Here is a 57,671-nt window from a genome sequence, read left to right as displayed (position 1 = left end):
TCGCCAAGTGCAGCAGCTGGCTCACGACACCGGTCCAGCAGCGTCGTTGGGCGACAAGGAAATACGCGTAGGATGCGAAGCTGACGGCGAAGAGCGCCGTCACCAACCATCGCACGGTGTTATCCACCAACCCGCCTTTCGCCGCTGGGGCCGGACGGCGTCTGCTTCCGACCCGGAATCGCGGTTTCGATCTCGGCCATGACACGACAGTACCCCCGCAGGGTATCTATGCCGCGGCGCCACCCCGACGATCGGCCGATCGCCATCCGAAAGCGGCTGCACCGCCGCGGCTTTGGGTCTGCCGTTCAGGCGAGCCAGGCCGCGGCGTCCGGCGGGAGTTCGCCGTCGACCAGCGGGGCGCTGGCCACGATGAGGTCTCCCGGCGGCAGCGGGATCGGTCGGCGGCCCGCGTTCACCGCGCACACCGCCCCGCCGCCGCGGCGCCGGAAGATCAGCGCATCGCGCGGAGCGTCCAACCAATCGATCTCGTCACCCTCGAATTCGGTGCGCTCCTTACGCAATTTGATGACGCGCTGGAAGAACGAAAAGGTCGATTCCGGGTCGGCGATCTGCCGCTCGACGGTCAACGCCGCCCAATCCTGCGGCATCGGTAACCAGGTGTCGGGCGAGCTGGAAAACCCGAACGGGGGAGCGTCGCCCGACCACGGGATCGGGACCCGGCACTTGTCGCGGCCGCGCTCGGTGTGCCCGGAGCGTTCCCACGTCGGGTCCTGCAGCGCCTCGTCGGGCAGCTCGACGTCCGGCAACCCCAGCTCCTCGCCGTTGTAGATGAACACCGCGCCCGGCAGGGCGAGCATCACCATCGCCATGGCCTTCGCCCGGCGCAGCCCGATCTCGCCGCCCCCATAACGGGTGACCTCGCGGCCCACGTCGTGGTTGGACAGCGTCCAGGTCGGGATGGCGTTCTCGATCGCGATGGCCTCCATCGAATTCTGGATCGCGTGGTGGATCTCGCTCGCGTCGAAGTGGATCTTGGTCAGCCGGAAGTTGAAGCCGAGGTGCAGTTCGTCGGGCCGCAGGTACTCGGCCCACAAAAGGTTGTCCAGCACCCACACCTCGCCGATGGTCACCGCGTCGGGATAGTCGTCGACGATCTTGCGGATCCCGCGGTGGATCTCGTGGACGCTCGGGTGGTTGAAGCGCGGGTCGTCGTCGCTGTGACTCAACACCTTGACGTCGTCCTTCGCGTCGGGCAGGTCGGACGGCTTCGCCATCCCGTGCGCCACGTCGATGCGGAAGCCGTCCACGCCGCGCTCGAGCCAGAACCGCAGGGTCTTCTCGAAATCGTCGAAGACGTCCGGGTGCTCCCAGTTCAGGTCCGGCTGCTCGGCGTCGAAAAGGTGCAGGTAGTACTGGCCCGGATTGCCGTCCGGCTCCACCACCCGTGTCCACGCGGACCCCCCGAACACCGACGTCCAGTTGTTCGGGGGCAGCTCCCCGGCGGGACCCCGGCCGTCGCGAAAGTAGTAGCGGTCCCGCGCCTCGGTGCCCGGCCCGGCGGCCAGCGCGGCCTGGAACCATGGGTGCGCCGAGCTGGTGTGGTTGGGCACCACGTCCATGGTGATCTTGATGCCCCGCTCGTGCGCCGCCGGGATCAGCCGCTCAATGGCCGCCATCCCACCGAACAGCGGGTCGATGTCGCGCGGGTCGGCGACGTCGTAGCCGTGGTCGACCATCGGCGAGACGGTCACGGGGTTGAGCCAGATCGCGTCCACCCCGAGCCGTTCGAGGTGATCCAGGTGGGCCAGTAACCCATCGATGTCGCCAACCCCGTCGCTGTCGCTGTCGGCGAACGACCGGGGATAGACCTGATAGAAGACCGCGTTCGACCACCATGTTCCGGGGCTCATCCTGCTCCGTTCGGTTGGGTATCAGAAGGGCGAGTTGACAAGTGAGTGGGCGGCCATCTCAAGGTAATCGAGCAGCTGGCGTCGGTGCTCGTCGTCGAGGGTCTCCGAGTCGATCGAGGCGACGGCGGTGTGCATGCAGCGCAGCCAGGCGTCGCGCTCGATCGGAGTGATCCGGAACGGGACGTGCCGCATCCGCAACCGGGGGTGACCTCGGCGGTCGGAGTAGGTGCGCGGGCCGCCCCAGTATTGCTCGAGGAACATGCGCAACCGTTCCTCGGCGCCCGCCAGGTCGTCCTCGGGGTACAGCCGGCGCAGGATCTCGTCCTCGGCGACCTCGGCATAGAAGCGAGACACAATCGCGTGGAAGGTTTCGGCGCCGCCGACGGCGTCATAGAAGGACTGGGGCTCGGAATCCATCGCCTCCATTGTGGTCCATCGCGACGGCGTCGGGCCGAGCCGGGCCGCCCGCCGTCCCGCTGTTCACCCGGACGACATGCCGTTCACCTGCAATAGGGGTGCGATTGGCGACGAATCGTGGTGGACTATCGGCGGAGGATCTATGGCGCAGGGCAAGAGACGCCGCAGCCACCGCAGTTCCGGTGCCGCGGCAGGGTTAACCGGGCCCCCAACCGCGTCATGCCTGCATAGCGTCGATACCCATCCCCCCAACCGCCAAGACAGCGCATCGCTGTGGAGCCGCCGGCGGGTGCTGCTGCTGAACTCCACCTACGAGCCGCTGACCGCGCTGCCGATGCGGCGGGCCATCGTGATGGTGATCTGCGGCAAGGCCGACGTGGTCCACCACGACCCGGCCGGGCCGGTCATCCACTCGGCCACCAGCTCGATCGTCGTGCCCTCGGTGATCCAGCTGCGGACCTATGTCCGGGTTCCCTACCGGGCCCGCGTGCCGATGACCCGGGCCGCGCTGATGCACCGCGACCGGTTCTCCTGCGCCTACTGCGGGGCGAAGGCCGACACCGTCGATCACGTGGTGCCCCGCAGCCGCGGGGGCGACCATTCCTGGGAGAACTGCGTCGCCTGCTGCTCGACGTGTAACCACCGCAAGGGCGACAAGCTGCTCACCGAGCTGGGCTGGGTGCTGCGCCGGACACCCGTGCCACCGACGGGACAGCACTGGCGCCTGCTGTCGACCGTCAAGGAGCTCGACCCGGCGTGGGCGCGCTACCTCGGTGAAGGCGCGGCGTAGCGTCTCGATCGCTCGACATCTCGTGTCCGAGTGTGCCGATGGACCGGCGCGTGGGATACGGTTTCCGTCGTGAGCCTTATGCAGATTCACCTGTACTTCATCGGGATACCGTTGCTGCTGGTGGCGGTGCTGGCGGTGCTGATCTGGTCCCACAAGGGACCGCACCCGGCGACCTACAAGTTGGGCGAGAAGTGGACACACCCTCCGGTCCTGTGGGCGGCCACGGACGAAGACGTCGGTCACGCGCACGGCGGGCACGACACACCGGAGTTCTCAGTTGGAGGTGGCGCCAGTGGTACGTGGTGATGTGGCGACGATCGAGCCCGCCGAGCTGCCCAACGGGTGGGTGATCACCACCAGCGGACGGATCTCCGGCGTCACCGAGCCCGGTGAGCTGTCGGTTCATTACCCGTTCCCGACCAAGGACCTCGTCGCCATCGACGACGCGCTGAAGTTCGGCTCGCGGTCATCGAAGGCACGGTTCGCCGTCTACCTCGGCGACCTGGGCAACGACACCGCCGCCCGGGCCCGGGAGATCCTGGCCAAGGTGCCGACTCCGGACAATGCCGTGTTGCTGGCCGTCTCACCCGACCAAAAGGTCATCGAGGTGGTGTACGGCTCCCAGGTCCGCGGCCGCGGCGCCGAGTCGTCCGCGCCGCTGGGGGTCGCCGCCGCGTCGTCGGCGTTCCAGCGGGGCGACCTGGTCGACGGACTGGTCAGCGCGATCCGGGTATTGAGCGCGGGGATCGCCCCGGCCTAATCGGCCGCGTCGAACGTGCGGGCCCGCAGGGACCGCTTCACGCCGGCCTGGCCCTCCAGCACCAACCGCCGCAGGGCCGGCGGCACGTCCGGGTCGGAGAGAAACTTGTCGGCGGCCGCGATACCGGCCTCGCTGATGTCCCAGTGCGGGTAGAGGCCGATCACCACCGTTTGCGCGACCTCGCTGGACCGCCGCGCCCACACGCCCGCGATCGCCTCGAAATAGCGGTCGGTGAACGGTTTGAGCAGGTCATGCTGCCCGGCCGGGGCGAAGCCGGCGATGATGGAGCGGGCCGTGATGTTGGCCAGGGTGTCGTCCTCGATCACCCTGGCCCAGGCCTCCTCCTTGACCTTCGGTTGCGGCCGTGCCGTTGCCGCTTGGGCGCCGTGTCGCTTGCCGGCGGCCGTCGGGTCGCGCTCGACCTCCGCGTCGATGAAGGGCGTCGCGGGCCCGTCGGCGTCGACCTCGCCGGCGGCGGCGAGGGCGGTCACGATCCGCCACCGCAGGTCGGTGTCGATCTCGAGACCGGCCAGTCCCAAGTCGGCGGGGTCGTGGTCGAGCAGGTCCGCCAGCGTCACGACGTGGCGGGTCGACAGCACCGACGAACACAGCGTGTTGACGAACGCGAGCTGGTGATCCGAGCCGGGCTCCGCGGCGCGCGCCAGCTCCACCATCCGGTCGGCGAACTGCGGCCACCCATGCTCGTGGGCCCACCTGGGGTCGGCGTAGGAGCCGAGCGCCGTCTGCGCCTGCAGCAGCAGCCGCTGCGCCACCCCGACCTCGGTTTCGGCGTGCACCCCGTCGGAAACCAGGGCCACGAAATCGCGGGCCCGCAGCTCGGCCTCCCGCGTCATCTCCCACGCCGCAGACCACACCAGCGAGCGCGGCAGCGGCTCGGCGATGTCGGCGATCCGCCGCAGCGCGGTCTGCAGCGACTCGCCGTCCAGCCGCAGAGCGCAATATGTCAGGTCGTCATCGTTGACCAGAACCAGCTGACCGCGCGGAACACCAACCAGCGCAGGGACTTCCGTGACGGGACCCTCGACGTCGAGTTCTTCCCGCCGCACCCGCACCAGCTTGCCCGCCCCGTCGTCGTCGTAGATCCCGATCGCCAGCCGGTGCACCCGGGTTTCGCCGGCCCCCGGGGCGGCGCCGCTCTGCTGCACCACGAACCGGCTGAACCGGTCATCGGCGTCGACGTCGAAATCCGCTCGCAGCGTGTTCAGTCCGGTGGTCTTCAGCCACTGCTGGCCCCAGTCGGACAGGTCGCGGCCCGAGGCCTTCTCCAGCGCGGCCACCAGGTCACCGAAGGTGGCGTTGCCGAACGCGTGGCTGCGGAAGTAGTCGCGCAGCCCGGCCAGGAACTGCTCCAACCCGACGTAGGCGACGAGCTGCTTGAGGACGGAGGCGCCCTTAGCGTAGGTGATGCCGTCGAAGTTGACCTCGACCGCGGCCAGGTCGGGGATATCCGCGGCGATGGGGTGCGTCGACGGCAGTTGGTCCTGGCGGTACGCCCACGACTTCTCGACCGTGGCGAAGGTCGTCCATGCCTCGGTGAATTCGGTGGACTCCGCCTGGCACAGCACCGAGGCGAACGTGGCGAACGACTCGTTGAGCCACAGGTCGTCCCACCAGGTCATGGTGACCAGGTCCCCGAACCACATGTGCGCCATCTCGTGCAGCACGGTCTCGGCGCGCCGCTCGTAGGAGGCCCGGGTGACCTTGCTGCGAAAGACGTAGTCCTCCAAGAAGGTCACCGCGCCCGCGTTTTCCATTGCGCCGGCGTTGAATTCGGGGACGAACAGCTGGTCGTACTTGCCGAACGCGTAGGGCAGCCCGAAGTTCTTGTGGTAGAAGCCGAATCCCTGCTTGGTCTGGGTGAACAGCCGCTCGGCGTCCATGTGGCGCGCCAACGACTCCCGGCAGAAGATGCCCAGCGGGATCTCCCCGTGTTCGTCGGTGTAGGTGTCGTTCCACTCGGCGTACGGGCCGGCGATCAGCGCCACCAGATAGGTGCTCATCCGGGGGGTGGTGGCAAAGGTGTGCACTCTGTGGGTGTCCGAGTCCCCCGTGGACGCGGGTGCGCCGTTGGAGATCACCTTCCAGTGCTTGGGTGCCGTCACCCGCAGGTCGAACGTCGCCTTGAGGTCGGGTTGGTCGAAGCAGGCGAACATGCGCTTGGCGTCGGCGGTTTCGAATTGCGAGTACAGGTAGGTCTCGTTGTCGACGGGGTCGACGAAGCGGTGCAGTCCCTCGCCCGTGTTGGAGTAGCGGCAGTCCGCGTCCACGACGACGACGTTGTGTTGCTGCAGACCGCGCAACGGGATGCCCGTCGATTCGTCGTACCCGGACACATCGATGTCGTGGCCGTTGAGGCTGGCGGCGCGCACCGTCTCGGCGGCGAGGTCGATGTAGGTGTCGGCGCCGGGCAGCGCATCGAACACCACCGTGGTCGTGGACCGGAACGTGCGTTCGCCGGCGTTTCCGTTGCCATCGGTGACATCGAGTTGGATCTGGTAGCTGTCGACGGTGATCAGGGCGGCGCGTTCGACGGCCTGATCCCGGGTGAGATTAGGAAGGGCCACGCGTCCAACTTACGTGCCCGCATCGCGTCCGCGGCACTGCGGGAACAGGAGCGCGGCGCCTACGGTTGTGCAAAAAGGTGTGTTGACCGACGAGAGGACTGCGCTATGCCTGACAAGGCTGCCGGGAAAGACCAAGCCGACTTCTGGTTCGATCCGCTGTGCCCGTGGTGTTGGATCACGTCGCGCTGGATCCTCGAGGTGGAGAAGGTCCGCGACATCGAGGTGCACTTCCACGTCATGAGCCTCGCGATCCTCAACGAGAACCGTGAAGGCCTGCCCGACAAGTATCGCGAGATGATGAAGCACGCGTGGGGACCGGTGCGGGTGGCGATCGCCGCCGAGCAGGCCCACGGGGCCGCGGTCCTCGACCCGCTCTACACCGCGATGGGCACCCGGATTCACAACGAGGACAACAAGAACCTCGAAGAGGTCATCAAGTTGTCGCTGGCCGACGCCGGCCTCCCGGCCGAGCTCGCCGAGGCCGCGACCAGCGAGGCCTACGACGACGCCCTGCGCAAGAGCCATCACGCCGGGATGGACGCCGTCGGCGACGACGTCGGCACGCCGACCATCCACGTCAACGGTGTGGCGTTCTTCGGGCCGGTGATCTCCAAGATCCCGCGGGGCGAGGAGGCCGGCAAGCTCTGGGACGCCTCGGTGACCTTTGCGTCTTACCCGCACTTCTTCGAACTCAAGCGGACCCGCACCGAGCCGCCACAGTTCGACTAGACCGGTCGGGCGGCGGCGCGCCTCTGTGTAAGGATGACGGGCATGCGCGTCTACCTCGGCTCTGACCACGCCGGATTCGAGCTCAAGCAGCAGATCATGGAGCACCTCAAAGCATCCGGGCACGAGCCGATCGATTGCGGTGCTTACACGTACGACGCCGAGGATGACTACCCGGCCTTCTGCATCGCCGCCGCCACTCGCACGGTGGGCGACCCCGACAGCCTCGGCATCGTGCTGGGAGGGTCGGGCAACGGCGAGCAGATCGCGGCCAACAAGGTGCCTGGAGCCCGGTGCGCGCTGGCGTGGAGCGTGGAGACGGCGACGCTGGCCCGCGAACACAACAACGCCCAGTTGATCGGGATCGGCGGTCGCATGCACACCGTCGCGGAGGCGCTGGCCATCGTGGACGCGTTCCTGACCGCGCAGTGGTCGAAAGCCGAACGCCACCAACGGCGTATCGACATCCTCGCCGAGTACGAACGCACCCACCAGGCGCCGCCGGTACCCGGCGCACAGGGCTGAGGCCTCAATGCCCGAAGGGCATACCCTGCACCGGCTGGCCCGGCTGCACCAGCGCCGGTTCGGTGGTGCGCCCGTGGCGGTGTCGAGCCCGCAGGGCCGCTTCGCCGATGCGGCGCTGGTGGACGGCCGGGTGTTGCGCCGTACCAGCGTCTGGGGCAAGCACCTGTTCCACCACTACGAGCCCTCGCGAGGCGGCCCGATCGTGCACGTGCACCTGGGTCTCTACGGTGCCTTCACCGAATGGCCACGCGAGGGCACCGTTCTGCCCGAGCCGGTCGGGCAGGTGCGGATGCGCATGGTCGGCACCGACTACGGCACCGACTTACGCGGGCCGACGGTGTGCGAGGTCATCGACGAGGCCCAGGTGTCCGACGTACTGGCCAAGCTCGGCCCCGACCCATTGCGCAACGACGCCGATCCGTCCTGGGCGTGGAATCGAATCAGCAAGTCCCGCAGGCCAATCGGTGCACTGTTGATGGATCAGACCGTCGTCGCCGGCGTCGGCAACGTCTATCGCAACGAGCTGCTGTACCGCCACAGCATCGACCCGTTCCGTCCCGGCCGCGACGTCGGCCAGTCGGAGTTCGACGCGGCGTGGGTCGACCTGGTGGCGCTGATGAAGGTCGGCTTGCGCCGCGGCAACATCATCGTGGTGCGGCCCGAGCACGACCACGGCCCGCCGTCGTACCGGGCCGGGCGGCCGCGGACGTACGTGTACCGGCGCGCCGGCGAGGCCTGCCGGGTCTGCGGAGACTCCATCCGCACGACTGTGCTGGAGGGGCGAAACGTGTTCTGGTGTCCCACCTGCCAGAAATGACGGCCCGCCTTTTCAACGGAACCTAGATGACGCCGAGCGCCGCATAGACCTCGTTGCTGAGGGCGAGGCTGCGCGGGTCCGCGTTGGCCTTCGTGGCGTCGAACCGGTTCGCCACGTACGCGTAGCCGATCCGGTGTTCGAGATCGACGAACCCGAAGGAGCCGCCCAGGCCGCCGTGGCCGAAGATCCGCGGGTTCGGCCCGTTGACGCACCGCTGGTTGAGCATGTAGCCCAAACCCCAGCCGTGGTCGGCGACCCGTGGTCCCAGTACCAAGTCCGTCTCCAACCCGCCCTGGCACTCCCGCACCAGGTCCATGTGCTCGCGGCTGAGCACTTTCTCCTGGGCTAGCGCGTTGTAGAAGGTCGCCAACCCCAGGGCCGACACCTGTCCGTTGGTGCCGGGGAATTCGAGTTCGCGCCACAGCGCCAGGTCGTGCGAGCCCAGTTCGTCGTCGGGGGCGAAACCCATCGAGATCGACAGCCCCGCCTTGGGATGCTCGGCCAGGCTCGCCGGATCGGCGGGGGCTTGCGCGTCGGCCAGCAGGTCGCGGGCGTGCGGCTTGTTCACCCGGTCGGCACAGCGGCGTTGTTCGGCCAGGGCCAGCCCGATGTGGACGTCGGCGCCGAGCGGTTCGGCGATCTCGGTGCGCAGGTATTGGCCGATCGTCCGGCCCGTGACGCGGCGGAAGACCTCGCCGACGATGAAGCCGAAGGTGGTCATGTGGTAGCCCTGGGCGGTGCCCGGCTCCCAATAGGGTTCGGCGGCGGCCAGCTGTTCGCAGACGAAGTCCCAGTCGGCGACGTCCTCCCAGCGCAACCGGGTGCGGGGGCCGATCACGCCGGACCGGTGGCTCATCACCATCGCCAGCGTGATGTCCCGTTTGCCGGCCTGCCCGAACTCGGGCCAGTAACGGGCCACCGGGGCCTGCAGGTCCAGCTCGCCGCGGTCGGCCAGCTGGTGGACACAGGTGGCCGACAGGCCCTTGGTTCCGGACAACACCGTGGTCAGGGTGTCCTGCTGCCAGGCCCGGGTGCGGGCGGCGTCGGCCCAACCACCCCAGAGGTTGACGACCAGGGTCCCGTCCACCCACACCGCCACGGCCGCGCCGACTTCATCGCCGCGCGTAAAGTTGCGCTCAAACGCGTCGCGCACCGCGGCGAAGTCCGGCGCGCACGAGCCATGGATCGGCGCATCCGTTTCTAGGTCGCTCATGGCGCCTCTCTGTGGAGCAGATCCTCACCCGAGCGGGCGACGGGAATCGAACCCGCGTAGCTAGTTTGGAAGACTAGGGCTCTACCATTGAGCTACGCCCGCATGTTCTGGTCGAGCGTGACTGTAGCTGTCGACCAAGATCAAATCTAATCGACGCGGTCTTGTGATCGCTCCGTGAGGGTTGGCGAGGTTGCCGCGAAGCCTGTGGCCGACCCGGACTCGAGGGGCCTTAGGATCATCGAGGTCAGCGCGGGGTGTAGCGCAGCTTGGTAGCGCATCCGCTTTGGGAGCGGAAGGCCGCAGGTTCAAATCCTGTCACCCCGACCAGCACCACCCCGTGCCGCATGCGCGCGGCCCACCGAACGCCAGGAACGACACCGAGGAGCACCCCCCGTGAAGAGCACTGTCGAGCAGTTGAGCCCCACCCGGGTCCGCATCAACGTGGAGGTGCCGTTCTCCGAACTCGAGCCCGATTTCCAGCGGGCCTATCGGGAGCTGGCCAAGCAGGTGCGGCTCCCCGGTTTCCGGCCCGGCAAGGCGCCGGCGAAGTTGCTGGAGGCCCGGTTCGGCCGGGAGGCGCTGCTCGACCAGGTCGTCAACGAGGCACTGCCCGCGCGGTACGGGCAGGCGGTCGTCGAATCCGAAGTCCAGCCGCTCGGTCAGCCCGAAATCGAGGTCACCAAGAAGGAGTACGGCCAGGAGCTGGCGTTCACCGCCGAGGTCGACGTCCGGCCCAAGATCGAGCTTCCCGACCTGGCCGCGCTGAAGGTCACGGTGGAGCCCGTCGAGGTCAGCGACGAAGACGTCGAGGCCGAACTGCAGTCCTTACGCGCCCGGTTCGGCACCCTGACCGGGGTCGACCGGCCCGTGGCCACCGGCGACTTCGTGTCGATCGACCTGTCGGCCACCATCGACGGCGAAGAGGTGCCGGGGGCGGCCGCGCAGGGGTTGTCCCACGAGGTCGGCTCGGGCCGTCTGATCGCGGGCCTCGACGACGCCCTGGTCGGTTTGTCCGTCGACGAGTCCCGCGAGTTCACCGCGCAGCTGGCCGCGGGCGACCATGCCGGTCAGGACGCGCAGGTGACGGTCACCGTCAAGTCGATCAAGCAACGCGAGCTCCCCGAGCCCGACGACGAGTTTGCCCAGCTGGCGAGCGAGTTCGACACCATCGACGAGTTGCGGTCCAACCTGCGGGACCAGGTGGGGCAGGTCAAGCGCGCTCAGCAGGCCGACCAGATACGTAACGCCGCGCTGGACGCCCTCCTCGAACAGGTCGACGTGCCCCTGCCGGAGGCGATCGTCAAGGCCCAGGTCGACAGCACCCTGCACAACGCGCTGCACAGCCTCGACCACGACGAAGCCAAGCTCGAATCGGCGCTCGCCGGGCAGGGCAAGACGCGCGAAGAGTTCGAGACCGAGACGCGCACCGCCGCCGAGACGGACGTCAAGAGGCAGCTGCTGCTGGACGCACTGGCCGACGAGCTGGAGGTCCAGGTCGGCCAGGACGACCTGACCGAGCGGCTGGTTGCGACGTCGCGCCAATACGGCATCGAGCCGCAGCAGCTGCTCGGCTACCTGCAGGAGAACAACCAGCTGCCGGCGATGTTCGCCGACGTGCGGCGCGGGCTGGCCATCGCCGAGGTGGTGCGGGCGGCCACGGTGACCGACAGCGCCGGGAACGCGATCGACACCAGTGAGTTCTTCGGCAAGCGTTCCGGCGTCGACGAGACCGCGGAGTCCGAAGACGCCGACGAGACGGCGGAAGCCGAAGGCTCCGACGACGAAGCGGAGTGACCGGTCGTGACGCTGTGAGCGAAAGCGCCCAATTGAGGGGGAGCGTGGCCGCGAAACAGCGGGCTCGGTTGGTTAGTGTCGGTGCATAGAAGAACTCGAGAAAGCAGGTAACCCAGTCGTGTCTGATATGCGTTCGCCCTCGCAGGGGCTCAACCTCACGGACTCGGTCTATGAGCGCTTGCTCTCCGAGCGCATCATCTTCCTGGGTTCGGAGGTGAACGACGAGGTCGCCAACCGGCTGTGCGCGCAGATCCTGCTGCTCGCCGCCGAGGACACCGAGAAGGACATCTCGCTCTACATCAACTCCCCGGGCGGATCGATCAGCGCCGGCATGGCGATCTACGACACCATGGTGCTGGCGCCCTGCGACATCGCCACCTACGCGATGGGCATGGCCGCCTCCATGGGTGAGTTCCTGCTCGCGGCGGGCACCAAGGGCAAGCGCTACGCGTTGCCGCACGCGCGCATCCTGATGCATCAACCGCTGGGCGGGGTGACGGGCAGCGCGGCCGACATCGCCATCCAGGCCGAGCAGTTCCACGTCATCAAGAAGGAGATGTTCCGGCTCAACGCCGAGTTCACCGGGCAGTCGATCGAACGCATCGAGGCCGACTCCGACCGCGACCGCTGGTTCACCGCCCAGGAGGCCCTGGAATACGGCTTCGTCGACCACATCATCACCCGCGCCGCCCACATCACCAACGGAGAAGCCCAGTGAACCCTGAAACCCAGCCCCAGGCGCGCTACATTTTGCCGTCGTTCATCGAGCACTCCAGCTTCGGTGTCAAGGAGTCCAATCCGTACAACAAGCTGTTCGAGGAACGCATCATCTTCCTCGGCGTCCAGGTCGACGACGCTTCGGCGAACGACATCATGGCGCAGCTGTTGGTGCTCGAGTCGCTGGACCCCGACCGCGACATCACCATGTACATCAACTCGCCGGGCGGCGGATTCACCTCGCTGATGGCGATTTACGACACCATGCAGTACGTGCGCGCCGACATCCAGACGGTGTGCCTGGGCCAGGCCGCCTCGGCCGCGGCGGTCTTGCTGGCCGCCGGAACTCCCGGCAAGCGGATGGCGCTGCCCAACGCCCGGGTGCTGATCCACCAGCCGTCGCTTCAGGGCGTGATCCAGGGCCAGTTCTCCGACCTGGAAATCCAGGCCGCCGAGATCGAGCGGATGCGCACGCTGATGGAGACGACCCTGGCCCGCCACACCGGCAAGGACGCCGCGACGATCCGCAAGGACACCGACCGGGACAAGATCCTGACCGCGGAAGAGGCCAAGGACTACGGGATCATCGACACCGTCCTGGAGTACCGGAAGCTCTCCGCGCAGACCGCCTGACGTCCGCAGTTTCGCGCCGAATGTGCGCTCACGGCGAAGCCCCGCCTGATTTTTCGCGCCCAGTGCACGCTCGCCGAACGTCGGCGATATCGGCCGGGCCCACCCGGCAGCAGCCACCGACGATGCGCGCCCCGGCGGCCACCCATTGCGTGGCGAGGCGCGCGGAAAACGTGCGCGGCCCCGCCCAGCCCCGGCCGTCCCAACGCTCGCCGCTGTTCGGGTAGACGATCACCGGCTTGCCCGTGGCCGAGGCGATCTCGATCGCGGGCAGCACGTCCTCGGGCGCACAGCAATTGACGCCGATCGCGACGATCTCGCGCACCCCGGCCGCGACGGCGAACGCCTCGGCCAGCGGTTGCCCGGCCCGGGTCCCGGCACCGTCGATGGTGTAGCTGAGCCAGGCCGGCACGCCGACCGCACCAACCAGATCGACCAGCGCCTCGGCCTCGTCGACATCGGGCACGGTCTCGCACGCGAGCACGTCGGCGCCGGCTTCGGCCAGGATCTCCAGCCGGGGTCGGTGCCATCGCCGCAGGGCCGCCACGGAAAGGCCGTAACGCCCGCGGTATTCGGATCCGTCGGCCAGGGCCGCGCCGTACGGGCCGACCGAGGCGGCGACGAGCCCACCGGTGCCCACGTGTTCACGCGCGGTCTTCGCGAGTTCGACGCTGCGCCGCAGCAACGCGGCGGCTTCGTCTCGGCCTATCCCGCGGGCGGCGAAGCCGTCGAACGATGCCTGGTAACTCGCCGTCGTCGCGATGGCGGCACCGGCGCGGAAGTAGGCGGCGTGCACGGCGACGATCTCGTGCGGGTCGTCCGTCAGCAGCCGCGCCGACCACAACGGGTCGGAGAGGTCGTGACCGCGGGCTTGCAGCTCGGTGGCCAGACCGCCGTCGCTGATCAGGACCGACTCGCTGATCAGAGCCAATTCCACCCGGCCACTGTAGGGTGATTTCGTGGGGATCCGCCCATGGTTCGTCGGGGTCGGTATTGCCAGCGAAAGTGGGGATCGGTCGGCGCACCAGCCTCGGTTGGGTCACGACCGCGACACGCCAAAGACACGCAAAGCGCGCCTTTCGCGAGTGAGGGGCGCCGTCTGGCTATATGTTTCATCAAGACGAACATGCATGAATACCACCGACGCGATTCGGCCCTAATGGTCGCGTCGGGCCCGATCTAGCGGGTAGCGTCGGGGGATACATGCGGCACAGCTAGACGAACGGCGAAAAGGAAGTAGGCCCTCAGCAACATGGCGCGCATCGGAGACGGCGGTGACCTGCTGAAGTGCTCGTTCTGCGGGAAGAGCCAAAAGCAGGTCAAGAAGCTCATTGCTGGTCCCGGTGTGTACATCTGCGATGAATGCATCGATCTCTGCAACGAGATCATCGAAGAGGAGCTCGCCGACGCCGACGACGTCAAACTCGACGAGCTGCCCAAGCCGGTTGAGATCCGGGAGTTCTTGGAGGGCTACGTCATTGGCCAGGACACCGCGAAGCGGACGCTGGCCGTCGCGGTCTACAACCACTACAAGCGAATTCAGGCGGGGGAGAAGGGCCGTGACTCCCGGCACGAGCCCGTCGAGCTGACCAAGTCCAACATCCTGATGCTCGGGCCCACCGGCTGTGGCAAGACCTACCTGGCCCAGACGCTCGCCAAGATGCTCAACGTGCCGTTCGCCATCGCCGACGCCACCGCGCTGACCGAAGCCGGGTACGTCGGTGAGGACGTCGAGAACATTCTGCTCAAGCTGATCCAGGCCGCCGACTACGACGTCAAGCGCGCCGAAACCGGCATCATCTACATCGACGAGGTCGACAAGATCGCCCGCAAGAGCGAGAACCCCTCGATCACCCGCGACGTCTCCGGCGAGGGCGTTCAGCAGGCCCTGCTGAAAATACTCGAGGGCACCCAGGCGTCGGTGCCCCCGCAGGGCGGCCGCAAGCACCCGCACCAGGAGTTCATCCAGATCGACACCACCAACGTGCTGTTCATCGTCGCGGGGGCGTTCGCCGGCCTGGAGAAGATCATCTACGAGCGCGTCGGCAAGCGGGGCCTGGGCTTCGGCGCCGAGGTGCGCTCCAAGGCCGAGATCGACACCACCGACCACTTCGCCGAGGTCATGCCCGAGGACCTGATCAAGTTCGGCCTGATTCCCGAGTTCATCGGGCGATTGCCGGTGATCGCCTCGGTGACGAACCTGGACCGGGAGTCGTTGGTCAAGATCCTGTCGGAGCCCAAGAACGCGTTGGTCAAGCAGTACACCCGGCTGTTCGAGATGGACGGCGTCGAGCTGGAGTTCAGTGACGACGCGCTGGAGGCGATCGCCGATCAGGCCATCCACCGCGGCACGGGTGCCCGCGGTCTGCGCGCCATCATGGAAGAGGTCCTGCTGCCGGTGATGTATGACATCCCGAGCCGCGACGACGTCGCCAAGGTCGTGGTGACCAAGGAGACCGTGCAGGACAACGTGCTGCCGACGATCGTGCCGCGCAAGCCGTCCCGCACCGAGCGCCGCGACAAGAGCGCCTAACCCCGGTCGAGCGGCCGCGCATTTGGGTACTAGATGCCCATGTCGGCCGCCGCCGAGCTCCCCAGCCCCATCCCGCGCCGGCTGACGCGCGCGCTGGATCTGCTGAACTTTCTGCTGGCCGACGTCCGCGACGGGCTGGGCCCCTACCTGTCGATCTACCTGTTATTGGCCCACCACTGGGATCAGGCGTCGATTGGGTTCGTCATGGCGGTCGGGGGGATTGGGGCGATCGTCGCGCAGGCACCGGCCGGCGCGCTGGTGGACCGAAGCACGGCCAAACGGGCGTTGATCATCGGCGGCGCGTTGACCATCACCGCCGGTTCGTTGGCGATGCCGGTATTCACCGGCCTGTACTCGATCTCGGTACTGCAGGCGCTCACCGGCATCGCCGGCTCGGTCTTCGCCCCGGCTCTGGCCGCGATCACGCTGGGCGTCGTCGGGCCGCGGTTATTCTCCCGGCGGATCGGACGCAACGAGTCGTTCAACCACGCGGGCAATGCGTCGGCCGCCGCCATCACCGGAGGACTGGCCTACTTCCTCGGGCCGGTGGTGGTGTTCTGGGTGCTCGCCGTCATGGCGGCCGCCAGTGTGCTTGCGACCCTTGGGATTCCGGGCAACGCGATCGACCATGACGTGGCGCGGGGCATGGACCACACGCCGGGAGGGCCGCACGAGACGCCCTCCCGGATGGCCGTGCTGCTGCACAACCGCAGGCTGATGATCTTCGCCGCGACGGTCATCGCCTTCCACTTCGCCAACGCGGCCATGCTGCCGCTCGTGGGCCAGCTGCTGGCCCTGCACAACAAGGACGTCGGAACCGCGCTAATGGCCGGCTGCATCGTGGCCGCGCAGGTGGTCATGGTGCCGGTCGCCTACCTGGCCGGAGCCAAGGCCGATTCGTGGGGAAGAAAGCCGATCTTTCTGGTGGGGTTCGCGGTCTTGGCGGCCCGCGGATTTCTCTACACCCTGTCCGGGAACCCGTATTGGCTGGTCGGCGTGCAGCTGCTGGACGGCGTGGGGGCCGGCGTGTTCGGTGCGCTGTTCCCGCTCGTGGTGCAGGACGTGACGCACGGCAGCGGCCGGTTCAACGTGAGCCTGGGCGCCGTGACGGCCGCGACGGGGATAGGCGCCTCGGTGTCGAACCTCGTGGCGGGTGGGATCGTGGTGGCGGCCGGCTACCACGCCGCCTTCGCCTTCCTGGGAGCGCTCGCCGGCGCGGGCTTTTGCCTCTACCTGATCGCGATGCCGGAAACGGCACCGAAGGAATTGGACGTCCCGGCGAAAAGTGACCAATACCACAGTTTTGAACGGCCCGCACCACCGTCTGCGCGTTGACATCGGCTTTAGGCGTAAAACCGCTGTATGCAAGGCTTTAGAGACGCACATTCTCGCCCGAATTGAGTGCCATAATTGGTACTACCAGTGACACACAAGCTCGAGGGCGCGGTAGGCGCTTCAACGGCGCGTACCCTAAAGCTCCAGCGAGGTGCCTATCCGGATAACTAATGGAAGGCGGATACGTGGATCCGAACGGCAGCGGAGCCGGGTCTGATTCTCAGAACGGCTCGAATGGGTCCCGTTCCGGTGGCGGGTCCGGCCGTCAGCGTTTGGAGCAAGTCGTCATACGATTCGCCGGGGACTCCGGCGACGGGATGCAGCTGACCGGCGACCGGTTCACGTCCGAGGCAGCGCTTTTCGGTAACGACCTGGCGACCCAGCCGAACTACCCCGCCGAGATCCGGGCTCCGGCAGGAACCCTGCCCGGCGTCTCGTCCTTCCAGATCCAGATCGCCGACTACGACATCTTGACCGCCGGTGACCGCCCCGACGTGCTGGTAGCGATGAACCCGGCGGCGCTCAAGGCCAACCTCGGTGACCTGCCGCGCGGTGGCATGGTGATCGCCAACTCCGACGAGTTCACCAAGCGCAACCTGACCAAGGTGGGTTACGTCACGAACCCGCTCGAGTCCGACGAGTTGTCCGACTACGTCGTGCATTCCGTCGCCATGACCACGCTGACGCTGGGCGCGGTCGAGGCGATCGGTGCGTCGAAGAAGGACGGCCAGCGCGCCAAGAACATGTTCGCCCTCGGCCTGCTGTCTTGGATGTACGGCCGCCCGATCGAGACCAGCGAGAAGTTCATCCGGGAGAAGTTCGCCCGCAAGCCCGACATCGCCGAGGCAAACGTCTTGGCCCTCAAGGCGGGCTGGAACTACGGCGAGACCACCGAGGCGTTCGGCACCACCTATGAGGTCTCGCGGGCGACGTTGCCATCCGGCGAGTACCGGCAGATCTCCGGCAACACCGCGATGGCCTACGGCATCGTCGCGGCCGGTCAGCTGGCCAACATTCCGGTGGTGCTCGGCAGCTACCCGATCACCCCGGCGTCCGACATCTTGCACGAGCTGTCCAAGCACAAGAACTTCAACGTGATCACCTTCCAGGCCGAGGACGAGATCGGCGGCATCTGCGCCGCCATCGGTGCCTCGTACGGAGGGGCGCTCGGCGTCACGAGCACGTCGGGCCCGGGGATTTCGCTGAAGTCCGAAGCGTTGGGCCTGGCGGTGATGACCGAATTGCCGCTGCTGGTCATCGATGTGCAGCGCGGCGGGCCCTCGACGGGCCTTCCGACCAAGACCGAGCAGGCCGACCTGCTGCAGGCGCTTTACGGCCGCAACGGGGAGTCGCCGGTCGCGGTGCTGGCGCCACGCTCGCCGTCCGACTGCTTTGCGACGGCACTCGAGGCGGTGCGCATCGCGGTGTCGTATCACACCCCGGTGATCGTCTTGTCCGACGGCGCGATCGCCAATGGCTCTGAGCCGTGGCGCATTCCGGACGTCAGCACGCTGCAGCCGATCAAGCACACCTTCGCCAAGCCCGATGAGCCGTTCCAGCCGTACAACCGCGACCCGGAGACGCTGGCCCGGCAGTTCGCCATCCCCGGCACCCCGGGCCTGGAGCACCGCATCGGTGGCCTGGAAGCCGCGAACGGTTCGGGCGCCATCTCCTACGAGCCGGTCAACCACGACCTGATGGTTCGGTTGCGCCAGGCCAAGATCGACGGGATCTCGGTGCCCGATCTCGAGGTCGACGATCCGAGCGGAGACGCCGAGCTGCTGCTGATCGGCTGGGGCAGCTCCTACGGCCCGATCGGTGAAGCCTGCCGGCGTGCGCGGCGCAAGGGCGTCAAGGTCGCGCACGCCCATCTGCGCTATCTCAACCCGTTCCCGGCGAACCTGGGCGACGTGTTGCGGCGCTACCCGATGGTGGTCTGTCCGGAGATGAACCTCGGCCAGCTGTCCCTGTTGCTTCGCGGCAAGTACCTGGTCGACGTGCAGTCGGTCACCAAGGTCCAGGGTGTCGCGTTCCTCGCGGACGAGATCGGGCGCCTTATCCGCGCCGCGGTCGGCGGCACGCTCTCCGAAATCGAACAGGACAAGACGATGGTCGCCAGAATGGCGGCAGCAACGGTTGGAGCGGGAGCTATCGAATGACCGACCTGGTGGGAAATTTGGCGGGCGCGGACCTCGGGCTGACCCCGAGGCTGAAGAAGAACGACGGCGTGCCCACCACCGATCAGCCGCAAAAGGGCAAGGACTTCACCAGTGACCAGGAGGTCCGTTGGTGTCCCGGGTGTGGTGACTACGTCATTCTCAACACCATCCGCAACTTCCTGCCGGAGCTGGGGCTGCGGCGCGAGAACATCGTGTTCATCAGCGGCATCGGTTGCTCGAGCCGGTTCCCGTATTACCTGGAGACCTACGGGTTTCACTCGATCCACGGCCGCGCGCCCGCGATCGCGACCGGCCTGGCGCTGGCCCGTGAGGACCTGTCGGTGTGGGTGGTCACGGGCGACGGCGACGCGTTGTCGATCGGCGGTAACCACCTGATCCACGCGCTGCGGCGCAACGTCAACATCACGATCCTGCTGTTCAACAACAGGATCTACGGGCTGACGAAGGGCCAATACTCGCCCACGTCGGAGGTCGGCAAGGTCACCAAGTCGACGCCCATGGGTTCGCTGGACCACCCGTTCAACCCGGTATCACTGGCGCTGGGCGCCGAGGCGACGTTCGTCGGCCGCGCCCTCGACTCCGACCGCAACGGACTGACCGAGGTGCTGCGGGCGGCCGCAGAGCACCGCGGTGCCGCGTTGGTCGAAATCCTGCAGGACTGCCCGATTTTCAACGACGGTTCGTTCGACGTGCTACGCAAGGAGGGCGCCGAGGAGCGGGTGATCAACATCCGTCACGGCGAGCCGATCACCTTCGGCGCCGACGGTGAGTACTGCGTGGTGAAGTCCGGCTTCGGCCTCGAATTCGCCAAGAGCGCCGACGTGGCCGTGGACGAGATCATGGTGCACGATGCCCACACCGACGACTCGGCCTACGCCTTCGCGCTGTCCCGGCTCTCCGACCAGAACCTCGATCACACGGTGCTGGGCATCTTCCGGGACGTCAGCAGGCCCACCTACGACGACGCCGCACGCTCGCAGGTGCAGGCCGCGCGGGCCTCGAAGCCGTTCGACGAGGCCGCCCTGCAGTCGCTGCTGCGCGGGCGTGACACCTGGACCGTCGACTGACGTGGGCGAGGCCGTGTCAGAACCAGGTTCACTGGCCGGGGTGGTGCTCGCCGGGGGCGCATCGCAACGGATGGGCCGCGATAAGGCCAGTCTCCCCGTTCCCGCGTCGGCCGGCTCCGAAGCGGCGACCATGGTCGAGCACGTCGTCGGCGTCCTCCGGCAGCGTTGCGACCCCGTCCTCGTCATGGCCGCTCAGGGCCAGCCGTTGCCCGAATTGCAGGCCCGGGTCATGCGCGACGAACTGCGCGGGCTGGGGCCGCTGCCGGCGACGGGCCGGGCGCTGCGCGCGGCCGCCGAGGCCGGCGCCCGGCTCGCCTTCGTCTGTGCCGTCGACATGCCTTTCCTGGCAGTAGATCTCATCGACGATCTCGCCCGCCGGGCGCTGGAGACCGGCGCCGAGGTGGTGCTGCCGTGGGATGGTCAGGACCACTACCTTGCCGCGGTGTACCGGACCGACCTGGCCGACCGTGTCGACGCCCTGGTGGCCGCCGGCGGGCGCAAGATGCGTGCTTTGGTGGACGCGTCGGATGCCCAGCGGATCGTGACGTCGGATTCTCGGTCGCTGACCAACGTCAACACCGACGCCGAGCTGCGCGCCCTCGCGCAGCCGCGCAGCTGACGTCACCCCGCGCCAGCGGTCGCGGTTGGACCCGCGCCGATGATCGGTGTCATCGGCGGCTCCGGGTCGCGAGAATTTAGCAAGGTTATTCGACATGAGCCGATTTATCTTCTCGATTCAAGAATGGGTGCCGCGGAGACGTGGCTAGTGAGTGGATAAATCCCGCGGTGGATCGTGATCTGTTGACGAGCCACGGATTTCGGATCGATTGATCGCCGTCCTTTTGTAGACGGTGGCACGGGGCCGCGCTCGGCGCCGGGGCGGAATGACAGTGCCACAGAGCAAATCCTGGCCGAACGGGAGCCAGTCAGGATGGGCCAGGGCGTCGGGCTTTCGAGGCGAGTCACGGCCCGTCACCATGGCGGCCTGACGCTACGAAAAATGTTGCTATCCAATGAGTTTGAAAACACGTGCCGGTGACGGCTGGTGGTCCGCCCGCTCACGCGCTTCACTATTCGAACAACGCAAGTTAGTCAGCAGCACAACACAATTCGTCCGTGTGATCGTGCGTGGCATATGTGCGGAGATGCGGAAACTGTTGTAAGCTACGCCGCTTCGCGACGCCGACCCGGAGTCGGGTGGGTTGAATCCGGCGCCAACGCATGCCGCAAATACGTGCGCCAGTTCACAAAATGGGCGTGATTCGGCTCACGATTTGAAAGCGATCGCGATTGTTGGGTACCTTCCGGAATTGCCGCGCTGACCTGGAAAAATGACGACGCGATTGCGCCGTGATCACCCCGTTACCGAAACGAGATGTCCGTTTTCTGAAGATGACGAACGCGGCCGGGTCTCGTACGGTCCGTGTTAGCCCGCAACGGGTTACGAAAGAGTAACTGAAAACAGAATCACGGACCCGCGTGTGAGCGGGGCTGCGGACGGCGCAAGCCCGTTCGCGGCCGGCGGGCAGCAGCCCGCCGGGCGACTCGAGCCCACCGCTGTCGTGCCGGAAGTCGGCACGTTCCAAAGCAGGTTTTCCGCATCAACCAAACACCGTCAGCCCACCCCCGTGGGCTTGCTTTGGCGCGCGCGCACCGCGAAAGGAAAGATATTGAAGAACGTCCGTAAGACGCTCGTTCTCGCCGCGGTCACGGGCACCCTCGTGACCATCCCGTCGGCCGCCGCCAACGCGGAACCGACGGGTTTCGACCCGAACATGGCGCCCGCCGGGGCGCCGGATGCGCCTCCGCCGCCCCCGGCCCCGGACGCACCCCCGCCGCCGGCCCCGGACGCCCCGCCGGCGCCGGACGCACCCCCGCCGCCCCCGGCGCCGAACGCCCCGCCGCCGGCACCCGCGGGCTTTGACCCCAACGTGCCGCCGCCTCCGGGCCCGGATGTCCCGCCGCCCCCGCCGGTCAAGGCGTACAGCGTGAACTGGGACGCCATCGCCCAGTGCGAGTCGGGTGGCAACTGGTCGATCAGCACCGGTAACGGGTTCTCGGGCGGCCTGCAGTTCACCCCGAGCACCTGGCGCGCCAACGGCGGGACGGGTTCCCCCGCCGGCGCGAGCCGCGAGGAGCAGATCCGGGTGGCCGAGAACGTGCTGCACTCGCAGGGCATCGGCGCGTGGCCCGTGTGCGGTCGTCGCGGCTGACGATCTCTAACGCAGTAAACGCAGTGATAAGTAGTGCCGGGCTTTGGGCCCGGCACTACTTATCTGCGGGTCGGGTAGCGTCGGGCCCGTGACCGCAACGCCGCGCGAATTCGACATCGTGTTGTACGGGGCGACCGGCTTCGTCGGGAAGTTGACCGCCGACTACCTGGCCCGGTCCGCGCCAGGGGCCCGGGTCGCGCTGGCCGGCCGATCGACCGAGCGACTGCGGGCCGTTCGCGACACACTGGGCGAGTCCGCACAGTCCTGGCCGCTCGTCGCCGCCGACGCCTCGTCGCCGTCGACGCTGAACGAGATGGCGGCCCGCACCCAGGTCGTCATCACCACGGTCGGCCCCTATACGCGCTATGGGCTGCCGCTGGTGGCCGCGTGCGCGGCCGCGGGCACCGACTACGCCGACCTGACCGGCGAGGCCATGTTTGTCCGCGAGAGCATCGACCTGTACCACAAGCAGGCCGCCGACACCGGCGCCCGCATCGTGCACGCCTGCGGATTCGATTCCGTCCCTTCGGACCTCAGCGTCTATGCGCTGTACCGGGCGGCGCGGGACGACGGCGCCGGAGAACTCGCCGACACCGACCTGGTGGTCCGGTCCTTCTCGGGCGGAGTATCCGGCGGCACCGTCGCCTCGATGTTGGAAGTGCTGGACACGGCGTCCCGCGATGCCGACGCGCGCCGCCAACTCGCCGACCCGTACACGCTGAGCACCGACCGCAGCGTCGAACCGGAACTCGGGCGCCAGCCCGACCTGCCGTGGCGCCGTGGTCGCCAGATCGCGCCGGAACTGACCGGCCTGTGGACGTCGGGGTTCGTGATGGCGCCCTACAACACCCGTATCGTGCGGCGCAGTAACGCATTACTGGACTGGGCGTATGGCCGCCAGTTCCGCTACACCGAAAGCATGAGCCTGGGCTCGTCGCCGCTGGCGCCGCTGGCGTCGGCCGCGGTGGGCGGGGTCGCCAACGCCACCTTCGGACTGGGCAGCCGCTATTTCCGGCTGCTGCCGCGCCGGCTGGTGGAGCGCATCGTCCCCAAACCCGGGGCCGGCCCCAGCGCGGCGGCGCGCGAGCGCGGCTACTACAAGATCGAGACCTACACCACCACGACCACCGGCGCCCGATACGTGGCGCGCATGGAGCAGCGCGGAGACCCCGGCTACAAGGCGACCTCGGTGCTGTTGGGGGAGTGCGGCCTTGCGCTCGCGCTGGACCGCGACCAGCTGCCCAACCTGCACGGCGTCCTGACCCCCGCGGCCGCGATGGGCGACGCCCTGCTGGCCAGGTTCCCCGCCTCCGGTGTGACGCTCCAGGTCGACCGGCTGGGGAAGTGACCCGGCTCACCTGCGATTTGGCCACCTACATCGGGGTGAACGGCGCTCCCTAGAATTGACGGGTGCCCGCCAGCCGCAGCCCCGCCACCGACCTGCCCAAGTCGTGGGATCCGGCTGCGGCCGAAAGCGCGATCTACCAGAAATGGCTCGACGCGGGCTACTTCGAAGCGGACCCGACGAGCGCCAAGCCCGGGTATTCGATCGTGCTCCCGCCGCCCAACGTGACCGGCAGCCTGCATATGGGCCACGCCCTGGAACACACCATGATGGACGCCCTGACCCGTCGCAAGCGGATGCAGGGTTATGAGGTGCTGTGGCAGCCGGGCACGGACCACGCCGGCATCGCGACCCAGAGCGTGGTGGAAAAGCAGCTCGCCGTCGACGGCAAGACCAAAGAAGGCTTCGGCCGGGAGCTCTTCGTTGAGAAGGTCTGGGATTGGAAACGCGAGTCCGGCGGTGCCATCAGCGGCCAGATGCGCCGGCTCGGCGACGGGGTCGCCTGGAGCCGCGACCGGTTCACCATGGACGAGGGCCTGTCGCGGGCCGTGCGCACCATCTTCAAGCGGCTCTACGACGCCGGCCTGATCTACCGCGCCGAACGGCTGGTCAACTGGTCGCCCGTGCTCGAAACCGCGCTCTCCGACATCGAAGTCAACTATGAGGAGGTCGAGGGCGAGCTGGTGTCATTCCGGTACGGCTCGCTGGACGACTCGCAACCCCACATCGTGGTCGCCACCACACGCGTCGAGACGATGCTCGGTGACACCGCGATCGCGGTGCACCCCGACGATGAGCGCTACCGCCACCTGGTGGGGACCACGCTGCCCCACCCTTTCCTCGACCGGGAGCTCGTCATCGTCGCCGACGAACACGTCGACCCCGAATTCGGCACGGGCGCGGTCAAAGTCACGCCCGCCCACGATCCCAACGACTTCGATATCGGCCTGCGGCACCAACTGCCGATGATCTCGATCATGGACACCAAGGGCCGGATCGCCCACACCGGAACACAATTCGACGGCATGGACCGCTTCGACGCCCGGGTCGCGGTCCGCGAGGCGTTGGCCGGGCAGGGCCGTGTCGTCGCGGAGAAGCGCCCCTACCTGCACAGCGTCGGGCATTCCGAACGCAGCGGTGAGCCGATCGAGCCTCGGTTGTCGCTGCAATGGTGGGTCCGGGTCGAATCGCTGGCCAAGGCGGCCGGTGACGCGGTTCGCAACGGGGACACCGTGATTCACCCCGCCAGCCTGGAGCCGCGCTGGTTCGGCTGGGTCGACGACATGCACGACTGGTGCATCTCGCGGCAGCTGTGGTGGGGCCATCGGATCCCGATCTGGTACGGGCCCGACGGCGAGCAGGTGTGCGTCGGTCCGGACGAGACGCCGCCGGAGGGCTGGGAACAGGACCCCGACGTGCTGGACACCTGGTTCTCCTCGGCGCTGTGGCCGTTCTCCACGCTGGGCTGGCCGGAGAAGACCCCGGAGCTGGAAAAGTTCTATCCGACAAGCGTTCTGGTCACCGGCTACGACATCCTGTTCTTCTGGGTGGCGCGGATGATGATGTTCGGCACCTTCGTCGGCGGCGACGAGGCCATCACCCTCGGCGGCCGCCGCGGCCCGCAGGTGCCGTTCACGGACGTGTTCCTGCACGGGCTGATCCGCGACGAATCCGGCCGCAAGATGAGCAAGTCCAAGGGTAACGTCATCGACCCGCTGGACTGGGTGGACACGTTCGGGGCCGACGCGCTGAGGTTCACGCTGGCCCGCGGCGCCAGCCCCGGCGGTGACCTGGCCGTCGGCGAGGACGCGGTCCGGGCGTCGCGCAACTTCTGCACCAAGCTGTTCAACGCCACCCGCTACGCGCTGCTCAACGGTGCTCAGCTCGCGCCGCTACCGGCGCACGACCAGCTCACCGATGCCGACCGGTGGATCCTGGGACGGCTGGAAGAGGTTCGCGCCGAAGTCGACTCGGCCCTCGACGGATACGAGTTCAGCCGTGCCTGCGAGTCGCTCTACCACTTCGCGTGGGACGAATTCTGCGACTGGTATGTCGAATTGGCCAAAACGCAGCTGGCCGAGGGGAATCCACACACCACCGCCGTGCTCGCCGCCGTGCTGGACACGCTGCTCCGGTTGCTGCACCCCGTTATCCCGTTCCTCACCGAGGCGTTGTGGCAGGCCCTGACGGGCCTGGAGTCGCTGGTGATCGCCGAATGGCCGGAATCCTCGGGTATCGAACTGGATCCCGTTGCCACGCAACGGATCAGCGATATGCAGAGGCTGATCACCGAGGTTCGCCGATTCCGCAGCGATCAAGGGCTGGCCGATCGGCAGAAGGTGCCGGCCCGGCTGGGCGGGATGGACGGCGCCGACCTGAGCGCCCAGGTGGCCGCCGTGACGTCCCTGGCGTGGCTCACCGAGCCCGGGCACGATTTCCAGCCGTCGGTGTCGTTGGAGGTGCGGCTCGGCCCGGCCATGAACAGCACGGTCGTGGTGGAACTCGACACCTCGGGCACCATCGACGTCGAAGCCGAACGCCGCCGCCTGGAGAAGGACCTCGCCGCGGCACAGAAGGAACTCGCGTCCACCACCGCCAAACTCGCCAACGAGGACTTCCTGGCCAAAGCCCCGCAGAACGTCGTCGACAAGATCCGGGGTCGTCAGCGGGTGGCCCAGGACGAGACCGACCGGATCACCGCGCGCCTGGCCGGGCTGTGATGAGCGTTCGATGAGCGAGCCCCCCGACTGGCCCGAGCGTGGCGAGGCGACGAGCCTGGCTCCCACCCCTGACGAGATCGCCGCCATGCTGCAGGTCGAGCACCTGCTCGACCAACGCTGGCCGGAGACCAAGATCGAGCCGAGCCTGACCCGGATCAGCGCGCTGATGGACGTGCTGGGCTCCCCGCAGCGGGCCTATCCGTCCATCCACATCGCCGGCACCAACGGCAAGACCTCGGTGGCGCGCATGGTCGACGCGCTGGTGACGGCGCTGCACGGACGCACCGGGCGAACCACCAGCCCGCACCTGCAATCAGCGGTCGAGCGCATCGCGATCGACGGCCGGCCGATCACCCCGGCGCAGTACGTGGCGACGTACCGGGAGATCGAGCCGTTCGTGCAGATGATCGACGCGCAGTCCCAGGCGGCCGGTGGTCCGGCGATGAGCAAGTTCGAGGTGCTGACCGCCATGGCGTTCGCCGCGTTCGCCGACGCGCCCGTCGACGTCGCGGTCATCGAGATCGGGATGGGCGGGCGGTGGGACGCCACGAACGTCGTCGACGCGCCGGTCGCGGTCATCACCCCGATCGGCATCGACCACGTCGAATACCTCGGCGACGACATCGCCGGCATCGCCGGCGAGAAGGCCGGGATCATCAGCAAAGCACCCGACGGCGCGCCCGACACCGTCGCCGTCCTGGCCCGCCAGGCGCCGGAGGCGATGGAGGTGCTGCTGGCCCAGACGGTGCGCGCCGACGCCGCGGTGGCCCGCGAGGATTCGGAGTTCGCCGTCCTGGGCCGTCAGGTTGCGATCGGCGGGCAGGTACTGCAGCTGCAGGGCCTTGGCGGCGTGTACTCCGACATCTACCTGCCGCTGCACGGCGAACACCAAGCGCACAACGCGGTGGTGGCGCTCGCGGCGGTGGAGGCGTTCTTCGGCGCGGGCGCGCAGCGGCAACTCGACGTCGAGGCGGTGCGGGCCGGATTCGCCGCCGTCACCAGCCCCGGCCGGCTGGAACGCATGCGCAGCGCTCCCACCGTGTTCATCGACGCCGCGCACAATCCGGCCGGTGCGGCGGCACTGGCGCAGACCCTGGGCGACGAGTTCGACTTCCGCTACCTGGTGGGTGTGATCAGCGTGCTGGCCGACAAGGACGTGAACGGCATCCTCGCCGCGCTCGAGCCGGTGTTCGACTCCGTCGTGGTAACCCACAACGGGTCACCCCGGGCCCTGGACGTGGAGTCGCTGGCCCTGGCGGCGGGGGAGCGATTCGGGCCCGATCGCGTCACGACCGCCGTGAACCTGCGCGACGCGATCGAGGTGGCGACCGCTCTGGTCGACGAGGCGACGACCGCCGGGGACGCCGAGGCCTTCTCCGGCACGGGCATCGTGATCACCGGCTCGGTCGTCACCGCCGGGGCGGCGCGCACCCTATTCGGCCGGGATCCGGAATGACCGACCCCAACCGGCCCGACCCCTGGAGGAGCTTCGGCGCCGTGATGGCCGCCACGCTGTTCCTGGAAGCCATCGTGGTGTTGCTGGCGATCCCCGTGGTGAGCGCGGTCGGCGGCGGACTGACCTCGGTGTCCCTGGGCTACCTGGTCAGCGTGGCCGGGCTGTTCATCGTGCTGGGCGGGGTGCAGCGCAAACCCTGGGCGATCTGGGTGAACCTGGCCGCTCAGCTGCTCCTACTCGCCGGCTTCGCGGTGTACCCGGGAGTGGGATTCATCGGGGTGCTGTTCACCGGCTTGTGGGCTTTGATCGCGTACTTCCGGGCCGAGGTGCTGCGCCGTCAGCGGTAGGGTCGGGCTCGCGGCCCCGGCCGATCGCCGCCCGGTTATGTACGCTGTGCGCCGTGACCGAACGGACCCTGGTACTGATCAAGCCGGACGGCGTCGAGCGGCGGCTGGTAGGCGAAATCATCAGCCGCATCGAGCGGAAGGGCCTGACCATCGCGGCGCTGGAGCTTCGGCGCGTCAGCGAGAACCTGGCCGCCGAGCATTACGCCGAGCACGAAGGCAAGCCGTTTTTCGGATCGCTGCTGGAATTCATCACGTCGGGGCCGGTGGTGGCGGCGATCGTCGAGGGGCCGCGGGCGATCGCCGCGTTTCGCCAGCTCGCGGGCGGCACCGACCCGGTGGACAAGGCCACACCCGGCACGATTCGGGGTGATTTCGGGCTGGAAACCCAGTTCAACCTGGTGCACGGGTCGGATTCGACCGACTCCGCGAAGCGGGAAATCGCGCTCTGGTTTCCCGAGGCGTAGCCACCCGGCAAAGCGGCTGCGCCACGCCGCTGACGGCGCGTTCGCTCAGGGGCGGGTGGGCACGCCGAGTGATGTGGGATACTGACGGAGGGTGAACGTCGCCGGACCGGCGTCGGACACCCGAATGAAGACTTAGACAAGCGCGATCATCGCCACCCCGCGTTGGTGCGCGGCATGTCAGGCCGTCATTCAGCACGGCGCCGAGTGTGTTCCCCTCGAACCGCTCGGGGCGAGACCATCACAAGCCCGGGGGGAAGTTATCCGGGCCCATAGCGAAGCCCTCGCGTGGCCGCGTCGCAAGGACGCGCCCGGGGGCTTGAGGAGAATACGTGGTAGACGGTGCACCATCCGCAGAGTCATCCGAAGAGCCGACCCGGCACGACGAATTGCCGGACCGCCTGAGAGTTCATTCGCTGGCACGGACGCTGGGAACCACCAGTAAGCGGGTGCTGGACGCGCTCAGCGCGCTCGACGGGCGGATACGCAGCGCGCACTCCACCGTCGACCGTGACGACGCCGTCCGGGTACGCGACCTGCTGGCCGCCCAGCCCGACGCGGGCGCCGAGGACGGCGGCGTCGGCAGCGGGGACGACGAAGCCGCCGCGGAACCCGAATCCCGGTTGATGCTGGCGGCGCCGGAGAGCGCCGCCGAGCGGCCGCACTACATGCCGCTGTTCGTCGCGCCGCAGCCGATCGCGGACGAGGACGACGGGGCGGCCGACGACGGCACCGACTCCGAGGACTCCGACGATTCCGAGGAAGACGACGACGACGACGAGCAGAGCGATCGCCCGGCGAACCGGCGCCGGCGCCGGGGGCGCCGCGGCCGCGGCCGCGGCCGCGGTGAGCAGGGCGGGCCCGACAACCACAACGACGCCGGTGACGAGGACGAGCCGCAACAGCGGCGCCAGAAGGCGAGCCGCGGCGACTCCTCCGACGCCGAGGACGGCGACGACGACGAGGGGTCCGACTATTCGGATTCCGACGAGTCCGACAACGGCGACGACGGCTCGGCGGAGGGCGCCAGCCGGCGCCGCCGCCGGCGCCGGCGGCGCAAGTCGGGCTCGGGTGACGACGGCGACGAAAGCCCTTCGGCCGACGATCCGCCCAACACCGTCGTGCACGAGCGGGCGCCACGCAGCGGCAAGAACGGCGGCGATGGCGGAAACGGCTCGTCGAACGCCGAGATCAAGGGCATCGACGGCTCCACCCGGCTGGAGGCCAAGCGCCAGCGCCGCCGCGACGGCCGCGACGCCGGACGGCGCCGCCCGCCGGTCTTGAGCGAGGCGGAGTTCCTGGCCCGGCGCGAGGCCGTCGAACGGATCATGGTCGTGCGCGACCGGGTCCGCACCGAGCCGCCGCATCAGGGGGCGCGGTACACCCAGATCGCGGTGCTCGAGGACGGCATCGTCGTCGAGCACTTCGTGACGTCGGCCGCTTCCGCGTCGTTGGTGGGCAACATCTACCTCGGGATCGTGCAGAACGTCCTGCCCTCGATGGAGGCGGCGTTCGTCGACATCGGGCGCGGCCGCAACGGCGTGCTCTACGCCGGCGAGGTCAACTGGGAAGCCGCGGGCCTGGGCGGGTCAGACCGCAAGATCGAACAGGCGCTCAAACCGGGCGACTACGTCGTGGTCCAGGTCAGCAAGGACCCCGTCGGGCACAAGGGCGCCCGGCTGACCACCCAGGTGTCGCTCGCCGGGCGCTACCTGGTCTACGTGCCGGGCGCGTCGTCGACCGGGATCAGCCGCAAGCTGCCCGACACCGAACGGCAGCGGCTCAAGGAGATCCTGCGCGAGGTGGTGCCGTCGGATGCCGGGGTGATCATCCGCACCGCGTCCGAGGGCGTCAAAGAGGACGACATCCGCAACGACGTCACCCGGCTGCAGGAGCGCTGGAAGCAGATCGAGGCCAAGGCGACCGAAATCACGGGGAAGGCCGCCGGCGCGGCGGTCGCGCTCTACGAAGAGCCCGACGTGCTGGTCAAGGTCATCCGCGACCTGTTCAACGAGGACTTCGCCGGCCTCATCGTCTCCGGCGACGAAGCGTGGACGACGATCACCGAGTACGTGAATTCCGTTGCGCCCGATCTGGTTTCGAAGCTGAGCAAGTACGAGCCGCCCGCCGGCCCGGATGGCCAGGCCGGCCCCGACGTCTTCGCGGTGCATCGCATCGACGAGCAACTCGCCAAGGCGATGGAACGCAAGGTGTGGCTGCCCTCCGGCGGCACGTTGGTGATCGACCGGACCGAGGCCATGACCGTGGTCGACGTCAACACCGGCAAGTTCACCGGCTCCGGCGGCAACCTCGAACAGACCGTCACCAAGAACAACCTCGAGGCCGCCGAGGAGATCGTGCGCCAGCTGCGGCTGCGCGACATCGGCGGAATCGTGGTCATCGACTTCATCGACATGGTCCTCGAATCCAACCGCGACTTGGTGTTGCGGCGCCTGACCGAGGCGCTGGCCCGCGACCGCACCCGCCACCAGGTGTCCGAGGTGACGTCGCTGGGACTGGTCCAGCTGACCCGCAAGCGGCTGGGTACCGGTTTGGTCGAGGCCTTCTCGACGTCGTGCACCCACTGTGGCGGCCGCGGGATCCTGCTGCACACCGACCCGGTGGACTCGGCCCCGTCGAACGGGCGCAAGTCCGAGTCCGGTGGTCGCCGCGGCAGGCGCTCCAAGAAGAAGGGGGCCGAGGAGCCGGTGGTGGCCAAGGTGCCGGCGCACGCTCCCGGTGAGCACCCGATGTTCAAGGCGATGGCCGCCGGGGGATCGGCGGCCCGCGATGACGAGGAATCCGACGAGTCCGCCGAGGAAGCGACCAACGAATTCGACGAGCGGAAGCCAGTCGGCGCGACCGACGCGGAGGATGCCGACCGGGAGGACTACGACGAGTCCGACGACGACACCGACGACGACACCGATGACGAGTCTGACGACGACACCGATGACGAGTCTGACGATGATCTCGACGACGACGACGAGGACATCGACGACGAGGAAGACCTCGGCGACGATGACGAAGACCTCGAGATGGACGACGACGACCTGGACGTCGAGGATGACTCCGAGTCCGACGAGGGGCCGGAAGGGTCCCTCGACACGGGATCGGGATTCGGCCGTCCGCGCCGCCGTCGCGCGGCGGGCCGGCCGGCGGGGCCGCCGATCCACGTGGACTGACCTGGCCCGGTTTGACCCTGTAGCCGCTGGTCAAGTACCCTAGGACAGTTGTCGCCAGGCCGTGCGAACTTTGGCCGGCGGCAGCGGGGCACCCGGGCGATCGGCGCGGGCCCGCAACCCAGACCCACACGCGCACCGCCGGTGGCTCGCGCGCGAAGAGCCGAAGAAGCGGCTGAGCAGAGGAAAGAAGGCAGGAGCAACGATGGCGACCTACGCAATCGTCAAGACGGGCGGCAAGCAGTACAAGGTCGCCGTCGGGGACGTGGTCAAGGTCGAGAAGCTCGACTCCGACCCCGGTGCGAACGTGTCGCTGCCCGTCACCCTGGTCGTGGACGGCGCGAAGGTGACCACCGACGCGGCCGCGCTGGCCAAGGTGGCGGTGACGGGTGAGGTGCTCGAGCACACCAAGGGCCCCAAGATCCGCATCCACAAGTTCAGGAACAAGACCGGCTACCACAAGCGTCAGGGGCACCGTCAGCAGCTGACGGTCCTGAAGGTCACCGGGATCAAGTAGCAGGAGGCGACAAGAATGGCACACAAGAAGGGCGCTTCCAGCTCTCGCAACGGTCGCGATTCCGCCGCTCAGCGGCTGGGGGTGAAGCGATTCGGCGGCCAGATCGTCAAGGCCGGCGAGATCATCGTCCGCCAGCGCGGCACCAAGTTCCACCCCGGTCTGAACGTCGGGCGTGGCGGTGACGACACGCTGTTCGCCAAGGCGGCCGGAGCCGTCGAGTTCGGCATCAAGCGCGGCCGCAAAACGGTCAGCATCACGCCCCAGGTCTAGGCCTCGCGAGCTGGGGGCACCGCCCCCGTGCGGGGAATCGCCGCGGCGGCTTCGCGAGGTATTTTCGCCCTGGCGTGACTTTCGAAGGGCTGGTATTTCGATGCCTCGATTCGTCGATCGGGTCGTCATCCACGCGCGCGCGGGATCCGGCGGTAACGGCTGCGCGTCGGTGCACCGCGAGAAGTTCAAGCCGCTGGGCGGTCCGGACGGCGGCAACGGTGGCCGCGGGGGCAGCGTCGTGTTCGTGGTCGACCCGCAGGTGCACACCCTGCTGGACTTCCACTTCCACCCGCACGTCACCGCGCCGTCGGGCAAACAGGGCATGGGCAGCAACCGCGACGGTGCCGCGGGCGCCGACCTGGAAGTCAAAGTCCCCGACGGCACCGTCGTACTGGACGAAAACGGCCGGTTGCTGGCCGATCTGGTGGGCGCGGGCACCCGTTTCGAGGCGGCGGCCGGTGGCCGCGGCGGCCTGGGCAACGCGGCGCTCGCGTCGCGCGCCCGCAAGGCCCCCGGCTTCGCGCTGCTCGGCGAGCCCGGCGAAGCGCGCGACCTGACGCTGGAGCTCAAGACCGTCGCCGACGTCGGTCTCATCGGATTTCCCTCGGCCGGGAAATCGTCGCTGGTGTCGGCGATCTCGGCCGCCAAACCGAAAATTGCGGACTACCCGTTCACCACGCTGGTGCCCAACCTCGGCGTGGTGTCGGCGGGCGAGCACACGTTCACCGTCGCCGACGTGCCGGGCCTGATTCCCGGTGCGTCGCGGGGGCGCGGCCTCGGCCTGGATTTTCTGCGGCACATCGAGCGCTGCGCCGTACTGGTACACGTCGTCGACTGCGCCACCGCGGAGCCCGGCCGCGACCCGATCTCCGACATCGACGCGCTGGAAGCCGAACTCGCCGCGTATACGCCCACCCTGCAGGGCGATTCGACGCTGGGCGACCTCGCCGAGCGGCCACGGGCGGTGGTGCTCAACAAGATCGACGTTCCCGAGGCGCGGGAGCTCGCGGAATTCGTCCGCGAGGAGGTCGCCGAGCGCGGCTGGCCCGTGTTCTTGGTGTCGACGGTTGCCCGGGAGGGCTTGCAACCGTTGGTCTTCGGGCTCTGGCGGATGATCGCGGAATACAACGCCGCGCGCCCGCAGATCGTGCCGCGGCGGCCGGTCATCCGTCCCGTCCCCGTCGACGACAGCGGCTTCACCGTCGAACCGGACGACGAGGGCGGCTTCGTGGTCACCGGTGCCCGGCCCCAGCGGTGGGTCCGGCAGACCAACTTCGACAACGACGAAGCCGTGGGCTACCTTGCCGACCGGCTGGCCCGACTGGGCGTCGAGGAGGAACTGCTGCGGCTGGGCGCGCGACCCGGGTGCGCCGTGACCATCGGCGACATGACATTCGACTGGGAGCCGCAAACGCCCGCGGGCCAACACGTTGCGATGTCCGGGAGAGGCACCGACGTGCGGCTGGAGCGCAGTGAACGCACCGGGGCCGCGGAGCGCAAGGCGGCCCGCCGTCAGCGGCGCGAGCGCGGTGACGAGTCGTGACCGCTGGCGACGATGCAGTGGGGCACCGCCGCGGGGGACGAAGCGATGAGGAGAAGCGGCGCATCATGACCGCGCACCGAGAGGCCGTCCGGACCGCGCGCAGCCTGGTGGTCAAGGTCGGCACCAACGCGCTGACCACAGCGTCCGGCGTGTTCGACGCCGGTCGGCTGGCCGGGCTGGCCGACGCCATCGAGTCACGCATGAAGGCGGGCACCGATGTCGTCATCGTCTCGTCGGGTGCCATCGCCGCCGGCATCGAACCGCTCGGATTGACCCGTCGTCCCAAGGACTTGGCGACCAAGCAGGCCGCGGCCAGCGTCGGGCAGGTCGCGCTGGTCAACGCGTGGAGCGCGGCGTTCGCCCGGTACGGGCGCACGGTCGGGCAGGTGCTGCTGACCGCGCACGACATCTCCATGCGGGCGCAGCACACGAACGCCCAGCGCACATTGGACCGGTTGCGGGCCCTGCACGCGGTGGCGATCGTCAACGAGAACGACACGGTGGCCACCAACGAAATTCGGTTCGGCGACAACGATCGGCTGTCGGCGCTGGTGGCGCACCTCGTCGGCGCCGAGGCGCTGGTGCTGCTCTCCGATATCGACGGCCTGTACGACGCCGATCCACGAAAGATCAAGGGCGCCAAATTTATTGCCGAGGTATCGGGCGCGGCGGATCTGGCCGGTGTGGTCGCCGGCCCCGGCAGCGATCTGGGAACCGGCGGCATGGTGTCGAAGATGTCCTCGGCGTTACTGGCCGCCGACGCCGGGGTACCGGTCCTGCTCGCCGCCGCGGCCGACGCCGCGACCGCGCTGAGCGACGCCTCGGTCGGGACGGTATTCGCCGCACGGCCGCAACGGATGTCGGCCCGGCGGTTCTGGGTGCGCTATGCCGCCGAGGCGGCGGGTGCGCTGACCCTGGACGAGGGCGCGGTGCGCGCGGTGCTGGGCCAGCGCCGCTCGCTGCTGGCCGCCGGTATCACCGGCGTGTCGGGCCGGTTCTATGCGGGCGACGTCGTCGAACTGCGCGGCCTGGACGCGGCCATGGTGGCCCGCGGTGTGGTGGCCTACGACGCCACCGAACTGGCCACCATGATCGGCCGGTCGACCTCCGAGCTGCCCGGTGAGCTGCGCCGGCCCGCGGTGCACGCCGACGACCTGGTGGCGGTGTAAGCCCGGTTAGGTGAACGGGTTGCTGTTGTCCTGCCAGGCCGCCGATTCGGGGCGCGGGCCGAAGCGGCGAGCGTAGTCCTCGTGCATCTTCGCTTGTTTCTTGTTCTTGATCACGTCGACCAGGTTCGGGTCGAGTCCGTGCTGCGCCAGCCGGTGTCGGCGCCAGACCTTGTTCAACGCAAGCGAGATCAACAGGGCCCAGATGTAGAGCGGCACCGTCATCTCGGTGTGCACGTACAGCGAAGCGGGCAGCAACCAGAAGGGCGCGAGAACGAACAGCGGCGGTATGGCCCACCGGATCATGTGCCGGCGCACGGCTCCCTTGCCCGCCAAATCGTGGGCGACCCAGTCGCGCATCGAGCTGGGCAGGCATCGACCGTATGAATAGGCGATGTGTTGCCAGATGTTGGGTTTGGTGCGGGTCATGGGGGCTCCTATGGGCGGGCGGTTTCAGGACTGCAATGCGCCCGCTGCCAAGGCGGCCGCGTTGATGCGGGTCAGCACCTGGTGCAGGTGCTGAAGTTCGTCGATGCCGACGCCCAGACGCGCGACCACGGCGGGCGGAACTTCCAGCGCACGCCGGCGCAAGGCGGTGCCGCTGTCGGTGAGCCTGACGTCGGTGGACCGCTCATCGACCGCGCTTCGCGTACGGGTGATCAGGCCGAGCCCCTCGAGGCGCTTGAGCATCGGTGACAGGGTAGCCGGATCCATCTGCAACGTGGTCGCAATCTCCTTGACCAACAAAGGTTTTCGCTGTCCCGGAGGTGACTTCTGGTGATCCCACAGCGTCAGCATCACCAGATACTGGGGGTGGGTCAGTCCCAATGGCTCCAGTAGCGGCCGGTAGACGGCCAGGACGGCGCGGTTGGTCACGCTCAGCGCGAAACAGACCTGCTGGTCGAGGGAGAGCGGGTCGAGCTGCGGTGTGGCCGGCGACGCCATATTCGCATCGTACGCTAATAGTTAGGGTATTAACTATGTCGTTCTCGTCACAGCGGCCGAGGTCACCGGGCGTCATCGCGCCGAGGTGGACTTGAGATACAGCGCGCCCCAGACAATTTCGGACAGCACGGCCGCCAGCTCCGCGTCGTAGTCGATCGGCTTCACCGGCAGGTTCTGCTGGCACGCGCGCTCGACCATCCAGGTCAGCGCGCTGGCGGTGGTGGCCGCGGGCAACCCCGGCCGAATCGAGCCATCGGCCTGGCCTTCCTCGATGACCCGGGTCATCCGTCCGGTGACCGCCGTCAGCAGGTTGCGGTAGGTCGCCGCGACCAGCGGGTCATAACCGGCCATCTCGTTGAGTGCGACCAGCACCGGTTGGTGCCGCCGGTAGCTCGCGATGATGCCGTCCATAGCGGCGCGGACGTCTTCGGGATCGTGCCGCGACGACACGCTCCACCAGCGGTCCGCGCTGTCGGCCAGGTCGGCGAACACCTGATTGGCGAGGCGGCGCAGCAGGTGGCCCTTGTCCTCGAAATAGATGTAGAAGCTGGCGCGGGAGATGCCGGCCTCGGTCGACAGCCGGTCCACGCTGAGTTCGGTGAAGCTGGTGCCGTCGCGCATCAGCCGCTCGGTGGCGTCCAGCAGCCGGCGCTCGATCTGCTCCCGCCGCCGCTGACGTTCCCGTTCGCGGTTGGCCTGCGGCTTCCGGGTGACCGATGGCATTCACCCAGCATAGAAGTTATTTGACAACTTGACTAGACATAGTGTCTAGGAATAGTGTCGCTGGCAGTCTGTGACCGAGGTCATACCCAACGGAGGATCACCATGACCGTGATGACCGGGATGTCGGGCACCGAGAAGCCCGGCCGCGCCTACGACCCGATCGACCTGTCCTCGCGCGCGTTTTGGTCGACGACCGCGGCGGACCGGGAGCGTTCATTCGCCGTGCTGCGAGCCGAGCGGCCGGTGAGCTGGCACCCGCCGGTGCAGGACGCCCTGATGCCCGATCCCGACGACCCCGGGTATTGGGCGGTCACCCGGCGCGCGGACATCGTCGCGGTCAGCCGCAACAACGAGGCGTTCCTGTCCGGCCTGGGCGTGATGTTCGAGAACATCCCGGTGGAGTTGCTCGAAGCGTCGCAGTCGTTCCTGGCGATGGACCCGCCGCGACACACCAAGTTGCGCAAGCTCGTCAGCGCCGCGTTCACACCGCGGCAGATCCGCCGCATCGAGGATTCGATCCAGGCCAACGCCAGGGCCATCGTCGAAGAACTCCAGTGCGCCGGCAGCGGCGCCGATTTCGTCGACCACTGCGCCAAGCAACTGCCGATCCGCACGTTGTCCGACATGGTGGGAATCCCGGAATCCGAACGGGAGCGGGTGGCCCATGCCGCCGACGCGCTGGTGTCCTGGGCCGACCCGGTCTACCTCGACGGTCGTAACCCGATGGAGGTCCTGGTCGAAAACCAGGTGTACCTGCACCAGATCGCCGGGGGGCTGGCGGCCGAGCGCCGCGAGCATCCGGGCGACGACCTGTTCAGTGGCCTGGTGAACGCCGAGGTGGACGGCGACCGGCTGACCGACGCGGAGGTATCCGCCTTCTTCGTCCTGCTTTCGGTGGCCGCCAACGACACCACCCGTCAGACCACCAGTCACGCCATTAAGGCGCTCACCGACTTTCCCGACCAGCGGGCTTGGCTCGCAGCGGATTTCGACAATCGGATCGGTACCGCCGTGGAGGAGTTCATCCGATGGGCGTCGCCCGTCATGACCTTTCGCCGCACCGCCGCAACCGACTATGAGCTGGGCGGCCAGACCATCCGGGCGGGCGAGAAGGTCGTGATGTTCTATCCGTCCGGCAACTGGGACACCGACGTTTTCGACCACCCGGAGCGGTTGGATCTGAGCCGCAGCCCCAACCCGCACGTCGGTTTCGGCGGTGGCGGAGTGCACTTCTGCCTCGGCGCGCATGTCGCCCGGGCGCAGCTGCGGGCCATCTTCGGCGAGCTGCTGCGCCAGCTGCCGGACATCCAGGCGGGCGATCCCGCCTATGTGGCGGGCAATTTCGTGCACGCCATCCGCAGCATGCCGTGCACGTTCTAACGCGCTGCTATCGGCGATAACTCGTCGGCCAGCAGGGTCAGCAGCTCGGAGCAGCCGCCGTCGACCTTGACGGTGGCCAGGTCGTCCCCGCGGGTTCGTCCCCGGTTGATGATGGCGATCGGCCTGCCCAGCGCGGCGGCGTGACGCACGAACCGGTAGCCGGAGAACACCGTCAGCGACGAGCCGGCGACCAGCAGCGCTTCGGCTTCGCTCACGAGCGAATATGCTTGGTCGACAATGTGTTTGGCCACGTTTTCGCCGAAGTAGACGATGTCCGGCTTGAGCATGCCGCCGCAGTGCGGGCAGTCCAGATACCTGAACGAGGTGGTATCGGCGACGACCGCGTCGGCGTCGGGTGCCACCGCGAGACCGCCCACCGCCTCGGCGCGCTCGACGAATCCCGGGTTGAGCGCCTCCAGCTGTTCGGCCAGCGCGGCGCGGGTCATGGTGTATCCGCAGCCCAGGCAGACGACCTGCGCGTAGGTGCCGTGCAGGTTGACGACGTTCTCGCTGCCGGCCTTGGTGTGCAGCAGGTCGACGTTCTGGGTGATCACCGCGGTCACCACCGAAGCGCGCTCGAGCGCGGCCAGCGCCCGGTGCCCGGGGTTGGGCAGAGTGTCGTCCATGTGTCGCCAGCCGACGTGGTTGCGCGCCCAGTAGCGCTGCCGGAACACCGGATCCGAGGTGAACTGACGGATCGTCATGGGATTGCTGGGCGGTGAATCGGGCCCGCGGTAGTCGGGGATGCCGGAGTCGGTGGACAGCCCCGCGCCCGTCAACACCGCCATCCGGCGGCCGGCCAGCAACGCGACCAGCTCCGGCGATTCTGCGCAGCGGGTGGTCACCTCGTCCAGCGTACGGCCACCGAGGTTAACCGAGGCACTCCGCGGCCGTGGTGACCTCGGCCGACATATTGGTCTCCATCATCTTCAGCGCCGCGGCGCCCAGTTCGGGGTCGATGTGGGCGACGGCGTCGGTCGGAATCACCACGGGGAAATGGCGCACGTACGCGTCGAGTGCGGTGTAGAGGATGCACTGCTCGGTGACCTGCCCGGTGATGATCAGTCGCTTGGTCTCCAGGCGGTTGAGCAGATACGCCAGTGCGGTAGCGTAGAAGGCGCTGTGCCGCACCTTGGTCATCACCCGGCAGTCCCCGCCCGGCACGATCGGCTTGACCAGATCGGGCCGCGCCCCATCGAGGGCTGAGCTGACGATGTCGGAGAACTGGGCGGCGAAATCGCCGTAGTTGTCGTTGACGTACACGAGGTCGACGTCGTCGGATTCGCGAGCGCGCCGCAACAGATCGGCCAGCGGGTCGATGATCTTGCCCACATTGGGTATTAGTTCTTCGGCATCGGGATGCTCATAGGTGTTCATCATGTCGACCACGACCACGGCAGTATCGCTCATGATGGAGGGGATACCCGGCGGCCACGGGTCGACACGGGGCAGGCGACAATGGAAGGGCGATGGACTTTTACAACGCTTACAGCCAGGGCTTCGTCCGGGTCGCCGCCTGCACGCACCACACCGCGCTCGCCGATCCGGCGGCCAACGCCGAGTCGGTCCTCCGGCTGGCGCGCGCGTGCCACGACGACGGCGTCGCCGTGGCCGTCTTCCCCGAGCTGACGCTGTCCGGGTACTCCATCGAGGACATCGTCATGCAGGACCTGTTGCTCGATGACGTCAAAACCGCCGTCGAGAGCATCGTCGCCGCCTCCATTGACCTGCTGCCGGTCCTCGTTGTGGGTGCCCCGCTGCGTTATCGGCATCGCATCTACAACACCGCGGTGGTCATCCACCGTGGCGTGGTGCTCGGGGTGGTGCCGAAGTCGTACCTGCCCACCTACCGGGAGTTCTACGAGCGCCGCCAGATCGCGGCCGGGGACGACGAGCGCGGCACCATCCGGATCTGCGACGCCGACGTCCCGTTCGGTCCGGACCTGCTGTTCGGCGCGTCGGATGTGCCCGACTTCGTGCTGCACGTGGAAATCTGCGAGGACATGTTCGTGCCGATCCCGCCCAGTGCGGAGGCCGCGCTCGCGGGAGCGACGGTGCTGGCGAACCTTTCCGGCAGCCCCATCACGATCGGTCGCGCCGAGGACCGCTGCCTGTTCGCCCGCTCGGCATCGGCGCGGTGCCTGGCCGCCTACGTCTACGCCGCCGCGGGCGAGGGGGAGTCGACCACCGACCTGGCCTGGGACGGCCAGACCATGGTCTGGGAGAACGGCGAGCTGCTGGCCTCCTCCGAGCGCTTCCCGAAGGGGGAACGTCGCAGCGTCGCCGACGTCGACATCGACCTGCTGCGCTCGGAACGGTTGCGGATGGGGACATTCGACGACAACCGGCGCCACCACCGCGGGTCGGCCGAATCGTTCCGGCGCATCGATTTCCGGTTGGACCCGCCCAGTGGTGACATCGGATTGCGCCGCGACGTGGAGCGGTTCCCGTTCGTCCCCGCGAACCGCGAACGCCTGGAACAGGATTGCTACGAGGCCTACAACATCCAGGTGTCCGGGCTGGAGCAGCGGCTGCGCGCGTTGAACTACCCGAAGATCGTCATCGGCATTTCCGGCGGGCTGGATTCGACGCACGCCCTGATCGTTGCGGCGCGCGCGATGGACCGCGAAGAACGGTCGCGCAGCGACATTCTGGCGTTCACGCTGCCCGGCTTCGCGACGGGGGATCGCACCAAACGCAACGCCATTGAGCTGTGCCGCGCACTCGGGGTCACCTTCTCCGAAATCGACATCACCGAGACCGCAGTGGTGATGTTCCAGGAGATCGACCACCCGTTCGGGCGCGGGGAAAAGGTCTACGACGTCACCTTCGAGAACGTGCAGGCGGGTCTGCGCACCGATTACCTGTTCCGGTTGGCCAACCAGCGCGGCGGCATCGTGCTCGGCACCGGTGACCTCTCTGAGCTGGGGCTGGGCTGGTCCACGTATGGGGTGGGCGACCAGATGTCGCACTACAACGTCAACGGCGGTGTCCCCAAGACGCTGATTCAGCACCTGATCCGCTGGGTCATCTCGTCGGGACAGTTCGAGTCCGACGTCACCGACGTGCTGCAGTCGGTGCTGGACACCGAGATCACCCCGGAACTCGTCCCGAGCGGCGAAGAAGAGGAGTTGCAGAGCAGCGAGGCCAAGGTGGGCCCGTATGCCCTGCAAGACTTTTCGCTTTTCCATGTGCTGCGCTACGGGTTCCGGCCGTCGAAGATCGCGTTCTTGGCCTGGCATGCGTGGAGCGACCCGGAGCAGGGTAACTGGCCGCCGGGGTTCCCCGATGAGAAGCGACCGACTTACTCGCTGAAGGAGATTCGGCACTGGCTGGGCATCTTCGTGCAGCGGTTCTACTCGTTCAGCCAATTCAAACGCTCGGCGTTGCCGAACGGCCCCAAGGTCTCGCACGGCGGCGCGCTGTCGCCCCGTGGCGATTGGCGGGCGCCGTCGGACATGTCCGCGCGTATCTGGCTCGACGAGATCGAGCAGCAGATTCCCGAGGAATAGCGCGCCGAAGGGCCCGCCCGCGGTGGCGCGGGGCGGGCCCGGAGCGTCCGCTCACGCCCTGGCGCGGCGCCAGCCCTGGTATTGCAGTTCGGCGAACACCAGCGTGTAGGCGCCGGCCGCCAGGTTCAACGCGACGCCGGCGGTAGTCAACGGGAAGACGTCTTCGAGCACCAGCACCACGGCGGCCCCCGTGTAGGCCAAGTTGGCGACGATCACGGCCATGCCGGCGCGGCGTACCGAGGGCAGGGCCGCGAGCCCGAACACGACCACGCCGTAGCCGATCAAGAAAGCGGCCATCGCGTACTCGAAGGTCTTCGTGGTCCCCGATAGCTCGGCGAGTTTTCCGGCCAGCGGGATACCGGCCAGGCCGACGACGCCGCTGATGGCGGCGTCGGCGCGCATGGCCAGGCGGAGCAGGCCGTCCCGGGTGCCCGTGCGGTCAATCGTGGTCGCGGACATAATGTTCCTTTCTCGATGGCTGACTGCGATCGCCAACCACGCTGCCCGCACACCGCTGCCAGATCGACGCCGGACGCTGCCAACTGCTGCCAGCCGCAGGTCAGGTGGGTGATTCGAGCGCCGCGTCGATAGCTTGGGCATCGGGGGCGCAGTCGCCTGCGCCCGGCACCAACGTGGCCAGCGCGCCCGCCGCGCAGGCGCGCCGCAACGCGCGCAGCCGCTGGGCGGGCGAGCCCGGAGTGCGTGGCCAGCTTCCGGCCAGCACTCCGGCGAACACGTCCCCGGCCCCGGTGGTGTCCACCGCGGTCACCGCCGGAGCGGGCACCACGAAGTCGCCGTCGGCGCCAAGGTACCGGGCGCCGCGCGCGCCCAGCGTGATCACCAGGTGAGCCGGGCGCCAGGGCCACTCGTCGGCCTCGGCCTCGTTGGCGATCACCACGTCGGCCGCGGCCGCCAAGTCGGAGAGCGACTTTTGGTCCCCGCCTGCCGGCGAGGCGTTGACGACGACGACCGCCCCGGCCGAACGGGCCTGCCGTGCCGCCGCCACCGCCGCGCGCACCGGAATTTCCAGTTGCGTCAATAACACCTCGGAGCCGGCGATGACGCGTCGCGCGGCCGCCTCCAGCGTCACCCGCCCATTGGCGCCCGGCGCGACCACGATGGTGTTCTCGGCGTTGGCGTCGACGACGACGATGGCCGTGCCACTCGGTCCGGGCGTTTCGGCGAGCGCGTCCAGTCCGACGCCGTTGGCCAGCAGGTGAGCGCGCAACCGTTCGCCGGCCGCGTCGTCACCGACCGCGCCGACGAACTGCACCTGTGCGCCCGCGCGCGCCGCCGCCACGGCCTGATTGGCACCCTTGCCGCCCGGTGCTTGGGTCAGCGACGCCGCCAGCACCGTCTCACCGGGCCGGGGAAGGGCCTCCACGCGCAGCGACAGGTCCATGTTCACGCTGCCGACCACGCAGACTCGTGCCATGACGTTGACGTTAGCGGGTGGCGAAGCTCCGTGTACGGAAACCTCCGCGAGGGCCAAAGAGTCTGCAGCGCGGTGGTTTTGGCGCTTGCGTCAGCATCCGCATTCCTCGCCGCGCCACGCCTCGAGACCCTCCCGCACCGCAAAGCCGGCGATGACCAAGCCGACCGCGGGGTCCAGCCACCAGCCGCCCGGCCAGACGGCGATGACGGCCAGCGCGAGCAACACCGCCGCGGACTGCGCGGCGCACAAATAGTTTTGCGTGCCCTCGCCCGCGGTGGCGCGCGAATCCAGGCGCGCGCCGAGCCTCCGCTTGGCCCATCCCAGAAGAGGCATCAGAACCAGCGCCACGGCGGTCAGGATCATCCCGATCAGCGTGGTCTCGGGGCGGGCCCCGCTGAGCAGATTCCGGACCGATTCGAAAGCGATGTACGGCGCGATGAGCCAGAAGGAAACGGCCACCCCGCGCTGCGCCCGCCGCTCCGAAGTCTCCGACGGCGTGCGTGAACCCGTGAACCGCCACACGACGATCACACTCGCCAAGCCCTCGACCGCGCTGCCGAGCGCCCAGCCGATCAGGGAGATGGAACGGACCGTGAACCCTTGCCACAGGCCGAGCGCGCCCTCCGCGCACATCCACAAGAGGCTCGCCCACGCGAGCCGACGCGCCCAGCGCGCCGCCCGCACCCATTCGGCGTCGCGCGCCGGAGGTCGCGCGGTCGCGATGTCGGTCGACTCGCAGCCACAGCCCTCAACGCACCCGTCGCCCATAGCGCCAAGGATAAGTGCGCGGCGCTAGGTGATCGAAGATCCAAGCATTCTTCACGCTGAACGCTTTGCCGCAATCGCCCATATCTCGAGGCACGCGCGCTAATGTGCTGCGTGAGCGATGCTGCGTGTCCGAGGAAGGGCGAAGTCGAGTGACGTCGAGCGAGCTACAAGACGCCGAGCCGGCTTCCCCGACCACACCGGAATCCTTCCCGGACGAAATGGCGGTGACGCACGAAGGCGAGCCCCGCAAGGGCCATAAGTTCCGCCGTCGGCGGCTTTTCCGGATCGGCCTGCAATCCAAGCTGCTGCTGACGCTGCTGCTCTGCAGCATCCTGTCGATCGGGGTGATCGGATTCATCGGGGCGTCATCGGGCCGCAACGCCCTGCGCCAGGTCGAATCCGAACGACTCATCGAACTTCGCGAGTCCCAGTCGCGGCAGGTGCGGTCGCTTTTCAAAGAGGTGACGAATTCGCTCATCGTCTACAGCGGCGGCTTCAGCATCGTCGAGGCCACGACGGCGTTCACCGACGGGTTCGCTCAGCTGTCCAACGCGACCATCACGCCGGCCCAGCAGCAGGCGCTCGTCACCTATTACGACAACAACATGATCAAACCGATCAAACGAATCACCGGTGAGGAACTCGATCGTAACGCGATATTCCCGAGTTCCAACGCGCAGAAGTATCTTCAGGCCAACTACACGGCGCCGTATCCGACGGCCGCCGAAGCGAGGAAGACCGACGACGCCGGCGACGGCAGCGCCTGGTCGGCGGCCAGCGCCCGTTATGGCTTCTACATGCGCGACATCGTCACTCGTTTCGAGTACCCGGATGCGCTGTTGCTCGACATGCAGGGCAATGTCGTCTATTCGGTGAACAAGGGACCGGACCTCGGCACCAACATCCTCACCGGCCCGTACCGGGAGTCGAATCTGCGCGACGCATACCAAAAAGCCCTGCGCTCCAACGACATCAGCTTCGTCTGGATCACCGACTTCCAGCCGTATCAGCCGCAGCTCGACGTCCCCACGGCGTGGGTGGTATCGCCGGTGGGAATGAACGGCAAATTCAACGGCGTCATGGCGCTGCCGCTACCGATCTCCAAGATCAACAACATCATGACCGCCGGCCAACACTGGGAGGCCGCCGGGATGGGCCCGGCAACCGAAACGTACCTGGCCGGACCGGACAACCTGATGCGTTCCGACTCAAGGCTTTTCCTGGAGGATCCGGCCGAATATAAGCGCGAGGCGGTGGCATCGGGCACCCCGCCCGACGTCGTGGAAGAAGCCGTCCGGCTGGGTGGTACGACGCTGGTGCAGCCGGTACCGACCGCGGGTCTTCGTGCCGCCCAACGCGGGCAGACCGGAGTCATCAGCGCCACCGACTATCTGGGCAACAGGGAGTTGGAGGCCTATAGCCCGCTGACGGTGCCGAACTCCGATCTGCACTGGTCCATCCTGGCGACGCGGGACAACTCCGACGCCTTCGCGCGGCTGGGCAGGTTCAGCAGGACGCTCGTGCTGGCCGTGTCGATAATGATCTTCACCATCTGCGTGGCGTCGATGGTGCTGGCCCAGCTGATGTTGCGGCCGATCCGCCGGCTGCAGGCCGGTACGCAGAAGATCAGCTCCGGCAACTACGAGATCAACATCCCGGTCACGACGCGCGACGAAATTGGAGACCTGACCGCGGCTTTCAACGAGATGAGCCGCAGCCTGGCGATCAAAGAGGAGCTTCTCAACGAACAGCGCCGGGAGAACGACCGCCTGTTGCTGGCGCTGATGCCGGAGTCGGTCGTTCAGCGATATCGCGAGGGTCAGGAGACCATCGCGCAGGAACACCAGGGCGTGGCGGTGATCTTCGCCGAAATCGTCGGGCTCGACGAGGTTTCCGCGGACGTGTCCGGCGACGAGTTGGTCGGGATCGTCGACGAGCTGTTCCGGCAGTTCGATTCGGCGGCCGAAGCTCTCGGCATCGAACGGATCCGCACCTTCCACAACGGCTACCTCGCCAGCTGCGGGGTGGTCACGCCACGGCTGGACAGCATTCACCGCAGCGTCGACTTCGCGATCGAAATGCGCCAGATCATCGAGCGGTTCAACAGCCAAACCGGTCACGAGTTGCGGCTTCGAGTGGGCATCAGCACCGGCGATGTGATCAGCGGACTGGTCGGCCGCTCGGGGCTCGTCTACGACATGTGGGGCGCCGCGGTGAGTCTCGCTTATCAAATGAAAAGCGGCGCAAGCCAATCGGGCATTTATGTCACCTCACAGGTGTACGAGGCGATGCGTGACGTACGGCAGTTCGCGCCGGCCGGCACCATCTCGGTCGCCGGAAGCGACCAGGCGATCTACCGGTTGTCGGAGCGATCATGAACCTGTTCCAATCATCGTGGTTCTACTGGGCTATCGGCGTCGCGTTCGGATTCCCGGTCGTTTTGATCCTGCTCACCGAGCTGCATCGCATGCTGGTCCGCCGAAACAGCCACCTGGCCAGGCAGGTGAGCCTGCTGCGCAACTACCTGCTGCCGCTGGGTGCGCTGTTGCTGCTGCTCGTCAAGGCTTCGCAGATACCGGCCGGGGATGGCGTGGTGCGGATCCTCACGACGGTGTTCGGCCTGCTGGTGTTGGTGCTGGTGCTGTCTGCCCTGAACGCCACGGTATTCGAGGGCGCGCCCGACGACAGCTGGCGCAAACGACTGCCCACTATCTTTGTCGACGTCGCCCGCTTCGGCGTCATCGGCGTCGGCCTGACGGTGATGCTGTCGCTGATCTGGGGTGTCCGGGTCGGCGGCTTGTTCACCGCGCTGGGCGTCACATCGGTGGTCATCGGCCTGATGCTGCAGAACTCCGTGGGCCAGGTGGTGTCCGGGTTGTTCATGCTATTCGAGCAGCCGTTCCGGATCGACGAATGGCTGGACACGGGGACAGCGCGGGGGCGCGTCGTCGAAGTGAACTGGCGGTCGGTGCACATCGACACCGGCAGCGGAATCCGCATCATGCCCAACTCGATGCTGGCCGGTACCTCGTTCACCAACCTCAGTCGCCCGTCCCGCGCGTACGACTGCGCGATCACCACCAAGTTCGCGGCCGGCGATTCCCCGGACAAGGTGTGCGCGATGCTGACTCGGGTCGCCACGGCGCTGCCGGCCCGCAAACCCGAGATCTTGCCCACCACGGTGGCCTTGGGCGGCGCCCAGTACTGCACGACCATCCGGTTGATCTCTCCGGCCGACGCCGAAGCCACCGAAGCGACCTTCCTGCGCTGGGTTTGGTATGCCGCGCGGCGCGCGCGCCTGCGGCTCGACGGTGCCGACGACAACTACTCCACCACACAACGCGTGGAAAAGGCGCTGCGCACCGTGGTCGCCCCCGCGTTGCGGCTGAGCCACACCGATCAGCAATCGCTGGTCCCGTACGCGAAGATCGTCCGCTACGGTGCTGAGGAAATTCTCGAGTCCGCCGGGCAGGTCTCGCCCGGCATGACCTTCTTGGTGGCCGGCCGGGTGCGCTTGACGGCGACAACCGACGACGGGTCGGTGGTCCCCGTCACCACCCTGGACGAGGGATCGTTCCTCGGCCTGACCGCGCTAACCCGTCAGCCCAACCTCGCCGGCGCGTACGCGCTCGACGAGGTGACGGCGCTGCAGATCGATCGTGAGCACCTCGAGCATCTGGTGATGCGTAAGCCGTTGCTGCTCCAAGACTTGGGACGACTCATCGAGGAGCGGCAAACCAAGGTGCGGCAGGTGACTCAGCAAGAGCGGATCGGCCCGACGAGCCTCGGGGCACCGACGCCGGCGAAGCCGCTCCGCTGACCCGCCGGCGAACGGGACTTGGCCGTCGGCACGTTACGCACGGAGCGGATGCCGTAATTCCCGGGCCGGCTGACCCGGCCGACTAAGGCCCGCTACCCTGGTTCAATGAGTCTGCAAGCAACCTTCCGCAGCGGAGAGGCTCAGCACGGCGAGGCCGACTTGCGCCGGGAGGTGCACAACGCCGCTCGCCGCGCCCGGGTCGCCTCCCGCGTCCTGGCACTGTTGCCGACAGTCGCCAAGGACCAGGCGCTGCGTTCCGCGGCCGACGCGATAGCGGCCCACACCGACTTGATCCTCTCGGCCAACGCCGAAGATCTCGCCGCCGCCGAAGCCGTCGGCACACCGACGGCGATGCTCGACCGGCTGGCGCTCGACGCCAACAGGGTCGAGGGCATCGCCGCCGGTCTGCGCCAGGTCGCCGGACTGCCCGACCCGGTCGGGGAGGTGCTGCGCGGCTACACCCTGCCCAACGGTTTGCATTTGCGGCAGCAGCGCGTGCCGCTCGGGGTCGTCGGCATGATCTATGAGGGTCGGCCCAACGTCACCGTCGACGCCTTCGGCCTGGCGCTCAAGTCGGGCAACGCGGTGTTGTTGCGCGGAAGTTCCTCGGCGGCGCGATCCAACCAGGCGCTGGTGCAAGTCCTGCGGGCTTCGCTGGTAAGCGAGGACCTGCCGGCCGATGCGGTGCAACTGCTTTCGGCCGACGACCGCGCCACTGTGACGCACCTGATCCAGGCCCGTGGCCTGGTCGACGTGGTGATACCGCGTGGGGGAGCGAGCCTGATCAACGCGGTGGTCCGTGACGCTCAGGTGCCCACCATCGAGACCGGCGTCGGCAACTGCCACGTGTACGTGCACGAAGGGGCCGACCTGGATGTCGCGGAACGGATCCTGCTGAACTCCAAGACCCGCCGGCCCAGCGTCTGCAACGCCGCCGAGACGCTCTTGGTGGATGCCGCGATCGCCACGAAGGCGCTGCCGCGGCTGGTGGCCGCCCTCGAGGACGCGGGTGTGACCGTGCACGGCGGGTTCTCAGCGGACGCGGCGGAGGACGACCTGCGCCGCGAGTACCTGTCGATGGACATCGCGGTCGCGGTGGTCGACGGCATCGACGCCGCGATCGCCCACATCAACGAGTACGGCACCGGCCACACCGAGGCCATCGTGACCAGCAATATGGCTGCGGCGCAACGGTTTAGCGACGGCGTAGACGCCGCCGCGGTGATGATCAACGCGTCGACGGCGTTCACCGACGGCGAGCAGTTCGGTTTCGGCGCCGAAATCGGCATCTCCACCCAGAAATTGCATGCGCGCGGTCCGATGGGGCTGCCGGAGCTGACCTCGACCAAGTGGATCGCGTGGGGTGACGGGCAAGTCCGTCCCGCCTGACACCACGACGAAAAGTGCTTTAGGAGAACAGAGATAGTGAGCGTGCCCGCCCGGCCCAAGCCGTTGTTCGCCGACATCGAAGACGTTTCGCGACGGTTGGCCGAGACCGGATACCTGCCCGACACCGCCACCGCGACCGCGGTGTTCCTGGCCGACCGGTTGGGCAAACCGCTGCTGGTGGAGGGCCCCGCCGGTGTGGGCAAGACCGAGCTGGCCCGCGCCGTCGCCCAGGCGACCGGCTCGGGGCTGGTCCGCCTGCAGTGCTACGAGGGGGTGGACGAGGCCCGCGCCCTCTATGAGTGGAACCACGCCAAGCAGATACTTCGTATTCAGGCGGGCTCGGGCGACTGGGATCAGACCAAGGACGACGTGTTCAGCGAGGAATTTCTGCTGCAGCGCCCGCTGTTGACGGCGATCCGGCGCACCGAGCCCACGGTTCTGCTGATCGACGAAACCGACAAGGCCGACATCGAAATCGAGGGCTTGCTACTCGAGGTGCTTTCCGACTTCGCGGTGACCGTCCCGGAACTGGGGACGATTGCCGCGGAGCGGACACCGTTCGTGCTGCTGACCTCCAACGCCACCCGGGAACTGTCCGAGGCCCTCAAGCGTCGATGCCTGTTCTTGCACATCGACTTTCCCAGCCCTGAATTGGAACGCCGCATCCTGTTGTCGCGGGTACCCGAGTTGCCGCAGCACCTCGCCGAGGAACTGGTGCGCATCATCGGCGTGTTGCGCGGCATGCAACTCAAGAAGGTGCCGTCCATCGCCGAGACGATCGACTGGGGCCGCACGTTACTCGCGTTGGGCCTGGACACCATCGACGACTCCGTCGTCGCCGCCACCCTCGGCGTGGTCCTCAAACATCAATCCGACCAGCAGCGCGCGACCGGCGAGCTCCGGTTGAACTAGGAACGCACCGATGGCCCCTCGCCGCATCCGGCCGACCCGGCCGCTCGCCCCGCACGGACTGCCCGGGCATCTGGTCGGTTTCGTGGAAGCGCTTCGCGGGGTTGGCATTTCGGTTGGTCCGTCGGAGACCGTGGACGCCGGCCGGGTGATGGCCACCCTGGGTTTGAGCGACCGTGAAGTGCTGCGCGAAGGTGTCGCCTGCGCCGTGCTGCGCCGCCCCGATCACCGCGAGACCTACGACGCCATGTTCGACCTGTGGTTCCCCGCTGCGCTGGGCGCACGCGCCGTGGTCACCGACGAGGACGGCGACGGGGCGCCGGGCGACGACTCGTTGCCGCCCGACGACGTCGAGGCGATGCGCCAGATGCTGATCGACCTGCTCACCGAGAACCCCGACCTCGCCGGCATGGACGATCGGCTGGTCGAGATGATCGCGCGCATCGTCGAGGCGTATGGCAAATACAGTTCCAGCCGCGGCCCGTCGTTCTCCTCGTACCAGGCGCTCAAGGCGATGGCGCTGGACGAATTGGAGGGCAAGTTACTGGCCGGGCTGCTGGCGCCCTATGGCGACGAACCGACACCCACCCAGGAGCAGATCGCCAAAGCGCTGGCCGCGCAGCGGATCACGCAGCTGCGCAAGCTGGTCGACGCCGAGACCAAACGGCGCACCGCCGAACAGCTCGGCCGCGACCACGTGCAGATGTACGGCATCCCACAGCTTTCCGAGAACGTCGAGTTCCTGCGCGCCTCCGGTGAGCAGCTGCGCCAGATGCAACGGGTCGTGGCCCCGCTGGCCCGCACCCTGGCCACCCGGCTGGCCGCCCGGCGGCGACGCAGCCGCGCCGGGGCGATCGACCTGCGCAAGACGCTGCGCAAGTCGATGTCCACCGGCGGGGTGCCGATCGACGTCGTGCTGGCCAAACCCCGCCCGGCGCGACCCGAATTGGTGGTGCTGTGCGACGTGTCCGGCTCCGTGGCCGGGTTCAGCCATTTCACCCTGCTGCTGGTACACGCTTTGCGCCAACAGTTTTCGCGCGTCCGGGTGTTCGCCTTCATCGACACCACCGACGAGGTGACGCACATGTTCTCCCCCGATGCCGATCTGGCCGTGGCGATCCAGCGGATCACCCGGGAGGCCGGGGTGTACAGCCGCGACGGGCATTCCGACTACGGCAACGCGTTCGCGTCGTTCGTGCAGGCGTTCCCCAATGTGCTGTCGCCGCGCAGCTCGCTGCTGGTGCTCGGGGACGGCCGCACGAACTACCGCAACCCGGAGACCGAACTGTTGTCGCACATGGTGACCGCGAGCCGGCACGCCCACTGGCTCAATCCCGAGCCCAGGCACCTGTGGGGGAGCGGCGACTCGGCGGTGCCGCGCTACCAAGAGGTCATCGCGATGCACGAGTGCCGGTCGGCCAAGCAGCTCGCCGCGGTGATCGACCAGCTGCTGCCGGTTTAAGCCACTGCGCGGCCAGCTGTCACATCAGCCCCACTAGCCCCCGGGCCGGGCGTGTGTCGTTGTGCCCGCCTCACAGAGACAACCTCGACCAACCCGCGGCCGGGCTGAGAAATCGGGCCGGACCGCCGGCTCAAGTAAGCTGGCAAATCGTGCAAAAGGAGCTGCGCAGGCTGGGTGTGATGGGTGGGACATTCGATCCCATCCATTACGGGCACCTGGTCGCGGCCAGCGAGGTCGCCGACCTGTTCGACCTCGACGAAGTGGTGTTCGTGCCCAGCGGCCAGCCCTGGCAGAAGGATCGGCATGTTTCCGCCGCGGAGGACCGGTACCTGATGACCGTGATCGCCACCGCGTCCAACCCCCGCTTCTCGGTGAGCCGCGTCGACATCGACCGCGCCGGGCCCACCTACACCAAGGATACGCTGCGGGATCTGCACGCCCTCAACCCCGATTCGCAGCTGTACTTCATCACCGGCGCCGACGCGCTCGCCTCGATCCTGTCGTGGCAGGGCTGGCAGGAGATGTTTGACTTGGCAAGGTTCGTCGGCGTCAGCCGGCCCGGATACGAGCTGCGCCGTGAACACGTCACCGGCGTGCTGGGCGAGCTGGCTGACGACGTCCTGACGCTCGTGGAGATCCCGGCGCTGGCGATCTCGTCGACCGATTGCCGGCTGCGCGCCGAGCAGCGCCGACCCCTGTGGTACCTGATGCCCGACGGCGTCGTGCAGTACGTCTCCAAGCGCCGGCTGTATCGCGCCGGCGAAGAATCGAAGGGCACCGTGAGCCGCTCGACCCTGCCCGCGGGGAACAACACGTGACCGCCACCCGGGAAGCCATCGACATGGCGACCGTGGCGGCCGGCGCGGCCGCCTCGAAGCTGGCCGACGACGTCGTCGTGATCGACGTGTCGGGCCAGCTGGTCATCACGGACTGCTTCGTCATCGCGTCGGCCTCCAACGAGCGGCAGGTCAACGCCATCGTCGACGAGGTCGAGGAGAAAATGCGCCGCGCCGGTTACAAGCCGGCGCGCCGCGAGGGCACGCGAGAGGGGCGCTGGACGCTGTTGGACTACCGCGACATCGTGGTGCACATCCAACACCAGGACGACCGCGACTTCTATGCCCTGGACCGGTTGTGGGGTGACTGTCCGGTGGTGCCGGTGGACCTGGCCGAGGTCCCCGAAGACTCAGCGGGCACGCAATGACCATTCGTCGCCTGATCATGCTGCGGCACGGGCAGACCGAGTTCAACGCGGGCAGCCGGATGCAGGGCCAGCTGGATTCCCAACTCAGCGAACTCGGCCGGGCGCAAGCGATCGCCGCCGCCGAGGTGCTGGGCAAGCTGCAGCCGTTGCTGATCGTGTCGTCGGATCTGCATCGCGCCTACGACACGGCGGTCAGGCTGGGGGAGCGAACCGGCCTGCCGATCCGGGTGGACCCGCGGCTGCGGGAGACCCATCTGGGCGACTGGCAGGGATTGACGCACACCGAGGTCGACGCGCAGGCCCCCGGTGCCCGGCTGGCCTGGCGAGAAGACGCCACCTGGGCACCGCACGGCGGCGAGAGCCGGGTCGACGTCGCCGCCCGCAGCGTGCCGTTGGTCGCCGAATTGGCTTCCGGCGAGCCGGAATGGGGCGACCAGCAGCATGCGGACCGGCCCGTGGTGCTGGTGGCTCACGGTGGCCTGATCGCCGCGCTGTCCGCCGCGCTGTTGAAGCTTCCCGTGCCCAACTGGCCGACATTGGGCGGCATGGGCAACGCCAGCTGGGTGCAGCTGTCCGGCCATTCGGACGAACCCGAGGCCGGAGACCCGGATTTCGACGCCATCCGCTGGCGGCTCGACGTGTGGAACGCTTCGGCGCAGGTGTCCAACGATGTCCTCTGAGGCCCGGCCCACCCTGCTGATATTCGCCGACTCGTTGGCCTACTACGGACCCACCGGCGGCCTGCCCGCTGACGATCCCCGTATCTGGCCGAATATCGTTGCCGCACAACTCGGTTGGGATGTCGAGCTCATCGGCCGCATCGGCTGGACCTGCCGAGACATCTGGTGGGCGGCCACCCAGGACCCGCGCGCCTGGGCCGCGCTACCCAGGGCCGGCGCCGTGATCTTCGCGACCGGTGGCATGGATTCGCTGCCGTCGGTGCTGCCGACGGCCCTGCGCGAGTTGATCCGCTACGTGCGCCCGCCCCGGCTGCGGCGCTGGGTCCGCGACGGCTACGGCTGGCTGCAGCCCAGACTCTCACCGGTGGCCCGGTCCGCGCTGCCCCCGCACCTCAGCGCCGAGTACCTCGAACAAACGCGCGGTGCAATCGACTTCAACCGCCCCGGCATTCCCATCGTGGCGTCCCTGCCGTCGGTGCACATCGCCGACACCTACGCCCGCGCCCATCACGGCCGCCCGGGAACCGCGGCGGCGATCACCGAGTGGGCCCAAAGCCACGATGTTCCCCTGGTGGATCTCAAAGCCGCTGTGGCCGAACACATCATGAGTGGGCGGGGAAACCCCGACGGCATTCACTGGAATTTCGAAGCCCACCAGGCGGTAGCCGAGTTGATGCTCAAGGCGCTGGCCGAGGCCTTGCAGAAGGCTAAAGTGGCGACCGACAAGCCGCGCGGGTAACGCCGTGCCTGTCGTGGTGGTGACCGACGCGTCGGCGCGCTTGCCGGCCGATCTGTTGGACAAGTGGGCGATCCGCGTTGTGCCGCTGCACATTCTGCTCGACGGTGTGGATCTGCGCGACGGCGTGGACGAGATTCCCGACGACGTCTACAAGCGCCACGCCACCACCGCGGCGGCCACACCCGCCGAATTGGCGGACGCCTACCAGCAGGCACTGGCCGACAGTGGCGGGGACGGCGTGGTGGCGGTGCACCTTTCGTCCGCGCTGTCGGGAACCTGCGGCGCCGCCGAACGGACCGCCGCGGACCTCGACCCGCACGTTCGCGTCGTCGACTCGAGGTCGACCGCGATGGGCACGGGCTTCGTCGCGTTGGCCGCCGCGCGGGCCGCGGCCGCCGGGGCGGACCTCGACACCGTGGCCGACGCCGCGAAGCTGGCGGTGCGACACAGCCATGCGTTCATGGTGGTGCACCGGCTGGACAACCTGCGCCGCAGTGGACGGATCGGTGGGGCCAAGGCCTGGCTGGGCACCGCGCTGGCGCTCAAGCCGCTGCTGCGCATCGACGACGGCAAACTCGTTCTGGCGCAACGCGTCCGCACCGTCACTCACGCGACGGAGGCGATGATCGACCGGGTCTGTCAGGTGGCGGGCGACAGCCCCGCCGCCCTGGCGGTCCATCACGTCGCCAACCCGGACGGCGCCAAGGAGGTGGCGGCGACGCTGGCGCAGCGGCTGCCGGCGTGCGAGCCGGCGATCATCACCCCGTTGGGGCCCGTACTGGCGTTACACGTCGGCGCCGGGGCCGTCGCGGTCTGTGTACAGCTGCCGACCTAAGCCGGCACGGCGCGCCGGGCGTTGTCGCCGCGCGGATGCACCACCTGCGGCCACCAGAACCACCGCCCCAGCAGCGTCGCGATCGACGGCATCAGCAGGGTCCGCACGATCAGGGTGTCGAGCAGCAGACCGATGCAGACCGTCGACCCGAACTGGCCGAGCACGCGCAAGTCGCTGCCGAGCATCGAGGCCATGGTGAAAGCGAACACCAGGCCCGCAGCCGTCACCACCCCACCGGTGCCGGCCATCGACCGGATGATCCCGGTCTTGAGCCCGGCATGGATCTCTTCTTTGAACCGGGACACCAGCAGCAGGTTGTAGTCGGACCCGACGGCCAACAGGATGATGACCGACAGCGCCATGACGATCCAGTGGATCCTGATGCCGAACAGATCCTGCCAGATGAGCACGGAGAGCCCGAACGACGCCGCGATCGAGCTGGCCGCCGTGCCCACGATCACCAGCGCGGCCACCACACTCCGGGTGAGTAGCAGCATGATCATGAAGATCAGCGTCAGGGCCGACACCACGGCGATCATCAGGTCGTATTTCTCGCCGTCGGCCATGTCCCGGAACGTCGGCGCGGTCCCGCCGAGATAGATCCGGGCATCCGACAGCGACGACTGTTTCAGCGCCTCCTGCGCGGCGGTGCGCTCGGCGTCGACGCGCGAAATGCCTTCGGGCGTCATCGGATCGCTCTGGTGTGTGATGAAGAAGCGCGCCGACTTACCGTCGGGTGACAAGAACATGCGAAGGCCCGTCTGGAAATCGGGGTTGTCGAAGGCCTCCGGTGGCAGGTAGAAGAAGTCGTCGTTCTTCGACGCGTCGAAGCTTTGGCCCATCACGATCGCGGTGTTGCTCATCGCCTCCATCTGATTGATCATCGCCTTGAACGTCTGGTACAGGGTGAGCGTGATGCCCCGCGTCGTCTTCAGCGTGGCGATCAGCGTGGGAAACAGCTCCGTCAGGTCGCGCGAGGCTTTGGCGGTGTGCTGGATGTCGGTTGTGAGGTAGTGGAACTGCTCGGCGAGCTGGTCGAACCCGTCGAACGTGTCGAACAGGGACCGCAACCCGATGCACACCGGGATGTCGTAACAGTGCCGCTCCCAATAGAAGTACGAGCGCACCGGCCGGAAGGTGTCGTCGAAATCCGCGATGTGGTCCCGCAGGGTGTCGGTGATCTGCGACGTCACCGCCGTGGTCTTTGCGCTGTCGTCCGCGGCCTGGGCCAGGTCCAGCGACACCTCGTATTGGCGCTGCGTGGTGTCGATCTGGGTCTGCAGGTCGTCGGCCATCTTCAGGATGTCGGCGATGCGCTCCTTGAGGAAGCCCATGTTCTGCATCGTCGTCTGACTCTGGATGCTGTTCTGGAACGGTATCGAGCTGTGCTGAATCGGAATGCCCAGCGGCCGGGTGATGTCCTGAACCATGGCGATGCCCAGCGTGCGCATCTCGTTCTTGGCCACCCGGTCCAACACCAGCATGTCGGCCGGGTTTCGCATGTCATGGTCGGATTCGACCATCAGCATGTCGGGGTTCATCCGGGCCTGCGAGAAATGCCGGTCGGCGGCCGCTTGCCCGAGATTGGACGGCGCGGACGTCGGCAGGTAGTAGCGGTCGTTGTAGCTCGTCTTGTAGCTCGGCAGGGCGATCATGCCGACCAACACGACGGCGGCGCTGACGGCCAACACCGGTGCGGGCCAGCGCACGACCGCGGTGCCGACCCGCCGCCACAGCCGCCCGCCCTTGGCCGCGCGTTTGGACTCGAAGAAGTGAAAGCGACTGCCCACGAAGACGACTGCCGGGCCCAGCGTGAGCCCGGCGAGCACTACCACCAGCATGCCGATCGCGACGGGTGCGCCCATGGTGTTGAACCAGGGCAGCCGCGTGAAGCTCAGGCAGTAGGTGGCACCGGCGATGGTCAGGCCCGACCCCAGCACAACGGGGGCCACCCCTTTGAAGGTGGTGTAGTACGCGGTTTCTCGGTCCTCGCCTGCGCGCAAAGCTTCTTGGTAGCGGCCGACGAGGAAGATGCCGTAGTCGGTCCCGGCCGCGATCGCCAGCATGGTGAGGATGTTGGCGGCGAAGGTGGTGAGCCCGAACGCGTTGTGGTACGCCAGAACCGCGACGACGCCCCGCGAACAGGCCAGTGCGACAAAGGTCATGAACAGCTGGACCAGGGTGGTGACGATGGACCGGTAGACCAGCAGCAGCATGATCGCGATGGCGCCCAGCGTGAACAGCGTGATCTTGGCCAGGCTGGCGTTACCGATGATGTGCATGTCGTCGGACAGCGCCGCCGGACCGGTGACGTAGGCCTTGACGCCCGGCGGCGCCTTGTTCTCGTCGATCACCTTGCGCACCGCGTCCACGGATTCGTTGGCCAGCGTGGTGCCCTGATTGCCGGCCAGGTTGATCATCACGTAGGCGCCCTTGGAGTCGGCGCTCTGCGCGCCCGCCGCGGTGAGCCGGTCACCCCAGAAGTCCTGGATGTGCTGGATGTGCTGGGGATCCTTGCGGAGGTCTCGAATCAGCTTGTCGTAGTACTGGTGCGCGTCCTGGCCAAGCGGTTGCTGGCCTTCCAGGACGATCATCACCGTGCTGTTGGAGTCGAATTCGCGGAAGTTGTGGCCCAGGCGCATCATCGCCTTCATCGACGGCGCGTCGAGCGGCGTCATCGGCGCCGAGTG

General features: G+C 67.9%; 52 protein-coding genes and 2 tRNA genes (2 of these 54 cut by a window edge). 38 read left to right on the top strand and 16 right to left on the bottom strand.

Annotated features, from left to right (window positions below):
• The 3 genes from G6N51_RS10765 to G6N51_RS10755 all read right to left on the bottom strand — a co-directional run.
• Positions 1-127, bottom strand: partial view of a DUF5134 domain-containing protein gene (locus G6N51_RS10765; RefSeq protein WP_142275196.1) — the beginning only. Its footprint begins 506 nt before the window's first position; 127 of the gene's 633 nt are visible here — the first part of the coding sequence; it begins with the start codon at positions 125-127; the stop codon falls past the left edge of the window.
• Positions 128-305: 178 nt separating this feature from the next.
• On the bottom strand, positions 306-1,871 hold the full coding sequence (locus tag G6N51_RS10760; RefSeq protein WP_083174986.1) for a glycoside hydrolase family 13 protein: 1,566 nt from the start codon (positions 1,869-1,871) through the stop codon (positions 306-308).
• A 21-nt stretch (positions 1,872-1,892) separates the two neighbouring features.
• Complete coding sequence (locus tag G6N51_RS10755; protein WP_083175025.1) at positions 1,893-2,288, bottom strand: globin; 396 nt, start codon at positions 2,286-2,288, stop codon at positions 1,893-1,895.
• 142 nt (positions 2,289-2,430) lie between these two features.
• On the opposite strand from G6N51_RS10755, the gene G6N51_RS10750 reads away from it, so the two are divergent.
• The 3 genes from G6N51_RS10750 to G6N51_RS10740 all read left to right on the top strand — a co-directional run bounded on the left by G6N51_RS10750 (position 2,431) and on the right by G6N51_RS10740 (position 3,838).
• Complete coding sequence (locus G6N51_RS10750; RefSeq protein ID WP_083174983.1) at positions 2,431-3,078, top strand: HNH endonuclease; 648 nt, start codon at positions 2,431-2,433, stop codon at positions 3,076-3,078.
• A 78-nt stretch (positions 3,079-3,156) separates the two neighbouring features.
• Positions 3,157-3,384: an aa3-type cytochrome oxidase subunit CtaJ gene (ctaJ, locus tag G6N51_RS10745; protein WP_083174979.1), complete on the top strand. Its 228-nt coding sequence runs from the start codon at positions 3,157-3,159 to the stop codon at positions 3,382-3,384.
• Complete coding sequence (locus G6N51_RS10740) at positions 3,371-3,838, top strand: DUF5130 domain-containing protein (protein WP_083174976.1); 468 nt, start codon at positions 3,371-3,373, stop codon at positions 3,836-3,838. Before ctaJ ends, G6N51_RS10740 begins: the two co-directional genes overlap by 14 nt.
• On the opposite strand, the gene pepN is transcribed toward G6N51_RS10740, so the two are convergent.
• Entirely contained in the window at positions 3,835-6,423 is a 2,589-nt protein-coding gene (pepN, locus tag G6N51_RS10735) for an aminopeptidase N (RefSeq protein WP_083174973.1), read from the bottom strand. The two genes, G6N51_RS10740 and pepN, sit on opposite strands and share 4 nt — an antisense overlap.
• A 105-nt stretch (positions 6,424-6,528) precedes the next feature.
• Between pepN and G6N51_RS10730 the strand changes: the two genes are divergently transcribed.
• Genes G6N51_RS10730 through G6N51_RS10720 form a run of 3 tightly spaced genes read left to right on the top strand, consistent with a single transcriptional unit; the run spans position 6,529 to position 8,491 of the window.
• Complete coding sequence (locus G6N51_RS10730) at positions 6,529-7,152, top strand: Rv2466c family mycothiol-dependent reductase (RefSeq protein ID WP_083174970.1); 624 nt, start codon at positions 6,529-6,531, stop codon at positions 7,150-7,152.
• 42 nt (positions 7,153-7,194) lie between these two features.
• Entirely contained in the window at positions 7,195-7,674 is a 480-nt protein-coding gene (locus G6N51_RS10725) for a ribose-5-phosphate isomerase (RefSeq protein ID WP_083175022.1), read from the top strand.
• A 7-nt stretch (positions 7,675-7,681) separates the two neighbouring features.
• Positions 7,682-8,491 carry an Fpg/Nei family DNA glycosylase gene (locus G6N51_RS10720; RefSeq protein ID WP_083174967.1) on the top strand — a complete coding sequence of 270 codons (810 nt, stop codon included), beginning with the start codon at positions 7,682-7,684 and terminating at the stop codon, positions 8,489-8,491.
• A gap of 22 nt (positions 8,492-8,513) precedes the next feature.
• Here G6N51_RS10720 and G6N51_RS10715 read toward each other — a convergent pair whose 3' ends face one another.
• Positions 8,514-9,704 carry a serine hydrolase domain-containing protein gene (locus G6N51_RS10715; RefSeq protein ID WP_083174964.1) on the bottom strand — a complete coding sequence of 397 codons (1,191 nt, stop codon included), beginning with the start codon at positions 9,702-9,704 and terminating at the stop codon, positions 8,514-8,516.
• Positions 9,705-9,735: 31 nt separating this feature from the next.
• Positions 9,736-9,806: transfer RNA gene (locus G6N51_RS10710), tRNA-Gly, on the bottom strand.
• 148 nt (positions 9,807-9,954) lie between these two features.
• Here G6N51_RS10710 and G6N51_RS10705 point away from each other — a divergent pair.
• From G6N51_RS10705 to clpP2, 4 genes are all read left to right on the top strand, one after another.
• Positions 9,955-10,031: transfer RNA gene (locus tag G6N51_RS10705), tRNA-Pro, on the top strand.
• 66 nt (positions 10,032-10,097) lie between these two features.
• The gene (gene tig, locus G6N51_RS10700) at positions 10,098-11,498 is read left to right on the top strand and encodes a trigger factor (RefSeq protein WP_083174961.1); all 1,401 of its coding nucleotides are present in this window, start codon (positions 10,098-10,100) and stop codon (positions 11,496-11,498) included.
• Between the two features lie 127 nt (positions 11,499-11,625).
• Positions 11,626-12,216 carry an ATP-dependent CLP protease proteolytic subunit ClpP1 gene (clpP1, locus tag G6N51_RS10695; RefSeq protein WP_083174955.1) on the top strand — a complete coding sequence of 197 codons (591 nt, stop codon included), beginning with the start codon at positions 11,626-11,628 and terminating at the stop codon, positions 12,214-12,216.
• Positions 12,213-12,848, top strand: coding sequence for an ATP-dependent CLP protease proteolytic subunit ClpP2 (clpP2, locus tag G6N51_RS10690; protein ID WP_067898946.1), 636 nt, complete (start codon positions 12,213-12,215; stop codon positions 12,846-12,848). Before clpP1 ends, clpP2 begins: the two co-directional genes overlap by 4 nt.
• A gap of 28 nt (positions 12,849-12,876) precedes the next feature.
• Here the strand turns inward: clpP2 and mmuM are convergent, their stop codons facing one another.
• Positions 12,877-13,776, bottom strand: coding sequence for a homocysteine S-methyltransferase (gene mmuM, locus G6N51_RS10685; RefSeq protein WP_163750896.1), 900 nt, complete (start codon positions 13,774-13,776; stop codon positions 12,877-12,879).
• Between the two features lie 321 nt (positions 13,777-14,097).
• On the opposite strand from mmuM, the gene clpX reads away from it, so the two are divergent.
• The 16 genes from clpX to proB all read left to right on the top strand — a co-directional run bounded on the left by clpX (position 14,098) and on the right by proB (position 35,183).
• A complete protein-coding gene (gene clpX, locus G6N51_RS10680; RefSeq protein ID WP_083174949.1) occupies positions 14,098-15,378 on the top strand; it encodes an ATP-dependent Clp protease ATP-binding subunit ClpX in 1,281 nt (426 codons plus the stop codon).
• A gap of 39 nt (positions 15,379-15,417) precedes the next feature.
• Positions 15,418-16,713: an MFS transporter gene (locus G6N51_RS10675; RefSeq protein ID WP_142275198.1), complete on the top strand. Its 1,296-nt coding sequence runs from the start codon at positions 15,418-15,420 to the stop codon at positions 16,711-16,713.
• Positions 16,714-16,898: 185 nt separating this feature from the next.
• Positions 16,899-18,872 (top strand): 2-oxoacid:acceptor oxidoreductase subunit alpha, encoded by a 1,974-nt coding sequence (locus G6N51_RS10670; protein WP_142275197.1) that lies wholly within the window; start codon positions 16,899-16,901, stop codon positions 18,870-18,872.
• Positions 18,869-19,960: a 2-oxoacid:ferredoxin oxidoreductase subunit beta gene (locus G6N51_RS10665; RefSeq protein WP_083174940.1), complete on the top strand. Its 1,092-nt coding sequence runs from the start codon at positions 18,869-18,871 to the stop codon at positions 19,958-19,960. Before G6N51_RS10670 ends, G6N51_RS10665 begins: the two co-directional genes overlap by 4 nt.
• 1 nt (position 19,961) lies before the next feature.
• Complete coding sequence (gene mobA, locus G6N51_RS10660; protein ID WP_142275194.1) at positions 19,962-20,579, top strand: molybdenum cofactor guanylyltransferase; 618 nt, start codon at positions 19,962-19,964, stop codon at positions 20,577-20,579.
• 1,051 nt (positions 20,580-21,630) lie between these two features.
• Positions 21,631-22,173, top strand: a complete 543-nt coding sequence (locus G6N51_RS10655) for a transglycosylase family protein (RefSeq protein WP_163750895.1) — start codon at positions 21,631-21,633, stop codon at positions 22,171-22,173.
• An 88-nt stretch (positions 22,174-22,261) separates the two neighbouring features.
• Positions 22,262-23,521 carry a saccharopine dehydrogenase family protein gene (locus G6N51_RS10650; protein ID WP_083168718.1) on the top strand — a complete coding sequence of 420 codons (1,260 nt, stop codon included), beginning with the start codon at positions 22,262-22,264 and terminating at the stop codon, positions 23,519-23,521.
• A 62-nt stretch (positions 23,522-23,583) separates the two neighbouring features.
• A complete protein-coding gene (locus tag G6N51_RS10645) occupies positions 23,584-26,238 on the top strand; it encodes a valine--tRNA ligase (protein WP_083168721.1) in 2,655 nt (884 codons plus the stop codon).
• Between the two features lie 10 nt (positions 26,239-26,248).
• Positions 26,249-27,694 (top strand): bifunctional tetrahydrofolate synthase/dihydrofolate synthase, encoded by a 1,446-nt coding sequence (gene folC / locus G6N51_RS10640; protein WP_083168724.1) that lies wholly within the window; start codon positions 26,249-26,251, stop codon positions 27,692-27,694.
• Positions 27,691-28,041, top strand: a complete 351-nt coding sequence (locus G6N51_RS10635) for a DUF4233 domain-containing protein (RefSeq protein WP_083168727.1) — start codon at positions 27,691-27,693, stop codon at positions 28,039-28,041. Before folC ends, G6N51_RS10635 begins: the two co-directional genes overlap by 4 nt.
• A 53-nt stretch (positions 28,042-28,094) precedes the next feature.
• A complete protein-coding gene (gene ndk, locus G6N51_RS10630) occupies positions 28,095-28,505 on the top strand; it encodes a nucleoside-diphosphate kinase (protein WP_083168730.1) in 411 nt (136 codons plus the stop codon).
• A gap of 329 nt (positions 28,506-28,834) precedes the next feature.
• Positions 28,835-31,687, top strand: a complete 2,853-nt coding sequence (locus tag G6N51_RS10625; RefSeq protein WP_083168733.1) for an Rne/Rng family ribonuclease — start codon at positions 28,835-28,837, stop codon at positions 31,685-31,687.
• Between the two features lie 202 nt (positions 31,688-31,889).
• Positions 31,890-32,201, top strand: coding sequence for a 50S ribosomal protein L21 (rplU, locus tag G6N51_RS10620; RefSeq protein ID WP_007169506.1), 312 nt, complete (start codon positions 31,890-31,892; stop codon positions 32,199-32,201).
• 15 nt (positions 32,202-32,216) lie between these two features.
• Positions 32,217-32,471 carry a 50S ribosomal protein L27 gene (gene rpmA, locus G6N51_RS10615; RefSeq protein ID WP_046186480.1) on the top strand — a complete coding sequence of 85 codons (255 nt, stop codon included), beginning with the start codon at positions 32,217-32,219 and terminating at the stop codon, positions 32,469-32,471.
• 100 nt (positions 32,472-32,571) lie between these two features.
• Positions 32,572-34,014, top strand: a complete 1,443-nt coding sequence (gene obgE, locus G6N51_RS10610) for a GTPase ObgE (RefSeq protein WP_083168735.1) — start codon at positions 32,572-32,574, stop codon at positions 34,012-34,014.
• Between the two features lie 65 nt (positions 34,015-34,079).
• Positions 34,080-35,183: a glutamate 5-kinase gene (gene proB, locus G6N51_RS10605; protein ID WP_083168738.1), complete on the top strand. Its 1,104-nt coding sequence runs from the start codon at positions 34,080-34,082 to the stop codon at positions 35,181-35,183.
• Between the two features lie 6 nt (positions 35,184-35,189).
• Here proB and G6N51_RS10600 read toward each other — a convergent pair whose 3' ends face one another.
• The 3 genes from G6N51_RS10600 to G6N51_RS10590 all read right to left on the bottom strand — a co-directional run bounded on the left by G6N51_RS10600 (position 35,190) and on the right by G6N51_RS10590 (position 36,848).
• Positions 35,190-35,609 carry a DUF5313 domain-containing protein gene (locus G6N51_RS10600; RefSeq protein ID WP_083168741.1) on the bottom strand — a complete coding sequence of 140 codons (420 nt, stop codon included), beginning with the start codon at positions 35,607-35,609 and terminating at the stop codon, positions 35,190-35,192.
• 24 nt (positions 35,610-35,633) lie between these two features.
• Positions 35,634-36,125, bottom strand: coding sequence for a MarR family winged helix-turn-helix transcriptional regulator (locus G6N51_RS10595; RefSeq protein WP_083168744.1), 492 nt, complete (start codon positions 36,123-36,125; stop codon positions 35,634-35,636).
• Between the two features lie 72 nt (positions 36,126-36,197).
• Complete coding sequence (locus G6N51_RS10590) at positions 36,198-36,848, bottom strand: TetR/AcrR family transcriptional regulator (RefSeq protein ID WP_083168747.1); 651 nt, start codon at positions 36,846-36,848, stop codon at positions 36,198-36,200.
• A 102-nt stretch (positions 36,849-36,950) separates the two neighbouring features.
• Here G6N51_RS10590 and G6N51_RS10585 point away from each other — a divergent pair, with 102 nt between their 5' ends.
• The gene (locus G6N51_RS10585) at positions 36,951-38,228 is read left to right on the top strand and encodes a cytochrome P450 (protein WP_083168750.1); all 1,278 of its coding nucleotides are present in this window, start codon (positions 36,951-36,953) and stop codon (positions 38,226-38,228) included.
• On the opposite strand, the gene G6N51_RS10580 is transcribed toward G6N51_RS10585, so the two are convergent.
• The gene (locus G6N51_RS10580; RefSeq protein ID WP_083168753.1) at positions 38,225-39,073 is read right to left on the bottom strand and encodes an SIR2 family NAD-dependent protein deacylase; all 849 of its coding nucleotides are present in this window, start codon (positions 39,071-39,073) and stop codon (positions 38,225-38,227) included. The two genes, G6N51_RS10585 and G6N51_RS10580, sit on opposite strands and share 4 nt — an antisense overlap.
• Positions 39,074-39,098: 25 nt before the next feature.
• A complete protein-coding gene (locus tag G6N51_RS10575) occupies positions 39,099-39,638 on the bottom strand; it encodes a cysteine hydrolase family protein (RefSeq protein ID WP_083168756.1) in 540 nt (179 codons plus the stop codon).
• A gap of 59 nt (positions 39,639-39,697) precedes the next feature.
• Between G6N51_RS10575 and G6N51_RS10570 the strand changes: the two genes are divergently transcribed.
• Positions 39,698-41,740 carry an NAD(+) synthase gene (locus tag G6N51_RS10570; RefSeq protein WP_083168759.1) on the top strand — a complete coding sequence of 681 codons (2,043 nt, stop codon included), beginning with the start codon at positions 39,698-39,700 and terminating at the stop codon, positions 41,738-41,740.
• 51 nt (positions 41,741-41,791) lie between these two features.
• Here the strand turns inward: G6N51_RS10570 and G6N51_RS10565 are convergent, their stop codons facing one another.
• The 3 genes from G6N51_RS10565 to G6N51_RS10555 all read right to left on the bottom strand — a co-directional run bounded on the left by G6N51_RS10565 (position 41,792) and on the right by G6N51_RS10555 (position 43,943).
• Entirely contained in the window at positions 41,792-42,199 is a 408-nt protein-coding gene (locus G6N51_RS10565) for a hypothetical protein (RefSeq protein WP_083168762.1), read from the bottom strand.
• Between the two features lie 100 nt (positions 42,200-42,299).
• Positions 42,300-43,175, bottom strand: a complete 876-nt coding sequence (locus tag G6N51_RS10560; RefSeq protein ID WP_083168765.1) for a ribokinase — start codon at positions 43,173-43,175, stop codon at positions 42,300-42,302.
• 90 nt (positions 43,176-43,265) lie between these two features.
• A complete protein-coding gene (locus G6N51_RS10555) occupies positions 43,266-43,943 on the bottom strand; it encodes a cation transporter (protein WP_083168768.1) in 678 nt (225 codons plus the stop codon).
• Positions 43,944-44,161: 218 nt separating this feature from the next.
• On the opposite strand from G6N51_RS10555, the gene G6N51_RS10550 reads away from it, so the two are divergent.
• The 10 genes from G6N51_RS10550 (at position 44,162) to G6N51_RS10505 (ending at position 54,981) form a co-directional block, all read left to right on the top strand.
• A complete protein-coding gene (locus tag G6N51_RS10550) occupies positions 44,162-46,321 on the top strand; it encodes an adenylate/guanylate cyclase domain-containing protein (protein WP_083169224.1) in 2,160 nt (719 codons plus the stop codon).
• Complete coding sequence (locus G6N51_RS10545) at positions 46,318-47,763, top strand: mechanosensitive ion channel domain-containing protein (RefSeq protein WP_083168771.1); 1,446 nt, start codon at positions 46,318-46,320, stop codon at positions 47,761-47,763. Before G6N51_RS10550 ends, G6N51_RS10545 begins: the two co-directional genes overlap by 4 nt.
• Positions 47,764-47,868: 105 nt before the next feature.
• Complete coding sequence (locus tag G6N51_RS10540) at positions 47,869-49,152, top strand: glutamate-5-semialdehyde dehydrogenase (RefSeq protein WP_083168774.1); 1,284 nt, start codon at positions 47,869-47,871, stop codon at positions 49,150-49,152.
• A gap of 36 nt (positions 49,153-49,188) precedes the next feature.
• Positions 49,189-50,064 (top strand): AAA family ATPase, encoded by an 876-nt coding sequence (locus tag G6N51_RS10535; protein ID WP_083168777.1) that lies wholly within the window; start codon positions 49,189-49,191, stop codon positions 50,062-50,064.
• A gap of 10 nt (positions 50,065-50,074) precedes the next feature.
• Positions 50,075-51,523: a vWA domain-containing protein gene (locus tag G6N51_RS10530; RefSeq protein WP_083168780.1), complete on the top strand. Its 1,449-nt coding sequence runs from the start codon at positions 50,075-50,077 to the stop codon at positions 51,521-51,523.
• A gap of 161 nt (positions 51,524-51,684) precedes the next feature.
• Entirely contained in the window at positions 51,685-52,341 is a 657-nt protein-coding gene (nadD, locus tag G6N51_RS10525) for a nicotinate-nucleotide adenylyltransferase (RefSeq protein ID WP_264054095.1), read from the top strand.
• Positions 52,338-52,727, top strand: coding sequence for a ribosome silencing factor (rsfS, locus tag G6N51_RS10520; RefSeq protein ID WP_083168785.1), 390 nt, complete (start codon positions 52,338-52,340; stop codon positions 52,725-52,727). Before nadD ends, rsfS begins: the two co-directional genes overlap by 4 nt.
• The gene (gene gpgP / locus G6N51_RS10515; RefSeq protein ID WP_083168788.1) at positions 52,724-53,407 is read left to right on the top strand and encodes a glucosyl-3-phosphoglycerate phosphatase; all 684 of its coding nucleotides are present in this window, start codon (positions 52,724-52,726) and stop codon (positions 53,405-53,407) included. The genes rsfS and gpgP overlap by 4 nt, the downstream gene beginning before the upstream one ends.
• Positions 53,397-54,146 carry a diglucosylglycerate octanoyltransferase gene (octT, locus tag G6N51_RS10510; protein ID WP_083168791.1) on the top strand — a complete coding sequence of 250 codons (750 nt, stop codon included), beginning with the start codon at positions 53,397-53,399 and terminating at the stop codon, positions 54,144-54,146. Before gpgP ends, octT begins: the two co-directional genes overlap by 11 nt.
• 4 nt (positions 54,147-54,150) lie before the next feature.
• Complete coding sequence (locus tag G6N51_RS10505; protein ID WP_083168794.1) at positions 54,151-54,981, top strand: DegV family protein; 831 nt, start codon at positions 54,151-54,153, stop codon at positions 54,979-54,981.
• Here G6N51_RS10505 and G6N51_RS10500 read toward each other — a convergent pair.
• Positions 54,978-57,671: the 3' portion of an MMPL/RND family transporter gene (locus G6N51_RS10500; RefSeq protein WP_083168797.1), read on the bottom strand. It continues 216 nt past the right edge of the window; the window shows 2,694 of its 2,910 coding nt (coding positions 217-2,910); the start codon falls outside the window, past its right edge — the gene reads right to left on this strand; the stop codon is at positions 54,978-54,980. The genes G6N51_RS10505 and G6N51_RS10500 overlap by 4 nt on opposite strands.

The sequence above is a fragment of the Mycobacterium paraseoulense genome, assembly GCF_010731655.1.
In the GTDB taxonomy this organism is placed as follows: domain Bacteria; phylum Actinomycetota; class Actinomycetes; order Mycobacteriales; family Mycobacteriaceae; genus Mycobacterium; species Mycobacterium paraseoulense.
This window is presented reverse-complemented; position numbering and strand designations above follow the sequence as displayed.

Coding starts and splice junctions, on each gene's coding strand:
- G6N51_RS10760 (WP_083174986.1), bottom strand. CDS start 1,871: ATGAGCCCCGGAACATGGTGGTCGAACGCGGTCTTCTATCAGGTCTAT.
- G6N51_RS10755 (WP_083175025.1), bottom strand. CDS start 2,288: ATGGATTCCGAGCCCCAGTCCTTCTATGACGCCGTCGGCGGCGCCGAA.
- G6N51_RS10750 (WP_083174983.1), top strand. CDS start 2,431: ATGGCGCAGGGCAAGAGACGCCGCAGCCACCGCAGTTCCGGTGCCGCG.
- ctaJ (WP_083174979.1), top strand. CDS start 3,157: ATGCAGATTCACCTGTACTTCATCGGGATACCGTTGCTGCTGGTGGCG.
- G6N51_RS10730 (WP_083174970.1), top strand. CDS start 6,529: ATGCCTGACAAGGCTGCCGGGAAAGACCAAGCCGACTTCTGGTTCGAT.
- G6N51_RS10725 (WP_083175022.1), top strand. CDS start 7,195: ATGCGCGTCTACCTCGGCTCTGACCACGCCGGATTCGAGCTCAAGCAG.
- G6N51_RS10720 (WP_083174967.1), top strand. CDS start 7,682: ATGCCCGAAGGGCATACCCTGCACCGGCTGGCCCGGCTGCACCAGCGC.
- G6N51_RS10715 (WP_083174964.1), bottom strand. CDS start 9,704: ATGAGCGACCTAGAAACGGATGCGCCGATCCATGGCTCGTGCGCGCCG.
- clpP1 (WP_083174955.1), top strand. CDS start 11,626: ATGCGTTCGCCCTCGCAGGGGCTCAACCTCACGGACTCGGTCTATGAG.
- clpX (WP_083174949.1), top strand. CDS start 14,098: ATGGCGCGCATCGGAGACGGCGGTGACCTGCTGAAGTGCTCGTTCTGC.
- G6N51_RS10675 (WP_142275198.1), top strand. CDS start 15,418: ATGTCGGCCGCCGCCGAGCTCCCCAGCCCCATCCCGCGCCGGCTGACG.
- G6N51_RS10665 (WP_083174940.1), top strand. CDS start 18,869: ATGACCGACCTGGTGGGAAATTTGGCGGGCGCGGACCTCGGGCTGACC.
- folC (WP_083168724.1), top strand. CDS start 26,249: ATGAGCGAGCCCCCCGACTGGCCCGAGCGTGGCGAGGCGACGAGCCTG.
- G6N51_RS10635 (WP_083168727.1), top strand. CDS start 27,691: ATGACCGACCCCAACCGGCCCGACCCCTGGAGGAGCTTCGGCGCCGTG.
- rplU (WP_007169506.1), top strand. CDS start 31,890: ATGGCGACCTACGCAATCGTCAAGACGGGCGGCAAGCAGTACAAGGTC.
- rpmA (WP_046186480.1), top strand. CDS start 32,217: ATGGCACACAAGAAGGGCGCTTCCAGCTCTCGCAACGGTCGCGATTCC.
- obgE (WP_083168735.1), top strand. CDS start 32,572: ATGCCTCGATTCGTCGATCGGGTCGTCATCCACGCGCGCGCGGGATCC.
- proB (WP_083168738.1), top strand. CDS start 34,080: ATGACCGCGCACCGAGAGGCCGTCCGGACCGCGCGCAGCCTGGTGGTC.
- G6N51_RS10600 (WP_083168741.1), bottom strand. CDS start 35,609: ATGACCCGCACCAAACCCAACATCTGGCAACACATCGCCTATTCATAC.
- G6N51_RS10595 (WP_083168744.1), bottom strand. CDS start 36,125: ATGGCGTCGCCGGCCACACCGCAGCTCGACCCGCTCTCCCTCGACCAG.
- G6N51_RS10590 (WP_083168747.1), bottom strand. CDS start 36,848: ATGCCATCGGTCACCCGGAAGCCGCAGGCCAACCGCGAACGGGAACGT.
- G6N51_RS10585 (WP_083168750.1), top strand. CDS start 36,951: ATGACCGTGATGACCGGGATGTCGGGCACCGAGAAGCCCGGCCGCGCC.
- G6N51_RS10575 (WP_083168756.1), bottom strand. CDS start 39,638: ATGAGCGATACTGCCGTGGTCGTGGTCGACATGATGAACACCTATGAG.
- G6N51_RS10570 (WP_083168759.1), top strand. CDS start 39,698: ATGGACTTTTACAACGCTTACAGCCAGGGCTTCGTCCGGGTCGCCGCC.
- G6N51_RS10565 (WP_083168762.1), bottom strand. CDS start 42,199: ATGTCCGCGACCACGATTGACCGCACGGGCACCCGGGACGGCCTGCTC.
- G6N51_RS10560 (WP_083168765.1), bottom strand. CDS start 43,175: ATGGCACGAGTCTGCGTGGTCGGCAGCGTGAACATGGACCTGTCGCTG.
- G6N51_RS10555 (WP_083168768.1), bottom strand. CDS start 43,943: ATGGGCGACGGGTGCGTTGAGGGCTGTGGCTGCGAGTCGACCGACATC.
- G6N51_RS10550 (WP_083169224.1), top strand. CDS start 44,162: ATGGCGGTGACGCACGAAGGCGAGCCCCGCAAGGGCCATAAGTTCCGC.
- G6N51_RS10545 (WP_083168771.1), top strand. CDS start 46,318: ATGAACCTGTTCCAATCATCGTGGTTCTACTGGGCTATCGGCGTCGCG.
- G6N51_RS10540 (WP_083168774.1), top strand. CDS start 47,869: ATGAGTCTGCAAGCAACCTTCCGCAGCGGAGAGGCTCAGCACGGCGAG.
- G6N51_RS10530 (WP_083168780.1), top strand. CDS start 50,075: ATGGCCCCTCGCCGCATCCGGCCGACCCGGCCGCTCGCCCCGCACGGA.
- gpgP (WP_083168788.1), top strand. CDS start 52,724: ATGACCATTCGTCGCCTGATCATGCTGCGGCACGGGCAGACCGAGTTC.
- octT (WP_083168791.1), top strand. CDS start 53,397: ATGTCCTCTGAGGCCCGGCCCACCCTGCTGATATTCGCCGACTCGTTG.